Here is a 56,438-nt window from a genome sequence, read left to right on the forward strand (position 1 = left end):
GCAATCGGAACTTGAAGTGCTCCTTCAATGCGCCGAATCTTATCTCCGCCATTTTCAATTCCAATAACCGGAACAATGATTTTATTCGCGAGAGTTAAACCAAGTTCACTACTTTCTAAAGAGCAAAGTTCATTCCAGTCTTCCAGACGCGTTTTAAAGCCATCCAGAAAGTGTTCTTGGCCTCCGTTGGTCTCTATTCCCGCGATGTCCCAGGGAAACGCCTGTAAAGCCTGAATAAAGTCTTTCTGGATCTGATCAGGACGCCTTCTCTGAATATCAGAATAAAGTTCGTAGAATTTTCCTAAAGGTGAAAGTCCGAGGCCGACGATTGCAGAGAAATCCGATCGCTCTGTTTTACCGAGAGATAAGTCAAGAGCCAAAGCCAACTGCCAACCAGCAAATGATTCGGGTCGTTCGAATTTCCAAGTTTGAATAAGCCCTTTGAATTTCTGGCCGACTTCAGGAAGAGGATCGTTCTGTCTTTCTTGCGCGAATGTAATTGGATCTTCGTCTCGTTCTTTCTGGAGTAAATCAAGCGGAGCTCCGGCCGGCCACGATGATCGCTCGGTCCCGTCTGGGTCCGTAACCAAGGCTTGGTATTTCTTCCTAATCCATTCTTTGTAACGTTCGGAATTAAAAACGTATTCCCCTACGCAATTCGGCGCGATCGTCGTATAGGAAAGAATCGCATCGATACCCCATACGGTTCCGAGTTTAAGAGCGGCCCGTTCCAACCAACGGTATTTCCGACGCATCGTCGATTCGCTCTCTACATCTTTCTCTTCGTCCGGATCATCCATGAGAAGCGCATCCGGCCGGAAGTTCTTATGACGTTTCCCGCGGATCGCGTTCCCCCACCCTTTCGCGATAACCCGGAATCCTCCCATAAAAACCAAATCAAAATCCGACCACGAAACATTTTGGCCCTTAATATCTTTCTTCGGAAGTAGTTCGGGAAAATCTTTCGAGAGAGCTGCATTGTCCTCTATTTCCTCCTGGATCTTCCGTAAGAATTCTTTCGCCTGATTTAAGGTGGAGGATATCAAAATAGGGAATTTCCATGTTCCGGTCAAAAGAAGCCAAAGGACTCCGCACAATGTCAGAATCGTCGACTTACCGAATCCGCGGGAAAGCGCAACTAAGGAGCGAACCGGTTTCCTGTTTTTACTTCCGTCTTTGTTCCGCGTAGATCGATATGATTGAATAAGATGGATGAGTTCCATCTGTTGTTCACCGAAAGGAATTGAAAAATAATGTGGGAAATAATGCCTGCAGAAGAAAAGATATGAGCCTCGTTTACCGGTAGCACGCTTTCGGCAGATATTCTTCTCGCGATTCGCTCCAACTACTTTCGATTTGAGTCTTTCGGAAACGTTACGGACCGCTTCGCCAAGGATTGAGGGGTCTACGTTTTCATAAGGAGTTCCTTTTAGGATCTCCGAAAGATCGATCTTCACTCCCCCGCTCCTCCGGAAACGGTCTCAAGGATTTTCTCCTCAAGATAGGCTTCGAGTCCGGAGAGAAGTTTCTTTCTCGCTGATTCAGATTCGGCCTCTGTTTTATTCTTCAGGATGTATTTCGAAGTCGATAAATGAGAAAGGACTTGCTGGATTTCTTTTGGGCTTACCTTCCCTTTTCTTTTTTTAAGTTCCGCAATCCATTCTTTCAAAATCCCATAAAGATCAAACGCGATCGAGTCCGCGTTCATTCGCATTGCGTCAATTCGGCGTGACGCTTCTTTTTCGTATGCTTCTCGAAAGCGCAAAGCGACGGCCTCATCCGAATACAGCCAACGCTTAATGGTAGAGTCGGCAACGCCCAAGACTTTCGCCGTTTGAGCGATTGTCTGGCCGTCCAAAAGCAAAAGAATCGCTTTGAACTGATCCGGATCTACATTCTTATAGGGGTTTTCGTAAGGTGGGTCGAATACCTTGGGTGTATTCCGACCCTTTTGAGAAGATGATTTCTTCTTCGGAGCGGTTTTGCCACTTTGTCCCCTTTTGGCTTGTTTTTTCTCCACAAGGCGGGGACAAAGTTTCGGGATTTTCTAAAAGTCAATTCCTAAATGAATCCGAAAAGTAGATGATACTTTCGCACTTATTTCGATTTCTTTTCTTTTTTAATTTCTTCTTCGACGAATTCTTTGAGTCCCTTAATTTTCTTCAGGACCGGATCCTTTTTTATCGCGAGACGGATATAAGTTTGCAGACCACCGACTTTTTTAAAATCTCGTATGTATTTTTTTTGCATATCAGATATCTTTAAGATCCTTTTTTTGACCGCATCCTCTTCTTTCTTGAGTTCTTGAAGAAGTTGTTTCTTTTGAAGTTCGGACGACCACCAATCTGAAACTCGGTTGTTGAAATACAACTTCTCTCCGTCAAGGAGATCTGGGAGATCCTTCATCGGCTTCTTCTTTGTGGAAATAATTTCTTTACGAATTTCCGAAAGATCCCGATCAACAGTACGCAAAGGCCAACCAAATAACTCGTGAATTCTAAGACGGAGGGGAGTTTTGTATTCCCGAACATTTGAATACTGATTTCCGAAGGCCCCTCCTCTTTCGTCTTGGAGGATTTCGATTTCTTTAAACCAAATTTGAATGACTTGTTTCCGATTTTCGGGAGAATAATTTTTCGCCCAATCATTCCCAGCAACCATGACTCTTGCACGAACCCAATCCGAAAGTTCAGTAAGAACTCTTTTACAGGGAATCGATGGAAACTTTGCTTTCTTCGATGCACGGAACCGGCGCGCTCCGTTTAAAATTTCGTAATTTCCGTTCTTATCCGGTTCTTTGGTAATATAAATCGGAATTTCGACGCCCTGCTCGGCAATTTGTTTTTCAAATGCCTTTTGTTCATCGTCGGGAACATCCCGCATAAAGTTGTCTTTATGAATTACAAGTTTATCGAGTGGAATATCTTCCACGTTAGAATAGCGGATTTTAGGCATAAGAGACAAATCCGGGTATTTAACTTTATGTCGAGAATTTTTAGAACCGGTTCCTACCGGTTTTAAAGTAAACGATTACAGCGGCGGATAGGCGAATATTCCGTTCCTTTCCTCGATATCCAAATAATTCGCGCTTCCTCCGGTCGCAGGCTTTATCTGCAGCAGATACCCTCTTAAATTTGAAAGGGAACCGGCTTTCAGTTTGTTCGGAAGTGGGAAATTACATGGCCCGGTGAACTGAACGTACATCGTGACTTCATTGTATTGGAGATTGGAACTGAAAGGAAGTGGGTAAAAATTTGATTTCGAATTTGCAGCTAACGTTCCGAAATCATAAAACGAAGGCATTCCAGAATTTACTGCAGTTGAGCTCGCGTTACAAGTTGAGTTATCGTATATTTTTACAGCCACAGGCGCTGAAGTTAAATTTTCTACTCTCAGCAAAGTATCCATTCTTACGAATGCACCGTAAAGAATTGAGGATGAAATTGGATCGTTTTGATCGTCTTCCTTGTGATCTCGTTTGCAAGTCGGAATGAGAAGTGAAATACAAAGTAAAAGCGTAATTTTCAAAAAAAGGTTTTTCATATAATTTCCTACCAACATATTCCAGAAAAAAAGCAAGCGGCGCCCAAATCAAAAGAATTTATTGAGACTGAAAAATTTGCGACCGAATTGTTTGAATCGACGACTGTAACTACGAAATAGTATTTTCCGAGAAAGTTCCCGGTTGGAGGGCCACTCAGCACCCCGTCCGAAGACATGGCCGCGCCCGGCGGAGTCTGTCCATTCATATACCAAGTGTAAGGGGGAAATCCGCCTTGTGCTTGAAATGGAATCACATACGAATCGAAAATCCATCGAACTAAACATTCAGGCTGACAAGTCGTAGAACTCAAACTTGCCGATTGACCATTCGATAAGATTGAGTAATTCAAATTAATCTGTAGATCCTGTCCATCAACATCTTTACCTTTTACAACGAGAGCCTTGTGAGCTCCTTTCGGAACATTCTGATCCAATTGAAAAACAATTTGATCATTGTAGATATCTTTTCGCTTTATAACGAAATTGCTTCCGATAAAATCTCCGACTGATCCAGAAAGATTTATTGAACTCCCTTCGATTGATTTTGAAGTTTGAACGGTGACAGTTGTATTTGGATAGATCGTAGAACCATTCGAAGGCGAGATCGATAATACGTTCGGAGGCAAAGGCTCCTCGCCAGTAGAAATAAATCCCGAATAAAAAGTTTGAATCGGAGTTCCTCCAACTCCATAACACCGATCGGCGGTCGCGCAACCTGTCTGCCCGCCGAATAGTCCGGCGTCCCGTCCGCATTTTTTACCATTCACATCGGATTGCCAATACAATCCATCTGCGCAGTAACCGACAGTGTATCCAGAATCGCAACTCACACATTTCCCTACTCCCGGACCCGGAGGAGGAATCTTACTAGGATCAGGAAGATAGTCACAATAAACAGGTTTTGGTCCGAATTTTGAAGTATCCCAATACGTGCAAATCCCGATCGCGACGAAGAGAACTTCTTTATCGCCGCATCGAAAATACGAAGCAAAAGAGGAAGTAAACAAAACAAAAAGTAAAATATATTTTGAAGATAATTTCATTGAGCCAAATTCCTATATGAATCCAGCACCGCCTTTACCGCGGGCTGATCAAAAATACTTTTGTTTAAATTGTAGTTCGATTGTTTTAGGGATTCGATGACTGCTTGCTTTAAACTATCCTGATTAATTGGTAGCGACCACTGAAAATCGGAACTCTTATTTACTTCAACATCCCTAAGAACAGAGATTTCATTTTTTGTCTGAACATACAGATCTTCATTTCCGGATGAAATCCTTATCCGTAGCGGTTCCATCATTTTTCTAAATGGTCGGAACTGCAATGTGTCCTCGAACACGTTTACAATTTTTAGATAAGGATCTATAGTGTAAACGGCATCCTCAACGTTGCTCAATGCGTATATGACCCCATCCTTGTTAACCGCAACACTACTTATGTAAGGTGCTTTATACGATTTTCCTAAAGTATTTGTAAACGAGAAAGATTCGATTTTATTTTCTAAAATAAACGAACCGTTCTGATTTTCCTTATAAACTGAAATTCGCTTACCTACATTTTCCGAGACTACGAGGGATTTTTGATTTGAAGAATACGAAACATCAATGATTCCAATAGGCGTCGGATTTATGGATATCTCACTTATCGATTGATTTTCAACTGAGAAGATTTTAAGAGATCCGGAAGGAGCCCTAAAAAGAATCTCCCCTTTTTCTGTTTTAAAGTTAAACAACTTCGAAACCTGAATCGTTGAATCATTGCACGATGGTGTTTTCACGACAGACCCGACGGCGGTATATTGAAAACAGGTATTTAAAAATCCAGTTTTCGATACCAAAAGGATTTTCCCAGAGGGGAGAACAAGAATTGAGGAATAATTTGTAAGCGAGGAATCTTGGAAGTAAGAAATCTTCCCAGGATTTTTTGAATAAATAATATTCCCTTTTGTTGAATCAAGTATAAATAAATTTACATCGGTCGGACGTGACAGTGGATCTCTTATAAGTGGATCTAAGGAGACGATTGAAAAATCTTGAATTTTTCTTAGTTCAGGAAAATGGGGATCATTATTGAAAAGGAATCCTAAATTTTCTACAACTTCGGGGTTAATTTGGAATCGAGTTTCAGGTGAGGACGTTATATTAAAATCCGGGCCGCTCCCAGAACCATTTATTACATTTGCAAAATTTGGATTTAATCCAATTGCCGAAAGCCAAAGTAAATTACTTGGATTAGAAACTTTGCTACAACTTAAATGAGTTAAGAGCCCCAAAGAGACGCAAATTGATCCTATTTTTGACATATTTAGCCAATCTTCCCATAGAATTGCTTATGTCAAGTTGCACTTACACATTTTTCGACGTTTATGATTCAAAAGTTTTAATTTACGATTTTATCTAATTTTTCATATAGGAACGGATTTATTCAGGCAACAACCCCGATCAAATTGATAAAGCCCTGTAGTTGACTTGCCACTTTTTGACATACGTCGTTTTACCTCTATACAAGGCAGCTTGCTTGATTTAAAAGTTTTCTCTATAAGAAATCCGGAATTCAATTGGCGACATACAAGGCACTTTGTTCAAGAAAAATCAATTAGGTGCGTTCAATGGAGTAATTTTTTTGATGTAAGTTGAGCGAATGACACATCTTTCACATTTTGTATATTGCTTCTTTATGAAATTGAAATATGCTTTCTTAATATATTTTCGACGGATTGAATTAATTCTTTGAATTTAGCATCATGATCTGATTCCACCCCTGCCAAAGTAGGCGATCCAAAAATTTCCGATCCTAACCTTTGAGAATCTCCTTTTGTTATGGCTTCAGATAAAAATAGATTTAATTCTCCTTCAATATTAATTATATAAGCCATTACTGGTTTAAATTTTTCCTTAAATTCTTCTCCAAAAACTATTCCTGCTTCATAAATATCGAATTCTAATTCTGCATACGAATTTGATACGCCTCTCCATTCCTCTTTTATTGTTTCTTTAAATTCGTCAGGAGCCCCAATAAGAAATTCGTTATATTTTGCAAACCGAATTGGAGACCTTAATTTTCTCAATTCATTTCGCAATTTATTTAACTTAATAAGTATTCTTTTCGCGAGCTGATAATTATTCCCTCCTCGAATTTGCTCCTTCCATGTTTTCAAACCTTCCTTCGCGATACAAACTGTATAGACTCCTAAAATGAATGCCAAGAAATCTTTTAACAATGAGTAAACTTCCTTCCAATCGAACAAACAATCGCAATCAAACATAGCACCTTCTTTTTTTTAAAATAAATTCTCTTCGGTCAACTCCGGATAACTGAACTCTAAATTTACTTCCAAAGTATTTGAGTTTTCTTTTCTCGATGTTATCAACTTTGAGATTGTGTAGGCTTCCATTTTTTCTTCTGGGAAAATCTTAAACAATTTTCGAATTTCTTTTTCATCTTTCAGATCCGGATTTATCCAAGCCCCCTCCTCTTTCTTCGGAAGTATCAACGGCATCCTTTTTTTAGAATTATGGATCCGGGACATGAATTTATTCGCGTCCGTTGTTAAAATGGAGAATGAGTATATTGTTTCTTTCGATGCTGGATTCTTCCAAGAATCCCAAATACCTGCAAAAGAAAAGATCTCCTGGTCTTTCAGAAAAATGAAATAGGGGTATTTCTTTCCCTTGAAGTCCTGCCATTCAAAAAAACCAGTCGATGGTATGAGACAACGCTTAGACCTGATCACACCACGAAATGACGGCTTTTCAAAAACCGATTCTGATCTAGCGTTCGGAGTATATTCTTGAATTTCCTTTGCGGAAACTTCCGTCTTTGTCCAGGAAGGAATTAGGCCCCAAACGAAATTTTGAATAAACTTCGGGTTGTCTCCGGTGATAATAGGGCGCGGGCGATGTTGGAAAGCGTTTTCGTGGTATATTGGCTGGAATTTTTCCGGATGAATCAGCTCGGCGTTGTATCTCTTCTTCAGACTCATCGCGTCCGCTGACATCGAGTTATGAAAGCACATTGATTATCTCCTTCCAGTCAGTCGTATAGTTCGGGGAATGGTGTTCCTGTCTAAGTTTCCAAGAGTCTTTTTGGGCGGTAACAGCGAGACGGATCCGCTCCTTACCGAATTTCGAATTCATCGAGTCTATGACTTCCATGATTTTCGCATCCCGTGGACGATCGACGCAATCAAAAAGTCCCGGCTGAATTCCGGTTCCCGAAACAATTCCGTCCAAAACGATCCCGGCTTTTTTATATTTGAATCCTGGTTTGTATATCTGCCGAAGTCCGGCGAGTGCGTAGCGAACAATCTCAAAGGTGGAATCCGAAGCAACCGGGAGTCGGACAACGATGTTCCGGGCATATTGCTCCAGATCTTGCCTGTGCGGGTTTGTATGAATAAAAACGAGAACCATATTCGCAAAACTTTTTTGCCTCCGGAGTTTGTAGGCGGCACGGCTCGCAAAAGTAGCAACTGCCGCGGCCATTGAATCGAAATCTTCCTGCATCTCTCCGAAAGACCGGGCGATCGAAATCGATTTTTTTTCCGCGTCCGGAGGAACGAGACCAGAACAGGGAATTCCTCGGAGTTCGTAATTCATCCGCGCACCGACGACCGTTAAGTTTTTCCGAACCCAGTGGACATTCATCCGGGAAAAATCATATGCGGTTTCGATCCCTACCTTTTCAAGTTTCTTCCGGTAACTCGGGCCGACTCCCCAAACGTCCCCGATCGATACCATCCGGAGCGCTTCTTCTCTGACGCTTTCGTTTTTTATGATATAGACTCCGTTATATTCTTTTCGCTTCTTCGCGATATGGTTCGCGAGTTTCGCAAGCGTCCGAGTTGGTCCCATGCCGACGCTCACAGGAATTCCGGTGTTTCTCGGAATCGTTTCCTTGATTCGTCTCGCGATTCCCGGATGGCTTTCCTCTGCGATGCCGGAAAATCCCAGGAATGCCTCATCGATGGAATAGATTTCCATTTCCGGAGAGAAATCGGAAAGAAGATTCATTACTCTTCTGGAAATATCTCCGTATAGAGTATAATTGGAAGAAAACATTTCGATCCGGTTTTCCGTGAAATATTCCTTTCGGAGAAAAACCGCTTCTCCCATTTTTACCCCGAGGTCTTTTGCTTCCTGGCTCCGCGATACAACGCACCCGTCATTGTTCGAAAGAACGACAACCGGTTTTTTTTGAAGATCCGGTCTAAAAATACGCTCACAAGAAACGTAGAAGGAATTACAGTCGATAAGCGCGTACATTTCTGGCCCTGTGTGTTATCCACATGACGGTCCCCCAAATCTGGAAATCATTCTCCTTCGTGACTCGAATCGGCTTGTATTCGGGATTTGCCGGTATCAGCCACCCTTCACTTTTTTCTATTTTAAGAAACTTCAAGAGAAAGGCCCCATCAATCGAACAAACCACCGGGTCTCCATCAATCGGTCGAACAGATTTGTCTATGACGAGGATGTCCCCTTCCGCAATCATCGCGCCGATCATCGAGTTTCCACGGACCCGTCCGAAAAAAGTTGAATTCGGATTTTTCACGACCGCTTCTGTCAAATCGAGAACGTTTTCTAAATACTCTTCCGCCGGAGATGAGAAGCCCGCGCTTATTCCTTCAAGGAACGGGTATTCGTTTCCAGGCGTAAATTTTGGTTTTAGAATTTCTATCTCTGAAATCGCCACAACTACACATTAGTATACCTATAAAAGAAAGTCAATTTTACTCTTTTGTTCCTTTTAAAAAACTACTCGTTAATGCGACAGTAATCATGCGGCCGTTCTCTCCTTATGCTGTTCGCGAAATACAACCTGAATTGGAGTGACGACTTCTTCAGTGAAGAATTTCTCGATAATCATTTTTAATGAATTCGGAACTCCACACAAAATTATCAATTTATCATGTACGAATTCAAATTGAAGATTATCTAAAATATCTATACTTGATTTTGTTAAGCGATCCTTATACCAAGGCTGGAAATCGCTCCAAGTCGGTTTCAATTTATCAGCACCCGGTAGATTTACTGTTTTTGCTCTCTCTTCTTTAGTACGTACAGGAGCGGAACGTTTATCTTTGGCAGATTTGGAATCTCGTACCCCCCTGCCCTTACCATCCGTACTATTCTGACTAGGATCGTTTTGAACGGCGGTTTTGGATATTTGATACTGAGCTCTTTCGAATATAACGGCGTCATGAAAACTTGATTGAATTACTCGAATCCTTCCGTTGAAAGAAACTTGATTTATGTAACCAGCTTTTCGTAGGCGAGAAATATATTTTGCTATGGTCGTCGTCGCCATTCCTAAAACCTGACCCAAGTATTCATTCCCTGCGTAGCATCCACCGCGACCTTCGATGCGTCCGTTGATATCGAGGAGCGTAATTTTTGCGAGGACGTCACGCATTCCTCTGCCAAGTTTGGTGTTGATTATAGTGCGAGGTATGAACTCGCCATAGATCAATTCTTTCATGATCCTTTTCCTTTTCTGAGGCGCCGGACATAAATCGGGTGCGGCACGGCAGATGGACTACCCTACTCTTTGGAATCGAGAAGCATAGATCGAGCGTGGAGCCGAAAGTATGGTTCCCTTTTCTGTTTCATTCGGCCGAATTGTGAGAGTGGCCGTTGTTTAGCTATGTCGACTAAACGGGTACAGACTAGCGGGATTTTTGAAAAAACAGTCAAGCATAATAATACTATGTCTCATAAAAATTTATGTCTCTTGGAACGTGCTTTAGGCGGGAGAAAAACCTGCGTGGACTCTCACCTCCGCCGCAGGCATCGAAACAGAAAAGGTTTAGGCGGGCGCCTTCCTTTCTCTCGGTACTCTAAAACCCGTGTACGATTTTGGGTACACATTTTTTGCCATCTGAATAAAAAAATCAGGCCTCTCAAATCGGAAGCGCGCTTCCGATTTGCCTACTCAAGCAAATCCCTTTCTTCTTGGATCGGTTTTATCGAATCATTGAACTTCTGAGTCTTCGAGTTAATAATATCATCGAGATATTTTTTTAGCTCAGAAATCTCCCTTTTTTTAAGGGAACTTTTGCCTTCCTTTTTTAAGCGCTTTCTCAATATAAGGATGGCTTCAGGAGTAATTTTTTTGGGAGGTGGGTTGATTTCTTTTTCGGTAGGACCTGGAAGTTCACCAGCGATGATGCTCTGAATAAGAGTATCCGCTTCTCTAATACTTCTGCATTCTCCAACCCGATCCCGATAGTCGTAAATTCTCATGTAAGAACTCGCGACACGTGTTCCAAACTTTAGGAAGTTATAGTTGTCCTCAATATACTTAGACCAGTCACCGTGGTTAAGCTGTTGCTTCACCTCGTATAAAATTGCCCCGAATTCGATAGCAACTTTAATGGTTCTTTTTTGAGCAGAAATTACAGATGCGTATGCTTCCTTCAGTCTCGTAAGCGCCGGATCCTCATCTGATGAACTCATTGCAGGAAGTTTCTCGTTATTTGCCGAAAATGTCTTCACGAGCTCGGCGTCGACACGTTCTTGTTTAGTGGGTTTTTTTTCAGGAGTACTCAAATTGAAACCTCCTTCGCAAGCTCAAGGAAACGCGCAAATGCGGCATGAACATCGGGCTTCAATAGCTCGCCAAGGTTTGAGCTCGTGAGCACGACATCATCATTGATATTTACGCACCCGCTGACAGTCAGACCGACCTGCGCACCGAGGGAAATGATTTTCTCCGCCTTTTTTTTTGTTACCCGAGAAGGTACGACTCTTAGTGGGATTTTTCTTTTCTGTAATATTTCATTTTCGCGATGGAGCTTTAAGATTTTTGCGGTTCCATCCTGGCTCCAATCTCCGTATTCCATTGGAGAAACAATTTGATCCGCATTAAATACCGCAGCGTCCAACACCACGTTCACAACGTTATGAAGATCGATTAGAACGAAATCGTAATCCAATTTTCGGAGCTCTCTTCCAAACAGTGATTTAAACCCTGGGTCATCATAGAATTCAAAGTCAATTTTTTTCAAACGCTCGATTGTCGAAATGAAATCTATTTTCGTTCCGGTTTTGTAGATATGAGGTTCAAAATCGCAACCATCGACTAGTGCTTTATACGAATTTTTTCCTTCCGATTCGTTCACGACGTCTTTGAAGAGTTTGAAGAAAAACTTACTCAAATTTGAGTTAAAATCAAAGTCAATTAGGAGGACGCGGAACCCTAAATAAGCGAGGGATTGACCAAGATAGATCGTCGTCGTTGTTTTTCCGACGCCACCTTTGCCCGAGCAAATTGCGACAATTTTCATTAGTTTTAGAAATTCGAAATCTCGAATTTTACGAAAGCGGAATTTTGAAGATGATAAGAATTATTGGAAAAAATTGGAAATTCAAAAGAGGTGATTCAGGCAGAATCGGGTCTTGAAATGATCTTCATTGTTTGGTAGTCCGGCCTTTTGGATGCTTTTGAAGATTTAACCCAGTATAATAATGGTTGCAAAAAACGTGGAGTCTCGATTAGATCCCAGAAGACCCATTTGGAAACGTAAATTCGACAATTTTGAATCCAGGAGTGACTCGGATTGGTCGAATATGATAGAAGGCCCTGAAAAGGCTGAGGAAAAAAATGGAAACTGTTATCCAAGATTATTTTCGAATAGTCCTATCCGCTAAACATAGATCAACATCGATCATCGTAAATTTTCCACTTATTCATATCGTGGTTGAAAGCTACGAAAATGATAAAGGGCAAGAATCCTTTTTGGCTACCTGCTTGGAATATTCACAGGCATTCGAAAGCCATGAGCCACAATCAGCCGTAGTCGGGTTAATCAATCTTATGCACGATTATTTCCTTTCTACGATCAAGAAGGAAGGAAAAGAATTTTTATTAGAAACTTTGGAGACGACCGAAAATGAAGAATTGTGGGGACGAGTCCGCCGTTATCTTGCCGAAAAGTTCAGAGCTAACTTGGAATTTGTTGAAAAATCCTTTAATTCAAAAACTACGAAGGCAGAACTGAAGGAACTTGGGTCGAAAATCGTCCAACCGAATGTCGGCTTAGAAGTGGTTTCAAAGAATCACCATGAAAAGGTCACGAGCCAAAAGGACGCTACCATTGATCAGCAACATGAATTGATTAGAAATATTCTGAAAGAACTGGATGCAAAGATCAAGCAGATTGAGGAACAAAATAGAACAATCACTGAACTCCGGAACGGATTGGAAGGTGGCCAGGAAGAATGGACGGAGCAACAGCCAGATATTCGAATTGGAGCCCTTGCTCAGTAAAATTAAAGTATGGCCTATTCTTTAGAGAAAGTTTTAAAGATAGTAATTGAGAAAGGCTATTCAATCGATTGGGAAGCTCCTTACGAGATTACAAATATACCAGAAGATCTCGGAAAGTTAGCTTCTATAGAAACTGGCTTCGCTACTTATTGGATACGGGGCCAGGGACTTAAATCAAAAAAAATAACTCAGTTTTCATTCGGAGCCATTTCAGATCTGTATTTTATACGAACGATTTTTCCACCTTTGAAATCGAAAATTGAAGACTTTGACTCAGCGAAAATTACTTCTTCCAGAAATTCGGCATCGAACATAAAAATGAATGAGCATTCTGTTGATAACAATGAGGCTAATCAGAATAGTCAATAGCACTTCTTAAATTTAGAGATATCCATTATGATCACCACAGAAATGCTTGAAAGACTCCTTACGGTCATTAAAGAATCCGGTTTGCGTCCAAAAGCGATCTCGAAGCAGTCCAGAGTTCCATTCGCAACTATCAAAGCTTTGTTTGCTGGTGAAAGGGTGGAACTTTCAGAAGCAGCTCTTCTTAAACTTTCGGAAGTTTTCAAAGTAGAATATCTTTGGCTTTCCCGCGGTCTCGGACCTAAAGACGAAATTCCGTTGGCTGAAAAAATTTCCCAACTTGACCGCGATACGGATTTGCTACGAAAATTAAATCGAACCCCAATCTTGAAATCCATATTGGAAGGATTCTGAATTCTCCAGACGATTGAAGCGAAGAAACCGGATCCGTTCTTTAAGACCTTAACGAAAAATCACACAAACATCCGAATTCCGTAATATTCTAATTGATAATTCCAACGAATTTATGTGACATAATAAAATTATGTCCGTAAATCCTCTCGAGTATTCCGTTCGAAAATCAAGAACTCAAATTCCCGTGAAAATCGTATCCGGGGATAGCGAGGACATCCCGCGTATAAAGGCTTTCGTAAATCGTATATTTTCTGAGGCAGGCTATTCTTCTTCTCGTTGGAAAAACATAGATTACGATGACTGGTCGACATGGTTTTTCGCTGAGGAGGAGGGAAGGATCTTATCCGCAATGAGGGTCGTAGAGAAACAGCCGGAAAATTTTCTACCTCTGGAGGTTGCAGTTCTGGATAAGACCTTGGAAAAACCGATACGTTACGCGGTTCTTTCGGAGAACGTCGCAGATTGGAACGCAGTCGCATTTGAGTTGAGTCGAACGGGGTGGATGGCCGCAAAAAAAACATTTAGAACCGTTGCGAAGCACTGTTATGAAAAGGGATACGACGTTGTCTACGGAATGTACAACCCAAATTTGAAAGGAATAGAAAAGCTCTATTTGAGTGAAGGCGCCGTTCATTCCGAGAGATATCCGGATTTACTTTATTTTCCGGGATTTTATTTGAACGGCAAACTATCTAAATTCCATGTGATCGAGTTGGAAAAAGAATGTTTACAAAAAATTGCCTCGAAAATGTAGTATTTATGCAGTATTGAGTATACATTTTTCATGCAAGTAACAAACATATTTAGCGTTTCGGTTGGGTTGTTCATTGTTCTTTTAGGTTTTTATGTTCGGAATGTAGGGTCAGGAAAGATTGCTCAAAAGCATTTTTTCCAATTATCCTTGGCTTTGTCAGTTTGGATGTTCTGTCACGGATTTCGTATTCTCTTACCAGAATTTCTCCGCGAACTTGCGTTAAACTGGACGTTGATTCCAATCTTATTTGTACCGCATTCACTCTTCCAAATAGTTCGTTTGATTTTTCGCCCGGAGCTAAAGATCGGTTCGACGATTTCTCAAATACATTTATTTGGCTTCATTTATATGATAGGCTCAGTGTTTCTGTGTAATGCAGTAGAAATAAAAGATCCAGAACGATTCACATATCGGCCTACGATAAATTATCACGCAATAATCCTTTATGAATTCACATATATCTCTTTTTCTTGTGCAGTCTTAGTTAGGTCGGTGTTTCGATTTTCCGGTGACTTACGGATACGGGCATTCCTTCTTTCAGCAGGAACCATCATGGCTTTATTATTCACAATTTTTTGTGTTTGGATAATGCCTCTTTTCGGATATTTTTGGGCTTCAAAGTCGGCGTTCGGATTCATCCCTTTCTTTTTATTTTGGGCGGTTGCAGTACTTCATTACGATACGTTTGAAATTCGAGAAAGAATTCTAGAGGGGGAGCGCACTCCGATTTTGTCTCGGTATTCTTCTAGTATAATGATGACGCTGTATAACGTATTGGATCCGGCAGGGTATAATCTAAAGTTAGCAGAAAGCAAGATTGCGGTAACCGCGGGAATACTTCTAGAGAATAATTATTTAAGTGAATCTTTAAATATGAATGTCAGGGCAAGATCAAAAAAACTATACGATAAATTTAAACATCGATTGAAGTAAAAGGTAAAAAATTTCTTATTAATTTTTCATTCGATTTCGCATTAAGTTGAGAAAAATCGAACGACTCTCAGGGGTCAGTTCGAAATATTCCATCACGAATTCCCGAGCTCCCTCTGTATTTCTAATTTTTCTTTGAAAGTTTTCTTCTTCTTCCATTTTCCTAAACATCTCTTCCTTTCCAGGAGGAGAGTATTTCATCGGACCTTCTCCTTTAAAAGTCCACTCTTCTAAATATCCAAATTCAAACTTTATAAGTTTAGATAACGTTAGAGAAGGTTTCCTCGCTCCGGATAAGAGATGAGATACTTGACCCTTCGTGATCCCGAGCCGATCAGCGAATTCGTTTTTCGCCAATCCGCTTGAGTCCAAAATCTCTTGAATTCTGTATTTTGAATCTTTAAATTTATCTGTTGACAATGTAAATTTTATGCTTGACTAGGTTTACATTGTAAACCAGTGTATTTCTGACGCCGACACCGACGACATTGTAGAAGGAACGATTGATGAAAGGTAATAAATTGCAACAAGGAAAATGGCCGAAGGGAGTTATGTCGCCAGAAGAAATTGATGAAAAACTTAAAGTCCTGGGTTTGGGTTATATGGATTTAAAACTTCGAATCGCGGGCGTTTCCTACGACACGGTGCGGCATACTATCAAAGGAAGATCTAACAACGATCAGGTGCTTCAATATTTGAAGGATCTCGGGATAAATCACGGCCGGACGCCGAGCAAGTATAAAAGAGCATCTTGAAAAAGTAAATCCAATGGAAAAGATCGAAATACAAGAACTTTTGCGGATGTACGTCGAGGGAAATACGTTACGAGAAATTGCAAAGATTACCAATCAATCTGAAACAAAACTAATAAAAAAATACTCTGAACATGGATTCAAGGTTTCGGATCTTAAGAAACTTAGAGTAACAACACGAATGAATTATTTGTCGGAAAAAATCGGAAAAGAGCCTTTAAGCAGAGCTGAATACAAGTTCTTGAATCGAAAGGGATATAGCATTTATAAAAAACGATCGGACGTGAATTCATATTATTCCGAGCAGGTTCTTGTTCTCCTTACGAAAGAAGAACGTGAGTTTGTAGAAGAACAAGGAGCAAAAACAAAGGAAGGAATGTCATCTTTCGTTAGGAATCTTATAAAATCTGAAATGAGAATATCAAAGCTAACAGCATAGAAAAAAAGCAATGTGACCGTTTGAGATATTTTATCAATCAAGTAAGGTCGCAAAATAAAGAAGCCCCGTTCCCGCTGGAACGGAAACGAGGCTGGAGAAAAGGCCATGATGCCCTTTTGGATCATGAGCCTGAGTTTTAGAAAAAAAGTAAAGGAGAAAACCATGAACCAAAATTTTAGGACAATAAGCGCAGGAGATGAATTAAGAAAATTTCCTGTAACCGGATCGGCTTCCGATTTTAGCGACATTTCATTTTCTGAAGCCTTCGCCAGAGCAGTAGAGGGTGATTGCCATGTTCGGATATTCTCGATATCGGACCTTTATGAGAATCTTGTAGATCACGTTGAATCCCCGGAAGATTGCGTAAAAATAATCGCGGAACTTGGATACGGGATGAGCGGGCTTCTAAAATATTTAGAAGAGAAGGGCGTAGTACTATGAATGCAGATCTGCAAATGAAACCACTCCGAAAATTGATGCTCAATCGTAATCCTTTGGATTTTCCGGAATTTACCGAAGCGGAATCGACTCCTGAAATTCGGAAGTCCTTAAAAAAACTGAATCGAAATGCTATGAAACCAATCAGATCAATCGGAGTTCTCCGAAATCTCTGGAATCGTTTCCGCGAGATCCTCAATGAGAATCGGAAATTAAAAAAAGAAGTCTTGGATTTGAAAGCAAAGATTTCCGATATCAGGTCTTCTTACAATTTTACGGTGGAGGCATAAGATGAGTGTTACAGATAAAATTTCAGATCTCGTTTTGGCGAACGGTGCCATTAACCCGATGGCTTACAAAAACAATCACAAAGATAAACTGGCCGCGTTGAGAACATTATTTCCACCGGAGGATTATAACGTAGTATTGTTCTCAGAATTTTTGATGAGTCATTTACCGGCCGGTGTTTCTCTCGTGCCACAAATCATAGAAGTCTCCGAAAATGATGTCTATGACGAAGTAACTGGATTAGAAATTGGCATAGCAAAAGATCATGCGATGTTGAAAGTCGAAAAAATTATTTCATTAGGTCAAGCGACAGGAATAAAATTGGAAAGAGTTGGAAGGGAAGAGATAGAAATCAATGGATTAAAACACTTAGAAATAACCTACGTTGCTTCCATGATTCTACCCAATGGAGTAAAAATAAACACTCCACCGATTCCTAAAGCGTTACCCATGATGACTAAACATGGTAAGCAGCAAGCCCATCTAAACGAGAGTGTTGACAAGAAAGCGCAACGGAACGCGATAAAGTATCTGCTTAACTTACCAACTCAAATGCTAAAATCCCAAGCATTGAAAATGTGGGTATGTCTCAAACCTGTTTTTGCGGAAGGAGCTCCGGTGGATAAAACAGTGACCGGTTCCGCGACTGCCGCGGCAGATGCGCTTTATGGAGAAAATACTAAGTCAATCAATCTCGGGCCATCTCAGGAATCGATTCTTGAGAAATTGGAAAACTGCAAAACTCAAGAAGACGTCCAGTCTCTATCCTCGACGTTCTCGCAAAAAGATTTTGATCAGGTTACGTTCGAAGGTCTCCGCGCAATTTTGGGAAGAAAATGGAAAGAACTCGGAGCGAGAAAGCAATGATCGTAGGACAAATAGCAGACATTCATCTCCGCGGTGGCGAAGGTACGGAAGAGGCGGTGGCTCTGATGAAAGCCGCCGGTATCTTTATCGAAAAAGGGTGCAAGATCGTTTGTGTCAACGGGGATATCTTCGAGGATGTTTCCGACCCTGAGCAAAGGCTTGTTTTCAGAATCTTCCTCGATACCCTTCATAGTGCGGGAATCACGACAATTATCCTACGAGGAAATCACGACAAACCAAAGGATTTAAGATCGTTCAAGGATAAACTGAATCCTCTTTGTTACGAATTTGATAAGCCGGGTCACATAGTTCTTCCGGATTCGCTTGAAAGAATTCAGGTCTTCGCGCTTCCGCATTTCGGCGCCGGAGCGCTCGCGCTCCAAAATCAATCGATTGAGGATTTCCATTCAAAGGGAAACAACCTGATCGTAGATTTACTTGAAGATTGGTTTCAAAAAATTCGAAACTATTCCGGACCCTCTCTGGTTTTATTCCACGGGACAGTTTCAGGTGCAGTACTAGATAACAAGAGAATCCCCAGAAACAATGGTATGTTTCTTCCTCAGACGATCCTGGATTCATTCGGTTGTCCGGTGGTTGGTGGACACTATCATTTTTGCCAGAAGATCGGTAAATGGATTTGGTATTCTGGATCAACGACCCGACAAACCTGGGGAGAGGCGGAAGACGATAAAGGGATTCTTATTTGGGAAATCGAAGAAGGATCTTGGCGACTAGAACCTGATTTCATTTCCCTGAATCCGGCCCCGATGCGAACCGTGAACCTCAACTGGGATGGTGAAAACCTTATCGATAAGGAATCCGGAAAAATTCTGGAACCGTCGGAATTCAAAGGAAAGATCCGGATACGTCTTGATGTTCCGGAATCGCTTTCTCATTCAGTTCCGAAAAAACTCGAATCATTTTTCCCCAATGCAACAGAGTTGAAACCTGAAAGGAACACCATTTCAACTGTCGCGGTTCGGTCGGAAGAAATCGGATCCGTCGAGTCTATTGAAGACGGAGTTATCGTATATTTCCGGGCAAAAAATAAACCAGAAAGTGAGATCCATGGGTTATTGGAAGAATATCGGATGGGGTATTTTGAAATGACTGAAGGGTTGAGAATAGAGGAAAGCGTTTTATGATCATCGAAGCACTAAAAACAAAGGGGATGATTGCTTTCCCTGAAGAAACTGATTTTAGAATCCCTAATCTTAAGAAAATCGCGATCGTAGGAAGAACCGGTGCGGGAAAATCCTCATTGATGGATACGCTCTTCATGTCCTGGTTTGGGAAAACTCCCCTGCGCGAATCCGCTTCCGGCCGGGATGAAGGCGCGATTTACGATTGTTTTATCGCTCGTGATTCATTTGTCGAATCGACAGTTTCGATGAACGGCCACACGATCCACGCTAAACGACTAATCGATCCGGTATCCAGAAAACAAATACCGTATCTCTATATTGATGGGAAAGCGGTTTCAGAAGGAAAAATAAAGGACTTCAACGATAAACTCTTTGAAGTAACAAAAATCACCGAAAGAGTGTTTTTATCCGCAATCTACCATGCCCAAACCGGAAAAGGTAGACTTACTGGGTTAGACCAAAAAGATGTTCGCGAACTTTTCGATGACCTTCTAAATTTTAGTGAATACGACAAACAATTTTCATTCTTTGATACGAAGCGAACAAAAGTATCTAAGGAATTAGAAGGAATAAAGTCTGGTATTCAAATGATTTCCAATTCCGAATCATCCGTTGATCTCCGAAAAGAATTGGATACGAAACAAGAAATCTTAAACGCAAAGATAAAGGAAATCGAAAAGGTAACTCAAGATTCGAATGAGAAAAGACAAAGGTTAGCGGACCTAAGAGCAAATTTCAAAGACATATCCGAATTAAAGGACAAACTGGAAGCGATTCGGAAAGAAATTGCTTCAGACGTTTCTTCAATCGAAGGATTCGAGAAAAAAATTGAAGCAAATAAAACTCAACTGCTTGCTCGATCCAGAGAAATCAGAGAAGCAGAGTTGAATCAAAAGGAATGGGAAAAGAAGGAGAGAGAAATACTTCCTAAAAAAGAGCGAGCAAAGAAAAGTCTTGAAGATCAGGAAAAGTTTGTAGAAGAAAAAGAAAATGAGCTCTCATCAAAAAAAACAAAACTTGAAAATGAAATTTCTCCTCAAGAGAAAGAAAACAAAATTCAATCTGAGATAAGAACAAAACTACAGGTAGAAAAAGCCGGTCTTGCTTCTAAAATCAAGGAAACTCAATCAAAAACAAGGCTTCTTAGCGAAGTCCCTTGCCGCGGGAAAATTATCGAAGGTATTGATCTCCCGGAAGCCTGCCCGCTACTTAAAGATGCAAGGGTGTCTCAAGCGGAACTCCCTCCGCTTTTAACAAAATTAGAAGAGCTCGAAAATCAAATCTCGGATATTAAGATCGATGAGGAATTCATTTCGATTCGAAAATCGGAGATCAAACAGATCGAAGATGAACTTCTTAATCTTAAATCAATTCCGGAATTTCTGCTCGCGAAAAGCACCTACTCTGATTTAGAAAAAGAATTGGAATCGCTTCAAGCAAAGTTGAAAGATTCCACACATACTGATTTGGTAAAATTGATTCCATATTTAGAAACCGCGGAAGAAAAAATTGAGGACTACAAAAAAAGCATCCAGCAACTAAAAGAATCAAATTCTAGAAAAGATATTCTCAAATCAGAAACCGAAATTCTTATAAACGCGAAATCGGACGAGGAGACAGCAATCACAAATGCGGAAAAAGAACTCAAAGATTCCGAAGAACTTCTCACGCCGTTGCAGGAATCTAAATCTGAGATAGAAAAGGAAATCGGTTCTCATTCTGCTAAACTAGAAATCGCATTAAAAAATGAGAAAAGAGTTTCAGATCTCAATGAAGAAAGAATTTCAAAAGAAACCCAACTCGGAAAATTGCGATCCATTTGTGAGGCACTTGGTCCAAAAGGAGCCCGCGCCTTGATGGTCGACGCTGCCGGTCCCGAAATATCTTCGGCAATCAATTCGATTCTCGCGGAATCTTTCCCCGGAGTATTTCAAATCAAAATCAATACTTTAAGAGAAAACGCGACCGGGAATTCTAAAGAGGATTTTTCAGTTACAGTATTGGATAACCGGACCGGTATCGAATCCTTAATTAAAAATAAATCTGGCGGAGAAGGGAACATTCTCAATGAAGCGATTTCATTAGGAGTGGCGGTATATAAACGGAACAAATTTGGAGCGGATATTCAAACGCTGCTTCGGGATGAATCCGACGGAGGATTAGATTCCGATACCGTTTTCCAATACCAAAAAATGCTAGATCGAGCGATTGAAGAAGGTCGATTCAAACAAGTGATTTTTATTACTCACAAGAAGGCGATTCAAGAACTTGCGGATCGAATTTTTGAAGTTAAAAATGGAAAAATTTACGATCTATCCTTTGGGTCCGAAGAATTTGAGGCCGAGGATGAGTTGCTTGAGGTGGACTATGAAGTCGTTTAAAGGAAAGGTTTCCTTCCAGAACGCAGGCGGCCGGGATAATGTTCGTCTCCGAAGAGCTTACGAGAGGATGGTAAAAGAATTCGGTAAGGAGCTCATTCACACCGTGAGACGATGCGATGTATGTGAAGCGACAAAGGAACTTTGGATGTTTCCGGTAAAATGGAAACAGAAATTTTTCTTAAACATATGCCGGCATTGCGAATCGAAACGAATCAAACTTTCGATTAAAAAGAATGGAATAAAGCACAATGGAGGAAGGAAAGCAAAATGAACATCGAACGCAAGTTGTGCACTTTTCGTTTCCGGAAACGGATCGCGATTCTGAGACATGGGTATGATTCCAAAACCGAATGGCCCATCAGACCCGTCGTCACATGTGGTTATCTCGTTACGTTCCTGATCATAGGGTGGGGTGTAGTTCTATGAATGTAATTTTCGGAATGCTTTTCATCATCGCCATTGGTATCTTTTACTTTGCCCAGTGGGTCAATTGCACTGATTCGGAAATCCTCCCTTCGAGGTGGTTTGAAGAATTCAAAGCTAATGTAAAAAATCAGGTTTTAAAAAGACGTGAACTGTCGGCTCTGAAAGCGGCGAATTCATACCTTGAGGATTCCAAAAGCAGACCCGCGGATTCTTTTTTTTATAAACCAATGAGACATATTAACAAAAATCAGGGACAAAAATGAACGATGATGTAATTAAGAAATTACTTATAGAGAATGGTTTCATCGAATCAGTTGTTCCAAATAAGTATCATTATCCGAACGGAACAGTTGCATATATACGAGATCAAGTGTGTTTCAGAAAGAATGATGAAAGGGTAATGTGCGTAAAAGATCCTGTTCATGTAAGTATCTACTTAGATGGTCTCAAGGTCGGTTCAAAGAATCCGCCTATGATGTTTTCGTGTTTTGATCATTATTTTAAAAAGAATTAGGAGTAGAGTATCTCGCGAGAGCTCCACTGGGGAAAGGGTTTGATGATTTTGACCTTGCATAATTTCAAAGGTGAAATTATGGCTCTCGCGGAATACTTTATAAAGGAGTTTTGATGGAAATAATTGGAGAATTGTTAGAATCGGATGTGGATGAAAAAAGTAAACTCGAAGGTTACGTTACTTTGAACGTGCTAATGGGTCATTCTATTAGAACAGACTCACTTAGTCCAGATCAAGGGAATTACATAAAGATAATTGCTCGAAGTCTATTAGAAGGTTTATTCCTCGCTGAGAATAAATTAGAGAATGAAATGCTTGAGTCAGACGTTTCTGACCATTTGCGTAAAAAAATAAGATATGGAAAGCCTCTTTCCAGATTCTTGATTTAGTAATATAGAGAAAATTCGCATGGAAAACCAGACACAATTACTAAGAGAAAAACATCCCTTCAATCTTTATCCGGAAATGCAAGCAGATGAGTTTGCCTTGCTCCTTGGAGATATGGAAAAGAATGGTTATGATGAAACAAAACCAGTTATTCTTTATGAATCCAAAATATTAGATGGATGGCATCGATACAAAGCTGCAAAAGAGACAAATAAGCAAGCTAAGTATGAATCTTTCAAAGGTAGCGAACTCGAAGCATTAAATTATACGATGCGTTCTAACTTCAGACGAAATCTGAATGCTTCACAAAGAGCCGCGATTGCAACCGAGTATTTGCCGTTGCTTGAAATGGCAAGTAAACAAAGAAGCATTCAGAATCTAAAAAATCAGGATAGTTCCGAAAAAGGGAATGTGGATTCAAGCGTCCAAGGACGATCCGCCCAGATCGCCGCGGACTTGATGGGAACGAATTCAAAGTACGTCAATGAAGCCGCTAAATTAAAAAACAGCGATCCAAAGGAATTTAATAAAGTGAAAGCCGGAACGAAATCACTGTCGCGTGTAAAATTAGAAAAAGAAGGTAAACGATTACCAAAAGTTCCGACTGGCGGAAATAAACTTTATAAAAAAGTTTCTGAAAGTTCAAACAGGAATTCACCAAGTCCCCCTTCCACCCCTTGGAAGGGGCCTTTATCGGATGCGATCGCAAAACATTTAGACATCTCTAGTGAGTTTTCCGAGAGTTTAGAATCTTATATGTTCAGACCGGGGAGTGACTTTTTAAAAGCCTGGACTGAATACAAAGAAGCGATGAGAAAATTGCGGACTTGGTGTGTCGATAAGGCTGGTCAATGTGTTCATTGCAAGGGGACTACTGAAATATTCGTCGACTTACATGGAGATCCCCTACCTGAAAATTTGGGCGGCTTCCCTGTGTCTTGCCCGTATTGCATGGATGGGTTGGCGGGTGAAGTTTGAATCGTGAGACTCAATACGAAAGAATGTTACGTTGGGAAAATAAACGAAGGGAATCTGCGAAGCGCTACCAAGAATCTCGACGCACAAAAGAGCCAACAAAGGCAGCCAAACGTATGAAGGATGGAATGAATAAGAGAAGAAAGATGGACCAAAGGTGTCTTGTAACAGGTTCAAATAATTTCGTTGTCTGTCATCTCCTCGGAAGAAGAACAAGATATACAAAATACGTGCCTTGGGACCCTTTAAATATGTTTTGTCTCAATGCTTCACTCCATACAGGTAAAGGAGGATACGACGAAAATACGAGCGTCGACGCGAGACTTGAATGGTTGAGAGATCGAAACCTACATGAACAAGCAGAAAGACTGATTTATTTAACAACTCCAGATGAATTTTTGGCTAATTGCCAGGGTGGCGAAAAGGCAGAATGAAAAAGAAGAAAGATTTCGAATTCGCCCCTTTGTCGGCTCTTTTAAATCTACCGTATTCAGAAGCGATTGTTTGGATAGTACTTTGGTCTTTTCAGGGTCATAATGCAAATTGTTGGCCAACTTTAAATACGATTTCCAGGAGATTAGGTGGAAGATTGAAACCGAGGAGGATTTCTCAACTTACGAATAAACTCGTGAAGCGGGGATGGCTCATAAAACAACGGAGAGGAAATAGAAGATCAAATATTTATGTCGTAACGATTCCGACTGATTTACTTTTTGTTCCTGATTTTACCTCGCTTCCATTTATAAATTCAGAAAACAAACTCGCATCTTTAGCGACAATTAAAGAACCCACTTGGCTAGGATTTTTGAATTGGGCAAAAGAAAGATTAACCCCTTCAAGTAATAAACTTTTAGAAAAGGTCGAGATCAAGGTTGAAAAGGATTTGATTCAAATTCTAAGTCCTTTGCCCGAGTCAGTAAGTATGGTCGCAAGAAAATATTTTGCGGAAGAATGTTATAGAAAAATTAGAATAGAATTTATAGTCAAAGCTGAAGACCGCCAATTGTTCAGCGCAGTATAATTAAAAATGAAAGAAACTGAATATAAAAATACAATGAAGGTAATAGAAAGAATGGATAAGGAAGATAATAATATTCCCACCTCTCCAGAGGATCGGGCCTCATATCTGTTTTACCGTGGATACGGCATCAAGCAGGTTTGCAAAATTACCGGAATCAGTCACGAAATTGCAAAAAAATTGAATCGAAAAGTGAATTATTCAGATAAGCAAGAGGAAGCCTAAAAGTATGAGCAACAAAATTCAGAATGCACAACAAATTCTTTCAGGTATGAAAGAGGGTGAGGAAACGGAAATTATATCTAAATTAGGAAAGTCTTACAAAGTAAAATGTATTAAAGAAGACGCTTTAACGGATGGTAAATCAAAACTAAAAGTCTTTAGGGCAACTTCTTCCGGAATTTAAAATGGAAATGGATCAAAGCAAAGAGACGTTACTTGTTTTACGGGATACTATTTTAGTTCTCGTGATTGTCATGTGTTTCCTTGCTTTGGTCGATTTGTTTTCTAAAACTTTAAGTAGGGCACCGATTGAAAATCCAAATCCAATTTACATAGGTAAAGAGAACATTTTGGAAAGAGGACTCAAGAAACCGATGACTGGATGTTTCTTTGAAATCTTTCGAGGAGAACGGTTGTGAACAATTTTAAAGAGGGCTTTGATAACGGAATTATATTTTTTGTAGGTATAGGGTTCATCTTTCAAGGGTTATTGGGAAAATCCAACACTATAGATATAATTAATACGTTATGGTTCCCTGAACATTTTTCACTTCCAATTGGGATCGGGCTCCTTTGTATCGTAATGCTACATTCAAAATATTATGGAAATGACTGAAGTGGAATTGGATAAACTACCGTTAGTTCTAATTAGAATCAAAAGTCTTTGTGAAGATGAATTGGAAGTTTATCATTCGGATCTTTTGGTAAAATTCGTAGAAATGATTGATGCCGAAGATGATCGAATTTTGAAATTGAATGAAGTGATGGCGTTAAATAAAATTGAGCGTATGGCTCAAGGGAAACAAATTTAAGGAGATTCTATGGAAGATTTTTATAACAGGATAGCTCAAAGAAAGTATAATCTACCAAAAGAATGGGCATGGTTTTCAAACGAGGCTATCGATGGTGGGTTCATTATTAAAGGAGGTATTGCTTCAGAACACCTCAATGGAATGAGAACATGGACTAAGCCACATAAAACAATAGTAATTTCCACCGCGGAATTGAAAGAGGAGAGAGATTTATACGAATTGGAGGAGGGCAGTTGCTCAAACTGCTTCGGAGCCGGAAAAGTTTTTAAAAGTTGGAGCGTCGAAGAGGGAGTTAAGAATGTTGAATGTAGTAAATGCGAAGGAACTGGAAGACCATAAAAATGGAAATATCATTTCAAATCGATTCGTTAACATCCTTACAAAAGTTGAATCCTGACTTTGGTTATGACGCTCCAACTAAAATTAAGAATGTTCGAGAATGCAAATCTCCTGCGTTTGCAGATCATCGTTATCATAGAATTGGAAAATTCAAAAAGGAATATTTAACCGATGGACTTCGCGGTTGGATCGTAGACTTCATCTGCGTAAATTGTGGAATCAAGGATAAGCATGCTTTCTTTCCGGACTCCATAAACAGAAAGGAGAGTGCGGTTGCGTGAGTTGGCACTTTTCGCAGGCGCTGGTGGAGGAATACTTGGAGGGAAGCTCCTTGGTTGGAGAACAGTTTGCGCCGTGGAAATCAATTCCTATCGCGCTCGACGACTCCTCCAGCGACAAACTGAAGGACACTTTTCACCGTTTCCCGTTTGGGACGATGTTTGTTCCTTCAACGGATTCCCGTGGCGTGGATTTGTTGACGTGGTTTCGGGAGGTTTCCCGTGTCAGGACATCTCAGTGGCAGGCAAGGGAGCCGGAATCGACGGAGAATTTTCAGGACTTTGGCACGAAATGTTCCGAATCATTTGCGAAGTTCGACCCCGTTTCGTCTTCGTGGAAAATTCCCCAATGCTTACCAGGCGTGGACTCGATAGAGTACTCGGGGATTTGGCCTCGGTGGATTTCGATGCGGAATGCGGAGTGCTATCAGCGGAAGAAGCCGGAGCTCCACAAATTCGGGAAAGAATTTGGATTGTTGCCCACTCCACGAAAATCGATGGGGAAAGCGGGATGGGGTTTCGGCAAGGCGCCGAACCGATACAGCGAACCCGTGAAGAATCTCGCACTTACTCTAAGCGGTGGATGGAGTCCGTCCGCAGAAATGCTGGAAGCGGAAATGGGATGGCCTATCGGGTGGACCGCACCGAAGCGATTGGAGACGGACAGGTTCCAGCAGTGGTTAGACTTGCATGGAATATCTTGAATAACATTAGGAAATCTGAATGAAAGACTCTAAGATAGAATGGACGGACCACACTTGGAATCCGGTAACCGGATGCACGAAAGTTTCCGCGGGTTGCAAGAACTGTTACGCAGAGACTTTGAGTAAAAGAAAGTTTGGAGAGTGGGCGATTCGAGATTTTTCCAAAGTAGAATTCAAATATAAAAAGCTGAAGGATCCATTTAGTATTAGAAAGCCGTCAAAGATTTTTGTGAATTCGATGAGCGATCTTTTTCATAAGGATGTTCCTGACTCCTTCATCGACAGAGTGTTTGGTGTCATAGCATTGAACCCTCAACATACATTCCAAATTCTCACAAAACGTTCGGAAAGAATGCTCGATTATATGAAAAGAGAATTTCGCGCGTCAGAAATTGGAGAGGCGGCACACACTTTTGTGGAGATGAACTTTCAAAATAAGAATGTCAAGATGCCCCCTGAATGGATGAAGGATAACTGGAATGGTTCTGTTGAATGGCCACTTCCAAACGTTTGGCTTGGAGTATCCGCCGAAAACCAAAAAACAGCTAACGATCGTATCCCGAAATTGTTGGAAACTCCAGCTTTCATCCGTTTCATTTCGAAAGAGCCTCTTTTGGAATACGTCAATCTGGAAGAAGTAGAACTTGAAGATGGGACACTCATCAATTCCCTTACAGGGGATATTTACATTGGTTATGAAGGAGAATACTCACGAACTGGAAACAAACTCGATTGGGTAGTTGTTGGTGGAGAATCAGGTCCACACGCACGACCAGTCCACCCAGATTGGATATGCAATTTACGCGATCAGTGCATTGACGCGGATGTTCCATTTTTCTTTAAACAGTGGGGGGAGTGGATTGGCGGTGCCTCTACTCCATTGGAACAATCGAAATCTGAAGAAGGCAGAAAAGCGATGTATCAACGAGGAAAGTTCCATGATTGGAATGACGGCAATGTTTCCTTGCGTTGCGGGAAAAAAGAAAGTGGTGCGATGCTCGATGGAGTCGAGTGGAAGCAATTCCCGAAGGGAAGAGTATGAAGAAATTTATTACAGAACTCATCTCGCGTAAAACTAAAGCGACTCAAACAGAGCAATATCTTGAAGAAGAAATTTTAAAAGGTATAAGTTTCACCATGTCGGGGAATGAAATGCTCTTCGATTTCGATAAGGACGTGCCTAGCGCGAAGAAGATTTTGAATTTTATGAAGTTCTTCGCCGAAACGATGCAGAACGTTCTTCATAATAACGAGAATATTCAAAATTACTTACAACTCGATCTAAACGATTTATCCGGAAGAACTCTCTCTCTAATTCTCGTTAAGAATACAGGAAAAAGTCCTCACGAAATTAGAGCAGAATTGGAGCAGAAGGTTCTCTCTTTAGAAACCGAATTAACAGATCTCCGAAATAGTTACGACTTAATTCAAAAGGACTGGACCCGCCAAGTAGAGTTATTGATTGATCACGGCCTCACAAGTTGTTTCGAGAAAGAAGGTTTCACGGTTCATAATAATCTTAAGCACGAGAGGAAAGAAAACTAATGCAAGATATTAGTCGAGAATATCTCAGTAATCGTCTGATCAAACTTGGTGACATGATAGGCGACGGACTTCATCACGAAAATAAAAGTATCTCTTCCGAATATAAGAGAGTTCTTCATGAGCTCCACCCCGAAATTAAAAAAAGGAAAATGGAAAAAGGTCGAGAACAGATGAATGAAATGGTGAACTCAGTTATCGAGACACGAAGCTGTGATTGTGGTGGGAAGTTCATACAGAAAAGGAAAGGTGCAAAGGTTATCATCTGTTCTTCCTGTAAGAAAAGATTCATTATAAAATTAAAAGGGAAGAAAAAATGAGAATCCTACAAATCGCAAAAAGAATCATAGAATCCCGAAATCCGGACGTTGTCATTGGTGATCCCGCCGACCCATATTTGCAAAGGTGGTATTTGATTCCAAGGAACCGACTCTTCAACGTCTATCTTCACCGATTTCTAAAGAGTGATGATGATCGCGCGTTGCATGACCATCCGTGGGTTTCTCTCTCGATATTGCTCGAAGGTGAATACATTGAGCATACGATCCAGGAAGGGGGAATTCATAAGAAAAAGCGGATCACCGGCTCTGGGTTTAGATTTCGTTCTTCAAAATTTGCTCATCGTATTGAAGTTACAAATCAATCAGCGGTGACGATCTTTATAACCGGACCCGCGATTAGGGGCTGGGGATTCCATTGTCCGGAGAAAGGGTGGGTTCATTGGACAAAGTTTGTTGATCTGAATAACCACGGCCAAATCGGGAAAGGATGTGAAGGATGATCGTAGTAAAAGTTGAAATCTGGCCGAATGGCGACGAGACTAAAAAAAGAGAACACTCTTGCGCATACATTGCGAATGATCGGAAGACAACCGAGGCAACGAAAGGCGCCTATGGTTCCTACGATGCGAAGTTTATGCAGAGCGAGGATTTTAATCCGAAAAAGGTTTGGAAGTCGAGTAGAGCGGAAGGAATTCACCGGAAACTCCGCGGGGTTTGGGATATTATCTACGTTGCACTTCGGAATGCCGGATTAGAAGAGAGGAATCAGAAATGAAAGATCCAAAAATTACAGCTCACATGATCAGCGAACTATTGAAAGTAAAGCACGCCAACGATATCTATTTACCGGAGTGTAAGACTGGCCCATCGATGGGTTCTCATCACTTCCGAATGGATGGGTGGTCAATGCCGAAATCCTGGTCGAAAGATGCGGTAACCGCCTATGAAATCAAAGTATCGAGATCTGATTTTCTTCAGGATGAAAAATGGAGATCATATCTCATTTACTGTAATCATTTTTATTTCGTTACTCCGCCTGGATTGATCAACCCGAAGGAACTTCCGGAAGAAGCGGGTCTTTACGAAACCTCAAAGAACGGGACTCGTCTCTTTATCCGAAAAAAATCCGTTTATAGAACACAATCAATTCCTGAAGAGATCTTTCGATATGTTCTTATGTGGCGAATCGACAAACAATATACAAACTACTGGAAGGCGAATGCGAAAGAACGTCTTTTAAATTGGTTGGAAACTCAGGAGGAGGATCGAAATTTCGGACGCGCGTTAAGCGGGAAAATACGTAAGAAAGTAGAAGAAAGGATTTGGAAAGTTGCGGAGCAGAATGAAACTCTCGAAAAGAGAATTAAGACCTATGAGGAAATTAAGATCTTTTTAGAGAACCTTGGGATTGATGCAACGAGACCCTACCTCTCAAAATGGGAAGTCCAAAAGAAAATCGATTTAATAAACGAGCTCATTCCGCAAACTCTGATCGAAAAATTTAAAGACACACAAAGCAACATCTCCCGTGTTTTGGCTATGATAGAAGATATCGAAAAAGGGCAGAGGGAAATTGCATGATCACACGTCCTCCTCTTAAATACAATGGCGGAAAATTTCTCTTGGGGCCGTGGATACAATCCTACTTCCCTACTCACGACGTTTACGTCGATGGTTTTGGCGGAGCAGCGAACGTCCTGCTTCAAAAAGAACCGGCGCGCGCGGAATACTATTTTGATCTTGATTCTGAAGTGACCAACTTCATGGCGATGTTGGGAAACCGCGATACTGCTAAAGAGCTGATTCGCCGCATTAAGTGGACGCCGTATTCCCGGGAAATACATGAATGGGCGGTATCCAAAAATAAACCTGAAGAAACCTCGATTGACCGCGCTTTAAAGTTTTGTGCGAAATGCTGGATGAACATCGGGCAGAATCGATCTTCCCGCGGCTCCTTCCGAGTCCACGGAAATCTCGATCGCTCCGGAGGATACATCCCAGCGCGATTATGGTCAGACATCCAGCCTTACTATCAAGCGGCGTCCCGACTTCGTGGAGTTGTGATCGAAAACAAATCATTCCTAAAAATTGCCGATCAACTCGATTCACCAAATACACTTTTCTATCTTGATCCACCTTACCTCGGATCGGTGCGCGGATCTGGAGATCTTTACACTCACGAAATGAAATCTGTGATCGAGCACGAGAATCTTTTGAACTTGATCGTTTCCTTAAAAGGTATGGTGGTCATTTCGGGTTATCCTTCCGACCTCTACGCCAATCGGTTAGAAACGAAAGGTTGGATCCGGAAAGAAAAGGCAACGAGAGACAATAAGCGCCGCGAGCGGACCGAAGCGATCTGGCTGAATCCGTTGTGCGTGTCGAGACTAGAAGAAAACGAACCGAAGTTGTTTTGAGCATTCATTTTTAAGGAGAAATTTAAAATGGAAGAATATTTGAATTTGGCTAAAAAGCATTGGCTTAAGGGTTTAGTGGTGATATTGGTATTGATTTTCAATCCAATCAAGTGTGTAAGTACCGGACATCGAGGGGTTGTAACAAACCTAGGTTCAGTTTCGGACAGAATTCTTGGAGAAGGAATAAATTTAATTACTCCTTTTTTCCAATCAGTCACGAGTATCGATGTTAGAGTTCAGAAAGTAGAAGCGAATTCTGCAGCACCCTCAAGTGATTTGCAAGAAATTCATACTAAAATTACTTTAACCTATCATTTGTCGCCAAACCAAGTTAATAAATTGTATCAAGAAGTCGGAATGGATTTCGAAGAAACAATTATTGTTCCTGCGATTCTAGAAACAATGAAACACGTAACAGCACAGTTTACTGCATCAGACTTAGTGACTAAAAGAGAAACAGTCTCGAAAGAGATTCACGAGCTACTAAGAACTAAACTTGGAAAATTCTATATCCTAGTGGATGAAGTGTCCATGAAGGATTTTGAATTCTCTAAAACATTTTCTGAATCGATTGAGTTGAAGCAGAAAGCAGAACAAGATGCTTTGCGAGCTAAAAACGAACTTGAAAAAGTGAAAGTTGAAGCCGAACAACAGATCGCACAAGCCCGAGCTGAGGCGGAAGCGTTAAGACTTAAATCTCAACAAATCACACCTATGATGGTCGAGATGGAACGAATTAAGAAATGGGACGGTAAATATCCCGACACCTATCTAAGTAGCGGATCGAATACCCTCTTTCAATTGAAATAACATGAAGCCCGGAGAGTATCCGGGTTTTAAGGAGCTAAAATGCCAGGTAAACAAATTTCTATCTATGATCGAGGTCTTACACTTGATCAATACAAAGCCGCACTCAAAGAAGAAATTCTTAACTTTCGAATTGATCCGAATCACGAAGACTTCCGAGAGTATGACGAAGGCAAGAACGATCTCATCGAGGATCTGATTGAGATGATCGATCGAACTCCGCAGCGGCACTTCGAAATCAATAAGTTGCTCGGTAGACTCGAAGAAAGGTTTAAACTCGTATGAAAATAATTTACGATAGCGAAGAAGTTCCTCATAGGCGTGTGACTCTAAACGACGATGCCGGAACTACTCATGTTTGCGGTTGCTTCGATATTAAGATCGAGATAACGAACCCTTCCGATTCAAATTACAATCGAGGATTTACTATGAAACGGTGGGGTAAAGCAAGCGAACGATCAGAAAAACATAAGGAAGTTCGATCTAAATTAGATACGGAAAATGAGGTGCCCAAATGATCGGCATCCTTTTAATCATGTTTTTCTTTTGGCTCCTCGGTTCAGGCGCTTACGGGATTCTTGAGATCGTGATCATGCTTTCTATTGGTATCGTTCCGGGAAGAAGTCATACTCTGATTCTTACGGGAATCTTTTCGGCAACGTTCGTGATGATCGCTTTCATCTATGTTGCTTTCGTATGTTCTCTGGGAGAAGAATGGGGAATGTGCAGGATTCTGGAATTCTAAAAAACGAAGATCGAAGTTCCTTTCCAAAAAATTATCTTCAATCATGGGTGATGAAAAAATAAATGATGATTACATACAAAGACAAGAAAATTTGTGGATCATTCATTGCGAGAATTTTCTAAGAAAAGGAAAAATACCGAAGAGATGGGAAGAACTTCCACAATATATTAAGACCGAACGAATGCGAAAATACTACGTTGAATTGAAGAAAAGATTAGAACCATAAAAAACTCCTCGGATCTTTTGGACCCGAGGAAGAGATAGGAAATACTTTTAGAATGGGATAACGTTAGATTCAACATGTTTTGTTAAAAACGGAATATCCACAGGTGATTTAGAAATTAGATTCGCAACATTCGCCACACCGGAAAGAGATCCATATTTTAGATACAAACGAATTCCTAAAATAGCTAAAGCTACCGCTATGAACAAAATTAGAAAAACATAAAAGAAAAACTTAATCGTTCTCCAAGTTTCAGCATCTGGTCTATAATCCTCTGCTTTCTGCTTCCATTCGTCTCCGTATGCTTTGCTTTTTTTTAACATTTCCGCGTTGTTTGCAAACTTGGTAGAGAATTCTTTTAGTTTTTTTGAAAGTTTGTCTTTTTCCTCTTCTGTAATCTCTGAGATCGGTTTGTTATCGACTTTTTTTGCGAGGTCCGCAGCTTCCTTCGAAGCGTTTTCAGAATTTTGAATTGCTTCTTCGAAATTCGGACGAATTGTCGCGCAACAGGTAATAAGGGAAAATAAAATTAAAAAGGCAATGATTCTATTCATGATTTGGATCCGCCTCAACTTTCGTTTTTCCGCTCCGGAAAGAATTTACTACTTCGGTAAGAGGTTTTTTCATATAAACCGTAAATGAGCAAATCCCAATGACTCCGAAATACGTAATGTTTTGACCCAAAAAGGATAGCATCGACGCTTTACCGGTTGCTTGTAAACCTGCCTCGATAAGAGAGGCGACCACGAAGATTGCAAAAGATTTTTTCTTACATTCATCCTTGGCAATTCTCCCGACGTACTTGATTTGTTTTTTCATAGAATTCTCCTTAAATTCCAAGTTGAATGAGATAAATAAAATTCGCATGAATCCCTTTGTTGGAATCAATTCCGCAGTGAGAAACGAGGTCTTCGGCAAGATACCGATTGTTGATTTCTTTTTTCTTGTAACCGGTAGTCCAGTCTCCGTAGGAATCGATAACTTCGTAGTATTTGATTCCGTTGATATAAACGATTCTCCGTAGTACAATGAAATGGCCACTTTTCGTAAGTGAGGTTCCAAGCATAACTGCAGAACCTTTTTCAAGCGCGTCGTCGATTTCGGTCCAATCTCCGTTGATTCTTAAATTTACTTCGATCGTATTGTCTTTCAGAATTTCTTTGAGAGCCTCGGCATAGCATTCCATAAATCTTCCGAGCCGAAATTCTTTATTACGACGCCATGTATCGACGATGCTTCTTAGTTTTAAATTCTGAAGGATCTTTTCGCCGATTCCGGCCGCACCGAATCTCGGCTCCATATAATCCACAAACCAGCGAATGTATTCGACACTCGCCATTTTTGGGATGACCGCAGAACCGATAACGCACGCGGCGATGTAACCGCACATGGAGCCGAATCCTACCGAGTAGACCGGAGCGATCTTACTGTTTTGTTCAACACCTTTCAAAGCGTTTGCCGGAGTCATTTGTCTGTCCTTAGAAGTAAACCGATTTCTTCCGCGGCGCGAATAATTTCAGTTGGGTCTGTATCGTGTTCAAGGTCATCATGCCACGAAATCGAAATAAAACCTTCGGCAAATCCTTGATAATCGATTTTGGCGAATAGATGGGCCTTTATATCGTTAAAACGGAAAATTCTTCTCCACCGCGAAGTTTCCGGAAGATCATCTGTTTTAAGATAATAAAACGATGAGTCACAGATCGGTTTAATGAGTTCGACAGACATCGAAATCTCTTTTTTTGTATAGTACTCTTCAAAGTTATACGGAACGGCCATTCCCGGTTTTACGGAGATATGCGACATTGAGAACTTTTCGACGCCGGCACCGTTAAGGTAATACTCACCGTTATGAAACTGAAAAACTTTGGCTCGACTTGCTGAGTAATGATCGCGAAGTAAAGCGAGACGGTCTTGTACCATCGAATTGATATTCAAAACTAGTTCGATCTTACCGAGAGATTTCTTTTTATTATTCTCGATCGCTTTCTTCTCAACCCATTTGTCGTACAAATGTTTTACGAAAGTGTAAACACCGATACATACACCTAATCCTAATGCTTTCAATAAATCTTCAAACATCTGTTTCCCACGCAGAATTTGGGTCAAACGAATCACTTGGCGAAAGGCTTTTGATCGTGTTTTCGTTTTCCCATTTTTTTTGATAGAGTGCGATTCCGGCGTTGTATAAATCAATTTCAATCAATTCAGCTAGTGATTGAAGATCGTCGATTGTAAGAATTGAAAAGGCGTTATTCGAATCTTTCCAAGGGGGAATTTCTGAAATCTTCCCTTTAGAAGCTAAACTTACAACTGAGTTTATATTATCGTGGTAAATCTTTCCAGAATCCCAAATAGTATTTTTGAACTCTACCGTTCCCCTATAACTTTCCTTTTTAGAATTAAAAATTGCAGAATTGATTTCTAAAAAATAAGCACTCCTTCTTTCTTGATCAATAACCCATGTTGTTCCGTTGAATTTTTGAAATTTTTCAAAAGGGATAGGTTGGATTTCAGTTTCCGAAGATTTGATTTTATCGTTCCAATCTTCAAGTGATCGCTCGATTCCTGAAATTTTATCGTAAACAGATTTTGGCTGAAACTCGGAAGCAACTCCATCTACAATTTCCGCATTGAAAATATCACCTTTTTGTGGATTATAATTTACTGAATAAACCACACGATGATTGTTCGGATTGAATTCAAACCAGACTTCCGGTCCGGAAATTTGTTTTGGATCTGTATTTATCCACAGAACTTCTTTCGTTTGTTTATCAATTACGTAATTCATTTACGCGACCCTCACTTTATATCTTACAGCAACCCAGGCGGGGGTAGTCTCATTTCCGGTCCGGGGTGCCCCGGTTCCGCCAACCGCAGCCGGTGAGCTCGTGGTTTTTGTGACGAAATCGATTGTCCCTGATCCATAATTCCAGTTTGCCGTACCGCTACTTTCCGCGACGTTTGGAATCGTATGTACGTGGTTATGGCCCATGTCCTGACCTTTGAATCCGACTGCGCCACCATCATAATTTCCACCGGCGGCCTTCGCCCTTGTTCCGTTTAGTCCAGATCCTCTCGCGAAAACTCCTCCACGATCCATCAAATTGAAAGTGGTTGAACCGTCTCCAAATCCGTATTCAACATTGACAATGACGTCCCCGGATTGATTCGCAGTGAGATCGATGATTGATCCGGTAGGAGTTGTCGAAACTTGAAAGTCCGCAGCAGTCGGGTTCCTTACATAGTATTCGGTAAGCGCCGTAATCCCACCGCCAGTGAAAGAGAATTTTACAAGTTGCCCTTCGATGCAATTCTGTGAAACAATTACTCTGTCCGAAGTCGGATTGATACCTGTCACAGCTTTCCGGATCGCAGACCAAAGAGTTGAAAAAGATGTTCTTGAAATTGCTTGACCGTTCGCGTCTTTGAAGAGGGAAGAAGACAGTCGATCCAAGTTATCTTCAACCACGGAACCGATCGGAATTTGCAATGCAGTACTATCTTCGAGAGTGATGAGAGTTCCGTTTTTGTTTTTAGGAATTTTTACTGAGTTAGAAATCTTATTCACGGAAATCACATTTCCGAACGCAGCATCCTTCTTATATTCGAACCACTTGATTCTTCCCGGAGTAAGTGTGGGGAAGGCTGCGGTGGTATTATAGTTTTCATAAACTTTTACGATATAGGATTTTCTAGTATTCGCATTTTGTTGAAACGATGAGTTCGTTGAAACATCAAAAAATTGAAGGTTCGCTAAATCCGAATCTTGTTGAACCAATTCAATTTCATAAAATCCCCAAAATGCCTGATTGGTCGGTTGCAACGAAAGTGCCTCTAAGAAATAGAGTTCATCGTCTTTGAGTAAACTTCCTTTTAAAGTACTGATTGTCGTATTTGTGAAAGAAGGTATATCACATCCAAACCACTGAATCTCTCCCGGATCCAGCATGTAGAGCTCTCTTAAAATCATCGCAATGGCTTTGGGATAGACGAGTATGTCGTCTTCTAAACCTGGGATCGGACCCACTGTCTTTGAGTTCACTCTCTGATTCGGATTGTAGAGCGTCCTCTTTGCAACGGAATTACTTGCGGGAATTGCAGCTACGGTCATTAATTTACTCCTGAATAATCCTTATCGATAAAACCATAATCTAAATACAAAAATCCGAATTTAGGATATTCGGTAATCACGCCGGCAAAGACTCCAATGCCGGCACTCTTTAGCTGATAGATTGTTCTTAAAAGCGCTGAATCTATATCGAAAATCGTATTAAAAATTATGTATATTGCATTCGTTGGGTGCGTCATTACGGACCCGAACGGTCTGTTTTTTAAGACCGGAGTGTCAAGGTAGGCTACATCGAGGAAGAATCCTAAGTCTTGCGCTTCCTTAACTTCAACCCGATCAATATTCTTTACCAAATTCTTTATCGCCGGAAGCGTTCCCACGATCGCGAGAATCTTTGAAAGAATCTTGGCTCTGTATTCTGGATCCGGAAGAGCTTGATCATTCGGAACACCTAAGAAAGTTCCCCAGGCTTTTAGGAGGAATCCGGAGGCATTCGTAAGCGGAAATTCTTCGATGAGTCGTTTTACGAATCTGTAATGCCATTCAAGGGCATTGAAAACGGCGCCTTTGTTGATATCGTTGATGTTTTTAATCTGAGGTTTTTCAATTCGTTCCGGATCAAAAAAAAGCGCTTTGAAAACTGCACCTGATCGATTAAATAAAGAAAGATACTTCGCGATCATGGTTGGTTGATCCTATTTATCAGATCGCAAACAATAGAACCGCCGCCGTTTCCTCCAATTTTAGGAACGGATCCTAAAGGAACGACGATATCTGTTGAAATCCCTACGAAGCGGATTCTTTGAATATCAGGATGAGCGTTAATACCCGCACCCTTCAATCGATCGAAAATAACGTCTTCTCCATTCCGTAATTTGTTAACGTAATTTGAAATCGCCTGTTCGACTAAGACCTTGAATTGAGCATCAGAGAGTTGCGTTGAAATGAGAACGTCGAGCTCGTAATGGAAAGAGATAGATTGAATCAGAAGGTTTCCGACAAATAACCGTGTTCCGCCCGCTTTGTAGCCGAATTCGGAGGTTCCCAGAATTCCCTTTATCTTATCTGTGACAGTTTGAATGATCGTTGGAGCGGTATTACTCGTTCCATCTGATACGTAGATATTGATCCAACCGGTTTCGGATTGTCCGTTAATTGGGTTTAGATTTTCAGTAACATAGCAATCCACTACGCCTGAAACCGATTTTACGCCGGAAAGAATTCCGGCTAACGTAGATCTTCCAAGATTATTTACAAATTCCTGCCAACGGATAAGTCTTTCCTCTTCCGTTTCTTGATCAGTCCCGCCGGAGATTAAAAAGGGGTTATAAATTCGATCGAATTCAAGAATTACATTCGGGTCCGCGCTTGGAAAAACATCACCTTTTCCAAAGTTGGTATCGATACCTTGTGGATCTAAATTGTATTGCGATCCTGAATTTAATGCGCGGATATCGATATCCACGGAAGTTTGCCCCACAGAAATACTCGATGGAGAAACGGATTGGTAGTCTTGGCCAAAGAGGGAAATCGTAAAGATTGGAATTGCGAATGTAGAGGTATGTCCTGTTTTTACAAAGCGGATAAAACCGGTTGATTTTTTTCCCTCAAGTAATCCAAACCCGAATGATTCGTAACTTGAAGTTCGAATCGCGTAGAGATAGGCCGCAAAAAATTCGGATTCAATTCGGGATAAGACCGCAGCGATTGCTTCGAGAATTGTACGGATTCTCGAACCTGGTTTGAAATTCGTGAGCCTAACTTTTGCAGCAACCACGTAGCTTACAAAGTTAGAAAAAAAACCTAAGAATGTCCTTGGAACGTATGGACTTGGCTCGCTCACGGGGAAGGGACAAAAGATTGTCCTAAGTAAAAATGCAACTAAAAAAGGACTTGTTTTTAAATTCTAAAGATTGCTTTGTCCTCATCGAATATGGGATCTTTGGCAACGAGCGTTACGAGAGGAACCGGCGGGTTTGAAGCGACAGGCGCCTTCAGTTTAGAATTTCAAAAACGTCTTTCGACTCCTGGCGCACTGGAAATTTCTTTTGGAGAATATTTTTTCCTTCTTGGTCTTTCTAGACAAGAACACTCTTATAATTACAACATTTCCGTGAAGCCAACTTTCGGAGGTGTTCAAGTTGTCGATAACGGAAACTCGATTTGCGATATTGCGCTTTCCGGAGAGATTTGGCAACAGTATGAAGGTCCACCCGTAAGAAAACCGGCCGGCGCATTCGGAAGTTTATCGGGAGCCGCGTCGGCGATCGGAAGCGCTCTTCTCCAAGAACTCGAGGGATTGAATCCGATCAAGAAGGCAGGATATCTAGATTTTTTCGATTTAGTCTATCTCATGCACGAAATCAGAGACGAAGACAAAGCCGATAGCCGAGTTCCGACGTTCTCACCTTTTTTTCCAAATGCCGCGGATATAAAAGCGAAAGCGACCGGAAATACCCCCTTCAATTTTGAAGATACCGTGATGATTTTTCACGATTACGATCGAGACGCTCATTGGGAAGTTGTTTTTTCTGAAAAAGGAGGATTCAAGATTTCCCAATCAAAAGAGGATCCTTTAACTTGGTTCTGGTCACTCAATCTAATTGGAATTGAGGATCGTTCCGCGAGGGCGCCATTTCGAAGACCGGCACTTCCGGATCCGAAAGCATTGATCAATAACGCACTCCTTGCTTTCGATAATATCCTAACCGATCTATCCGGACCGCTACAATATCTTTCCTCAGTAACGGATCTTTACAATGACATTGCGAATCTCGCGGATGAAATGAAAAAGGATTTGAAACAGTTTGAAATTACGAATAAGGATGCGATCAAGAAAATTGCAAAATCGGGGGGACCGCTAAAGAAGAAAACAAATCAATTTCATGAACTCTTAAATCAACTGTATTTTCCGAATTCGGTAACTCCGGAGATGGGCGCGTTGGACAATCCGCAAAAACCGATCACTTCCGGTTCTTCCCAGCAGGATATAAATCAAAGTGAACTTCCTGTTTCCATTTACAATAATATTTTTACCGGAAATGAAGTTAAGGAATCCGAATACATACTTGCAACTGATCCGATAGTAAATTCCGTTCTTGATATTCAAATGGCTTTGGCAAATATAAGCGCCGCGTTAATTCTCGTGAACAATCAAAACCTTTCTCAAAGTTTCACGTATATCGTAGTAAGACCCGGAATGACTTTGGAAATAATTGCAACTCTTTACTACGGATCTCCCGAGCGGGTTCAAAACCTAATCAATGATAACGGAATGTTGCTTGTTGGAAGAGGGGACGACATCATTGGTTTATCGATTCGGGTTCCGTCTCAGAAATCATATTCCCAAATCGATACAGGCGTGATCACAGAACATAGAATTTTAGAAAATTTGTCTCCGGAAAAAACCCAAGAGATTTTGGAAAAATGGTATTTTGGAGAAGACGTACTTCTTTCCGATGATTACGATTTTGAGGTCGAGGCCGGGGATTTGGCGCTAACTTCCGGAATTGATTGCCTAGTCGATGGTGCTTTGGATAAACTTCGAATTCTTCCAGGTCAGATCCCATTTCATACAGGAATCGGAGCAAACGTTGAACCCGGGTCCGCGCCGGACAGTCTTTTCAATCTCGTAATTCCATCTCGGATTCTCCAAAATATGCAATCCGACTTAGGTGTGAAAGATGCGTCGATTGTATCTTTTGAATTCAACGGAGATACCATTGAGTATGTCGTTCAAATCAATCCCATCGGAGATTTCAAAAGTTTTAAGTTAAGAAGGAGGCGAAATTTTTAATGATACACGCAATCAGCCCTTCATTCAGAGTTTTTCTTTTCGGGTTTCTTCCGGATAATCCTGCTGCAGTTTCGAAAAGATATAGCGCAGGTGAAATTCTCGCTTTGAAATCACCGATCGAGATTCCGAAGGAATTTCTTGAAAGAGTCAATTTTAATGATCGACTTGAAGGTGGGTCTTTTCGTATTGATCTTCCAAAAGGTGCGCGAAATGAAATTTTAGTCAATAACCAGCGTGTTCGTGTGAGGGAACTTTTTCGTCCGGGTAGAATCATCGTAATTACAGAAAACGAAATGATCAAATTCGCGGGACGCATTTCTGAAAGTGATCATGAAGCGAGTGCGAAAGGTGATTCTGAATACGGGATTTCCGGCGAAGGATTGGAAGAGGCGATCAGTTCCCAAATTCTATTCATAGATTTCGATAACGCGAAACCTGTTTCTGCGTCTGTGCCCGCGGAATCCGCTTCAAAATCGCCTGCGAGTAGATTACAAATTGCATTACAAGTTATTTCAAACGCGATCAAAGAAACAAAAAGCCCGACTTTAATGCTGAAGTCTCTCGCAAATTCCGCGATTGAACATCTACTTTCGAACGGAAGTTATGGAGGAAATCTATTTTCTAAGTTAGTTGAGACATCGAAAGGTTTAGATTCGCTTCCTTATACGACAACGTTCCTTCATACTCTCCAATGGATAAATTCACAGACGTTTGGAAATTCTTTATCAATTTGGTCATTGATGGAATCTCTCGCAAAGGCTCCACTTTACGAATTATTTTTTCATTATGATCAGGCAGTGGATTTTTATATCAGCGAAACATTGCCTTTCTTACTAAAAAAACTTACAAAAGAAAAAATCTCCTCTCCGGATCTTCCACTCGCCACTCTCGTATATCGGAAAACTCCTTTTGAATATCTCGACACTGATATCGTTCCCAAAGGTCTTGTGGCCGAAGTTGAACAATCGCTGATAAGTGGTTTCAGATTGTCTGAATCCTCTGCCGATATTTTCTCCGGAGTGCATATAAACGTTGGAATCTTCGATAACATCACTGGACTTACTCTAAACCCAGTCACGTATAGCCCTTCTTTACTTGCAGAGTTCGGGCAAAGAGTTTTATCTATCGTACTTGATGGGACTGGTTTCCCGCAAGAATCTCAGGACGCGGCATCGCAAAGTGTATTCAAAGAAAAATTAAACTCGATTCAATCCAAGATCTTTAACACGTTCGGGACCGGAGAAAGAATATTTTCAGGATCTTTTTCAGGTGGATATTTTAGAGAAATTTCCAAAGGAATGATTATGGAAGTTGTAAATAAGAACGGCGAAATCCAAAGTAAAGAAATTCATAAAGAATTGGAAATGTATGATCCGAAATTCTATGTAACTGGGATAGACGTAACATGGGTTCCCGGCGCCGGCATTGCCGATCAAACAATTTCAGTAAAATGGGGAAAAAGAAAACTCAATCCTAATTGGGATAAAGAAATTTAGAATTCTAATTTAGAATACCAGTCCTCAAGTTCCTCCATTTTTTCTTCGGACCTAACAAACCTATAATCTTTAAATTCGCAACCACAATTCGGATGTACTGGACAACAAAGCCAATAAGACTTCGCATTTCTACCTACGTTATTTTTTCCTGGCCAGCCCGCGATCTTCGCTCCATTCGGATCGTGAATGACAGTATCATCACCTCCAAAAAATTCAGAATTTTCGAAATCTGAATAACTCGCAAAAAGTCTAACCTTCGTTCCCCAATGGGAAGAACAGTACTCGCAGGAATTTGTATTTTTTGATTTAATAAAATCGAATTTGATTGAGACATGATTTTCATGTTCAGATTCAGTTTCGGAAAAATGATCCCAAATACTTCCCATATTAGTAGTGTTTTAAAACTTCGGAGAGAATTTTCGGTAGAGTTGATTTTAAGGTGTTCAGCTTAGTAACCGCTGAATTAAAACTAGCGATATTGTTAGGAACGTCAGATGCGGATCCTGGTGCGTTACATTGAACTGTGAGATTCGCTATCCCGGTTGAAATGTCTTTTACGATATCAATGAGTTCTTCCAACTTTGCTTTTAAAGTTTCCCCTTGTGTTGCTTTCTCGAGGGAATTGATAATTGGGGGAGTTGAGACATCGATTTTAAATCGAATTTGATTTAATTTATCGATGTGTTTGAGCACATTTTCATCCCAAATCGTTTTGTGTCCTGATTCATGCCCTGTTGATACTTCTTTCGGATCATAATCCAAATTTACTTTTAGATTCGTTTGAGTTTTAATCCCACCGGGAAACGAAAAAATTTTTAGAACGATCGGGTTATCTCTTTTGTTTTGGATAAATCCCACAAGACAAAGTTGTCCTTCTTGATAAGAATCTTTATGGCCGGAGAAAAATCCCATTTCCCCATAAAATGGACCCGGTAGTCGTAATTTTGTTTTTTCTTCTCCGGTAAACAACCTAACATCGCAACGATACTTGAAAAGGCCGGAATAAACCTTAGTGATTTCGGCGAGCTCCAATCCATTAAAAATTGACGGCGCCGAGGGCCCCTGTCCTGAAAACTGTATTTTCTTTGCAGGAGTGAAAGATTCGAATAATTTCTTTTTAATCGCCATTCCGATTTTGGACAAATTCAAAGAATTTCTAAGAAATCAAGTATTTTAAATCTTGACTTACTTTGCTTTAATCCAAAATTTAATCGTGATTATTTGGAGCTATTCATGAAGTATTTTTTAATAATAACTTTTTGTTTTTTATTTTCTTTAAGGTTATACTCTGACTCAAATTTAAACCAAAAATTACAGAACTCTCCTGTGCGACAAAGCGAAGCAGAATATTCTAATACACTGAATCTCCTGAATTTTCTGATGAAGGATTCTTCAGAAATGAAAATTGTTTCTCTAAATTCTAAATTGAAAGGAAAATTTCTCTCTCTCGATTCCATTGAAATATTGAATATTGATGATCTTGGAAAAATGGAAAATGGGGATGGCGACGAATATTCGCTGAAACGCTACATCCATAACAAAAATTTAAAATCACATCTTCACTATGCTGAATTTCAATTTGGAAATGAAAAACTCCCAAAGTTTGTTTCCAATAAGAAAATAGACGCCATAAAAATAATCAAAATTTCAAAGCCTGAAGAAAATGGAAATTGTACTACCTATGAAGAAAGAGAAAAAATAAAGCAAGGGAATGAAAGATATATTCCGATTGCAGGCTATATTGGTTTTATTGATTACAATCCATCTTATTTAACGGTCTATATTGAGGACGAGTCATTATACAAAGAGGCGATTAATAAAATATCCTTAGATGAGATGATGAAAGATGAGTATATTAAAGTTCTAAATCTATTCAAATCCTTATGGAAATACAAAATTTTAAAAGAGGATAATGAAATTGCAGTATCCGAAAAGAAAGAAGAGTTTAAAAAAGAAATGTCATCCTTGAAAGTTAAATTAAAAGGTGAAAATATATCTTTTTCTAACTTGCGCGCGAACACGGTGATTCCTGAAAAAGGCTCTACAAGAAAATGGAGTATTGGAAAAAATACTGGCAATTATTTAATCGAATATGATCAAATTCTTCCGAACAATAATTTGGAAGAATTAAAAAAAATAAACAATGCAATAAGCGTTGTCGAAGTCATCAAGTTGGTTAATTCAAAAGAAGAAGTAAGAAATATTAAAATTGGTAAAGTTTATGATGTATCTGGAAAAATAGATCAAGTAGACATTAATGATTTTGGATTGAGTGTTGGACAAAAGAGACTTGTGTTGTATATTAAGTAAATCATTTGAAGTAGCCTTCTAATTTTTTCACCACTGAATCCATTTTTCCGATGGTATTTATTATAGTATCAAAAACTCTCTCCTGAATTTGACTAGCCTTAATAAACATCTCGCTTGTCGCGGCCATAGAGTCTAATGCGTTTGCATGACTTCTAAATACTTGACCTTCACTTGAGGAAACTTTTTCTACTGCCTGCTCTCCCTCATTTGAAATGTTTGTACTTTTACCTAAATCAAATAAATTCTTTCCTGATTTTGCCATGGAATAAGATTCAGTAGCAGTAGTGATTCCTAATTGGTTTTGCAATAAACCTAAAGTTTCCGGTTCTAAACCTAATGAAGACATGAAACCGTTCAATGTATTGGCATTTTGTTTATCCGAAATCCCGCGTTCAGCCATAGACATCGCTTCTAATGGACTTTTACCCGATGCCGTGTATTCGCTTAACAAAACCGAATTCATAAAATTTCCCTTTTTAGAAACGTTATCATTCAAATTTTGATATACAGAATTCACTCTGTTATCACGTATTCCGGAACTCGCAATATTTGAAAATGTCCTCGAGATATCTTCCGCACTTTGAAGTCCCATTCCGGAATTATAAGCATTTTCCGAAACAGACGAGATATTCGACAAGAACTCAGATTGTCTTAATCCTGAGAAACCAGAACGAATTCCATCGGACATGATTTTTTTTAATTCAGTGCTACTCTCTCGAAAACCACCGTATTTGTTCATCTTTGCGAATAGTTCCGAACCCTGTGATCCTCCAATTCCTTGAGTCAATCCATATTGAATTGCCAATTTATTCTTATCAGAAACGACATTACTACTAATGTGGTCCCTTCCTTCCCCTCCTAGTATTCTCGCACGGGCAATTCCAATTTGCGCATACTCTGCATTCTTTATCAGTCCTCCACCACCGCCAACGTAACCTCCCATTGCATCCAAACTCGAATCCTGTGATTGAAGGGATTGTTGGTGCATTCCGGCCATCGAGGAAATTAAGGAAGTTGCGGCACCGACTACGGCTCCGGCACCAAAGGCAGCCGGCGCGATCGCTGAACCAATTTTTGAGAGTAGCGAAGACTTTGTTTCTGTAGGTTGTCCTTGTGCGGGTTGATTTCCGCCTGTCGGCTCCCTTTCCGGAAATGTAAATTTCCCACCATAGACGCGACCTCCGCCGCCACCCCCGCCATTTCCAGTCAAGCCTATGACTTTATCAAACTTGGCTTCTCTAACGACGAGCTTATCATATTTCCCGCCGCCACCCGTGGGATTGAAAGCATCGGGCATTCCGGGAAGATTTTCATCCTTGTCTTTCTTCTTTTTCTTCTCACGGTATTCTTTGAATGCGTCTTTGATTTTCTTAGCGGATGCGACTTTTCTCGAAAGAATTCCAGAAAATCTTCCCGATCTTAGTTCGTTTAGATCCGTTTCAACCCCTGTTCCAGTGTGATCACCGGTTTGGTAGCCTTCGGTGGTTGATCCAGGCTTCTTTTTTTTCTTACTTTCCTTGCTTCCGCTCGAAGGTTTGGGGTCGGACGCAGAAGGTATGTTTGGGGAGTTTTTACGGCGATCGAATTCTTTTCTTAATTCGGGAGCAAGTTTTTCGTAAATTCGTTTTGCAAGAGAATCTACATTGATTTCAACTTTATCGTTCGCCATCGTTATCCAAATTCTTTGAGTTTCTCAAGTTCTGCAATCTTATCGAGTCTACGAATTTCTCCTAACTGCTTCGCTCGGCTTAGTGGATATTCTTCAAATTCCCAAACCTCGAGAAATGCTTTATAACTTTTTGATTTTAAGGAATCGATTTCCAATTGAATATCGAATGTTCCTTTGTATCTATTCAGCCATTTTGAGAGAAGGGAATCGGCGAAGAAAATCGCTAATTTTTCTTCATCCTCAATGTCCTCTAAACTAGTCCACTCGCTCGGCAGCGTCCGGTAGTTTAGTAGTAGATACAGGTTTAAAAGGAAGACTTGATTCGTTCGAATCAGTTCTCTTAGGTAAATCGGGTCGGTTATTTTTTTTTAACTGATCTTCGTAGACCTTCTCAAGTTTTCTGTATTTTTCCCAAATCTTCAAGATAATTTCATCGTCGGGAAGATCTGCAAAATCGATACCTTCAAGTTCTTTTGGTTTCGTCGTAAAAACTTTGTTTAAAGTAACGCACATCAGCTCTAATGAATACGTGTCCGATGGAATCGAGTTAAGTGGAACGTATTTCAGTCTTTGAGCAACTTCAACGTCGATATCCCGACGAACTTTCCTAACCGGAAAACTACCCGCGAAAATGCTGCCTTCCAATTCAAAGGAAAAACTTCTTTCAACTCCCGGGAAAAGTCCCATCAGTTATAAGCCTCTTTCTTTTGAATCCGGATAATTTTCATAGAAATATCGGAAGCGGAACCGTTTTCAGTACTGAGTCCTGTTTTACGGGTATCCAACTTGCACAGAGCGCGAAGGATTCTTTTTCCGGTACTTTTCTCTCTAAACTCAAGCAGATTCCCTTTGTGAGAAATGATATTGCTTAGATCGGGAAGAGTTTTGACTGCACCCGGATCTTGATTGTCGGTGACGATATACATCTTTCCGGTAAGAGTGCCTTCAAAACGTAAAGGTTTTGTCGTTTTCGGAAAAAAATCACCCAACGCATAAAACGGCGTCTGATTGTAGTTTTCATCGATATCGACGTCGTTTATGTAGGCGGCAATTACCCCATCGATATATACTTGAGCGTTCGATCCGACGAGGATCGACGGATCCGGGAGATCTTCGGGTAATTGCGGATCAGCCATTTTATGCCTTACCTCTCAATGGTTTTAGGGAAAGAATATAGAAAATGAAATTCAAAGGTGTAGTAACGTTCCCTTCAAGGTCCATGAAGGACCAAGTGTCCCCATCGACTTGAATAGAGAAATTCTTCTTGAATGCTTCGACACCGAGCGCCGCGGAACCGATCATGTAACCTTGTTGAACAAAATACTCGAGTTTTCCTTCGATGTAGTTGAGAACATCCGGAACACGAACACCCGAAACAGGGGAGGAATCATCGACCATACTTTGTCCGATGAATTTCGCGTTAAAGCCAACCCGGAGCTCGCGAACCATCGTAAGTGCGGTTGCAACGGATGATTTTTCATTTAAGATCAAATCATCTTTTCGTTCGGTCGTTACACTTCTTGAAATTACCCAGGAATCGTCGGAAGGTTTTTGATCTAAAATCAAAGTTCCGGCTTTGATACAAGCGTCCCGTACCGCGGAATCTCGCGAAATATACTCCGCGCTTTTCAGAATATTCAAAGACTTCCATGTCGGAGAAATTCTTGGAGAATTCGCCGCGGAAATTGCGTTATCGATTACGGCCAGAAAATACCCAGGGAAAGTTTGCTCTATCCCGTTGATATCAAAATCTCGAAACGATTCCAATCCGTAAGTCATCCAGTACGTTCCGAGCGTTCTGCCTTCGTCCTGTCTCTGAGGAATTGTTAAAACTCCGTCGGCTCCGCAACCTCCGATTGTTTCCAATCCGGTATCCGGAGAGATCATATCAAAACAAACTTGTTTAAAATACGTTTTGTCGGAAAGGGTGGAAGAGAGAATGTTTCGGTATAACCCAGAGATTTTTTTGGAGAAGGTGATCGCATCTTTTAAATCGGTGGATCCGGGTGTTCCGGTCGTTCCGCCTTGCGAAAGATACTTAAACATCGTAGAACCGGCGAAAGGTTTCCTTACCGGTCCTAAAACGACTTCACCGAAACCGGTTCCCTCTATGAATTTCTGTTCCATAAAAAGATCCGCGTAGATCAATTGATTCGTTGGCGCCTTTACTGAATTTGAATCGGTCGCTTCGATATGATCAAGATTTGCAGCTAAAAATTCTGGAGATTCGATGAGCGAAGCCACGTATCCGACTTGAGAATTGATCTGATCGACTACTTCACCGATCGTTGGATAATCCGCGAATTTGATAGAAATCGAAGCGGAATTGTCGGTGGATCCGGTTAAAGTTACTTTTAGATTTGTTGCGTCAATTTCCAAAAGCGCGGCCGTAGCGTTTCCAATATAAGAAACGTTGAAAACGGCTTTCTCAAGTTTTCTCGATTGTAGAATTCCTTTGTCATCACCGATTTGAATTGTCTTATCCGTGATGTTCTTATAAAACCGAACCTTCTTCCCGTTAGGGCCCGGAATTGGAAAAGAGATTTTATGCGTTTGACCGGTCTTTAAAGACGGGAAGTCATTGAAAGCCTTTGTATTTGGGCAGATGTTCAGAAATTTGATAAGTTGCGGGCCTTGAGCAAGGCTGTCATCACTCGAGGGAAAAGTCGCGAACTTGATTGCTTGAAGTAATTCTCCACTCCCTAAAATACTTTTTGCCTGATTGTACCCGTTTACTCCGCCGGAAATTGTATAGTACCGCTGATCATCTCGGAGCGAAGGAGAAGACGAATCGTTAAAATAAACACCGTTCGCGGCTTTACCGATGAGAACTAAAGTGAATTTATCCGCGCCGGCGCCGGGATTCGCTCCGATACTTTGAAATTTACCGCGAGCTCCAGGAGCTACGAGCGCTCTTCCCTGAAAAACACTTCCCGAAGTTCCCATTACTTAAGACCACCTTTAGATTCTAAGGTGGCAGGTGCTTTCGATTCTTCTTTTGGTTCTCTTCCATGAAAAAAAAGTTCGAAGGCATTTTTGATATCATTCTCGGTTTTCAACTCGTTAAATTTTTTGAAATTTTGAGTACAAAAAACACGAAATGTATGCGCCATCGAGTAACGCGAAAGTTCCTCTTTTTCGGTGATGAACTTTTCTAAAAAACTTTCTTTATTCTCTGAAGAGGTAGGAGTCGAGCTCTCATTGCCTGCCATATGGCATGTGGACAAGAGAAGTATCCTTTGAAAAAATCAATCAGATTTTTTTAGGATCAGGAGAATAATTTTTAATTTTTCCGTGCAATGCCTGAAATTTTATTCCTGCCTGATAAGTTGAACCATCAGAATCTTTTCCATCGAAATATACGTCTGCTTTTGAGATAAACGGTTCCTTGCTGAATTTGTAAACTCGGACTAACTGCGAAATTACTATCGAGAATTCAAAACCCCAACAGCCGCGCATAATCTCCGGCGCTTCGATATTAGCTTGTAGCCTTCCATCGATACGCGCGGTAACGCGGTAGTTTTTATAAATTCTCGTAAAAAGAAATGGGAGAAGGGCCGTCACGATTCTATAAAGATCGTTACTTGTTCGTCTCCCTGCGACACCGCCTCCACCCCAACCCGTGATCAAAACATTCGATTCAACCCGACTAGTGTAATATTCTACTGTCTTGAAATTTTCATTTAGGACTTTATCAAATTGAGCAAAATCCGGATTTTCGAATTCTGATTCATGCCGATCCCTATAAAACCGCAATTTCCGCTTTATCTGTTCATTGAAATCGGAATATTGAAGGTTCATTCCTAAGTCTGATGAGATATCATCATTTTGAAACTCAACTCCTATCTTAGGGAAAAAACTATCGTTCGCTATTTCTCCGGCGCTCGCATAAGTATATAAAGGATGCCCAAAGGTAACGATCTCTTTGGAAGTTATGGAACGGTCTTCCAAACCACTTTCTTCTAACAATTTTGCGAGCTCTTCGATTACCCTTTGTTCCGGATCGCATTGATAAAGACAAAGTATCATTTCTTTTTTTTCTTCTTTAAATAGATTTCTTTTAAGTCAAACGTCAATGCCTCTGCAAGGTTTTTTAAAAATTCAGGACTTCTGAGAATCCTATCTGCTTCTTCCTGCATTCTTTGAACAAATTTCTGTCCTGTTATTTCTGGATAGGGCTCCCAATTCGAATCCTCTGTTAAAACCACCATCTTACTAACACTTGAGGAACTTCCACCTCGTTCATTCAACTGCTGAAATTTTACAGTGTTTGTACGAGATTTATTTTCAATTTTTTCAACCGAATAAGAATTCCTTTTTACTTTCCCACCCATTGGCGAGGTTACCTTGGAAGTTGAAAGAATTTTCATCACCGCGGAAGCGGATTGTTCTTCTTTTCCTTTCATCGGAATGATCAGAAATTTCTTTCCTCTTGCATTTATTCTTACTTTCTTGGAATTCGAGAGTAGGTAGGAAGCGATATCAAAAGAACCGCGACCACTTTCTGCTACTTTTTCGAAATCATACGAAGACTTGTTGCTATCATAAAAAATCTGGTATCCCAAACCGGATCGTTTGATTTGGATTTGTCCGTTTGCAAGATACTGTTGACCCCACCAACCTAATCCGCCATTTTTGATTGAAACCCCAGCGCGCTTTCCCGCCAAAAATTCCCACTTGTCTCGTATATCAGTTGCCGCGGCTCCGAGAACCGCATAAAACCGCGGAAACATGTTTGGTTTCGATTTGAGTTTGGAAAGAATAGAATCGCTCATTGTTTCAGGAATTTACTTGAAAGAGCCTCGATGGACTTGACCCGATTTTCGTATTCCGGAAATTGCTTTAAAAGTTCCGGATAATTCTTAAGTACTTTAACCGGAACTTTTTCTCCAGCCTTCATTGCCTTTTCGACGAACTCTTTATCTTCCTCCGGAGATGAATCGTTTTCTTCTTCTGATGAAATCAAACGCCAACCATTTCCTTCTTTCTGATAAGTATTTCCGTCGGAAAAAGTGTGAATGTTTGGATTTTCCGAATTTGAACTTTTTAAGAACTGATATGAAAAGATCTGTTGAGATCCGGATGATTTCGCATAGGCCAAATCATGAGGTGAAAAAAGAAATTCACTTCCGGATGGAAGTTTGATTTTGATCATATCATCAACCTTTCCCATAACTTCCGCGATATGACCACGATTGATTTTTCCGCTGTTTGGACGTTCGATTCGAACGATATCGCCCGGAACGGCGTATTTTACGTCATTCAGTTGCGCTCGTTTTTCCGGAGGAGTCCTAGCGACTCTTTCTTTATTTCTTTCTTTTGCTTTCTGCTCAAACTCTTTCCAACGATCCAAAACTTCGACGGCCTTTTGTTCGTGGGTGACTGCATGAGTTTTGGAACTCCCGGATGTCGGAACTTTTGCGGTGGGTTTATATGCTTGAGCAGATTCTTTTCCGGCCCCGACCGCTTTCCAATCTCCACTCGAAGTTTTTTCATGTTGAAGACCGTCATTCCAAGTTCTTCTTTCTCCAACTTGCGCCGCTTGTGCTTTATGAAAGAATTCTTCAACTTCCTTTTGAGTATCCGAATTTTCTAACCAGTTTTGAAACTGGTTGATCGTCATGGAGACCATGTCTCCAAGTCCACTCCAACCTTTTTCGTAGCAAGAATGGTAACCGTTCCTTGCGTCCTCGTCCGAATCAAATCCGAGCATAACTTTATGTTCGTCGAACTCTTTTGTTTTCGGATTCACTTGATTGATTACAAAAACAATTTCCGAATTTGGATTCGGTCCGATAAAAACGTCTATGTGGTCTCCGTCATTTCCCTTTGAACCCTTTATATAACCATAATGGTGGTTCATTTTTGTTTCCCAAGATTTTCCATCCGGGTCGATACCTTTCCGACTGCTTCCCGCGGGATTCTCAATCGTAATCGGAAGATCATGAATTTTTAGATGTTTCTTTTTATAATTTCCGGCTTTCTTTTGTGCTTCTGTTGGATCAGAATTCACATCCCCCTTTTTTATTTTTAAAGAAGACGATGATTTCTTGAATTCTTTTGAATCTACCCAAGAACAAAAATTTTCACACTCTTCTGTCGACGGAAAAACTCCTTGGAATTGAATTCCTCGATCATCTAAATATAAGTGCGCTGGAATTTTATTCGCGGAATACTGAAATAGATCCGAAAATTTACTCATTTTCGGGACACCGAGATTCCTCGCGTATCTAGATTGTCGCCATTCATCTTGGCGAGTATTCAAAAAACTTTTTATTGCATCGATTCCTTTCGCGTCCGAACACCGGGAAGAATAAATTATGACATTGAAAAAGTTCGAAATTTCGAGAAGCCAATCAAACGCGCCCTCAACCGGTGGATCCGGGATCTGATCAATACCCAGCCACCCGCTCTGATATGAATGGATAACCCCGTCGAAGTCTACACAAATCGTTTTCTTATCATCAGACTTCTTATACTTTTTTTTAAAGAAATCTTTGAACGTATCGTGAAAACTTTTCTTCTTCGGAACCGACAGTGGATCCTTCGTAATTGCGGCTCCGTTCGTAAGAGCGGCGATATCGGTTTTTCCTTCTGAGTTTGAAATTAACATAATCCCTTATACAAAAAAGGGCAGAGTAACCTGCCCTTTTTTAAATTCTAATTTTTGAATGCCTTCTTATGCTGCTCTGGACATTGAAGTAGGCAAATTCTTAACTACGTAAAAGCGGTTAGGTTGTAAGACAGCCAATCCTCCGTAAAATTCCACCATACCGGCCATCTTTCTTTGATAGACTGCGTTCGGTGAAAATTTAGTCTGAAGCATCGGTAACATCCGAAGCATCTGATAGGTTCTAGTTTGGTTCAGCGGAGACTGAGCGTTAAAATCACCGATCACACCTTCCGTACAACCAGGAATCCATTCGTTTACATCGGAATAAACTGTAGTTGTTCCTCCGGACTTAGGAATTCGTTCCGTTAATTTAAAATCCCCATTTCCAGGACGAGATTCTCTAAAAATTTGGTAGAAGTCGGCAGTTTCACCGGAACCCGCGGGAGTAATCGTCAGAACGACAGATCTTCCTTTAACCATAGGACTTGGAGTAGTCACAGTTGCAGACACAGCACTTCTTCCGAATCGATTACATGCAACAATCTTGTAACTGATTGCAGAATCAGAATTCGAAGAATCTTTGATATCAGCAGGTTTCCACTTTGAACCAAAGATGGGACCACCGGAAACGACCGCAGTTGCCGTAGGTTGATCCGGAGCTTTCGGGTTCGTTTTTCCAGGAGTTTTAGCTCCATTCGACGCTCTGTAAGTAGGAAGCGGAACGAGGTGTCTGTTGATCCAAAGATCAGTTTTGAAATCTAGCTTACTGTTACGCAAAGGCGCGCCGATTAAACTCGGAATGTTGTAACCAATAGATGGATTCCCGTTTGACGGTTGGGCAATGAATTCCTTTGCTCCTACATAATAATTGTCTAATACGTTTTTAACCGAATCATGTAGCCAGAATTCGTTTGTAAAACCGTAATTCGTCCGAATGTTTACTGTCAATTCTTTGATACTTTTTAGATCGGGAAATCCACCTTCAGCATCGAACACCTGTCCGCTCTTTACGAGTTCAGTAACGAAACCGTCAAATTCGAGTCCATTGATGGATTTGTTGCCGTACCACGCGGCATAGGCCAGGGTTTGCATGATTCGGTTGATCGCACCTTCGACCTGGATCGCTTCCGGATCAAAGGAACCGGTATCCGACATGTCTAAAACTTTAGAAACAGCGTATCCTTCTGCAAGATAGGAAATAATTTTCGCAACTCTATCGATACTTACATCTTTGAATTCCGCGTCATCCGCTTCCCCGACAAACGAGAAATCACCGTTTCCGCCCCAATCCAAAATTCTTCCGAAAATATTGAGGGTGGATTTTGTGTCCTTGTAATACATCGTGTTGAGAAAATTGTATTCGTTGCTATCTTGAGCAAGTAAGACCATTTCCTCATCCAAAGAATGCATGGTCGTTGCTTGGCCATTTGTAAGGGCCGCAACATCCGTGATACCCGGATTCGCGTTGAAAGTTTTAGCGAATTCTGTTAATTGTTTGATGTCCGTAAACGTTGCAGGGACCAAACCCATCATAACGTAAGAGGGATCTCCAGAACCTAGAAGATTCCCGGCCACCAACAAAACCAACGAAGCTAAAACTAGCCAAATATTTTTTAGTTTCATCTTCTAGTTTCCTCCTTGTGAAGATTTTAAAAATAATTTCGCAGGTTCCGTGAGAGTTCCTTGTGATTTGTATATCTGAAGGTCACCGAAGTTTAAGGCTTTATCTTGAACTCCCTTGAACAGTTTCTTTACAATCTGATCCCGAGTTCCAAGTTGATCGTCCGGAATCTGATCGATGGAAGTTTTTGAATCTTTTGGATCCTTAGGGTTTCCACCGATTTTTTGAATTTCTGACTTTAGAAATTCGATTTGAGTTTTGAACTCAGTGATTTGTTTATCCGACGCTTGAAGGTCTTGGATTAAGAGTGCGAGGACGGCGCTGTGTTCCTTGTCCCTTTTCGAAATTGAACTTAGAGATTTGCTGAATTCCTTAAACTCAGTTCGTAACTTCAAAGAAGCAAATCCTCCCTTTTCCATCGTTTTGTCCGGTTCAGTTCCAGTGGAAGATTCCTCATCGACGATTTCTTTAATCGTATCCCAAACGGTTTGAGAATCTTCTTCCTCTAATCCGTTCGCCTTGCACCATTTTTTGATCGCGGTTTCTTCGACTTTTACCTCGCCTTTCTCGATCGCAGCTTGCAACTTCGAAATGAGTTCGTCAGTGATCGCTGATTCCTGCTCTTCCGCCGCATTCGCTTCGGGAGGCGGTGTACTGTCGGGAGGAGTGGTTTCCGATTTCATAAATGGGCTTAAGAAACCTTTCTTCCACTGTTCGTATTTATCTTTCATTTATTTCTCCTTAACCTTTTTGGTCTAAATGAACTAAAAGTTTCACGGTTTGTCCGCTGGCTTCCTGCGGGTTGAGTCCGTATTTAATCATGAAATCTCGAATCGCTTCGAATTCCGGTTTTAAAATACCAGCTTCCATGTATTTGATCAGTGAATCAGAAACGTAATCTCGATATCCCCAAGACTGAAGAATGTATTCTAAAATTGCTTCATTGGCATTCTCAGGGATCGGAGGGAGGGTTTCTATTTTTCCAACTACGATTTCAGTACCCGGAGGATTACTCCCGGCGATTCCCGAATTGAAAGTTTGTGCGAGTACGGATTTCATGAGGACCATTTGTGTGTCCGGATTTACTGCCTGACCGGGTGGACAAATTGCGATGTGACTGATTCTTGCTCGATCGTAAGTATTTGGACCGTATTTAGAAATTGTTTCCTGAGTCGGTTTATAAAAGCCACCGGCAGCCGAAGCCTCAAGGCCCGCAAAGCCATCTTCTATCAAAGGAACATACGGTTTAATAAATTCGTTTTCCGTATTGAGTCTTGCTTGGCAATAGAGCCCGTCGTTCTCCCAAAAATAATCCCCTTTAGGTCGACCAAGAACCGCGCCCTGTCTCGCCTTTTCAATTTCGGCGCGATGGATTGCTGAATCGGATTTTGAAAAAGTCAATACATGAGAAAGATGATTCCAATCTATGTAGGATTTACTTTTAAAGTATGCCTTATCATCTGGATGATCCCACGCGCCTTTTAGAATCATATCACCTTGTCGATCCCTTGTTTCGCTTGAGATTTTTAGTAAGACGTTAAGCATCTTTCCTTCTCTCTCAACTTCCTGAATTTGTGCTGATTTGAGAAAGGGTTGACTTTTGACTTTTTTGAAATCACTCACTTGATATTACCTCTGTGA

At 40.7% G+C, this 56,438-nt stretch carries 68 protein-coding genes and 1 pseudogene (1 of these 69 running past the window's edge); 34 read left to right on the forward strand and 35 right to left on the reverse strand.

Features of this window, described 5'->3' with window-relative positions; all coding sequences use genetic code 11:
- From CH376_RS24565 to CH376_RS10725, 13 genes and pseudogenes are all read right to left on the reverse strand, one after another.
- Window positions 1-800, reverse strand: a pseudogene (locus tag CH376_RS24565) (hypothetical protein); the annotation flags it as partial.
- A 653-nt stretch (window positions 801-1,453) separates the two neighbouring features.
- Window positions 1,454-2,020 carry a helix-turn-helix domain-containing protein gene (locus CH376_RS10665; protein ID WP_100787428.1) on the reverse strand — a complete coding sequence of 189 codons (567 nt, stop codon included), beginning with the start codon at window positions 2,018-2,020 and terminating at the stop codon, window positions 1,454-1,456.
- Between the two features lie 77 nt (window positions 2,021-2,097).
- Entirely contained in the window at window positions 2,098-2,955 is an 858-nt protein-coding gene (locus tag CH376_RS10670) for a ParB/RepB/Spo0J family partition protein (protein WP_100787427.1), read from the reverse strand.
- A gap of 75 nt (window positions 2,956-3,030) precedes the next feature.
- The gene (locus tag CH376_RS10675) at window positions 3,031-3,543 is read right to left on the reverse strand and encodes a hypothetical protein (RefSeq protein ID WP_125231984.1); all 513 of its coding nucleotides are present in this window, start codon (window positions 3,541-3,543) and stop codon (window positions 3,031-3,033) included.
- A gap of 8 nt (window positions 3,544-3,551) precedes the next feature.
- Entirely contained in the window at window positions 3,552-4,586 is a 1,035-nt protein-coding gene (locus CH376_RS10680; RefSeq protein WP_100787425.1) for an Ig-like domain-containing domain, read from the reverse strand.
- Complete coding sequence (locus CH376_RS24020) at window positions 4,583-5,845, reverse strand: LIC_11904 family protein (protein ID WP_100787424.1); 1,263 nt, start codon at window positions 5,843-5,845, stop codon at window positions 4,583-4,585. The genes CH376_RS10680 and CH376_RS24020 overlap by 4 nt, the downstream gene beginning before the upstream one ends.
- 372 nt (window positions 5,846-6,217) lie before the next feature.
- A complete protein-coding gene (locus CH376_RS10695) occupies window positions 6,218-6,763 on the reverse strand; it encodes a hypothetical protein (RefSeq protein WP_125231983.1) in 546 nt (181 codons plus the stop codon).
- A gap of 60 nt (window positions 6,764-6,823) precedes the next feature.
- The gene (locus CH376_RS24845) at window positions 6,824-7,558 is read right to left on the reverse strand and encodes an SOS response-associated peptidase (RefSeq protein WP_100787422.1); all 735 of its coding nucleotides are present in this window, start codon (window positions 7,556-7,558) and stop codon (window positions 6,824-6,826) included.
- Window positions 7,545-8,807: a Y-family DNA polymerase gene (locus tag CH376_RS10705; protein ID WP_100787421.1), complete on the reverse strand. Its 1,263-nt coding sequence runs from the start codon at window positions 8,805-8,807 to the stop codon at window positions 7,545-7,547. The genes CH376_RS24845 and CH376_RS10705 overlap by 14 nt, the downstream gene beginning before the upstream one ends.
- The gene (locus tag CH376_RS10710) at window positions 8,785-9,237 is read right to left on the reverse strand and encodes a LexA family protein (protein ID WP_243394830.1); all 453 of its coding nucleotides are present in this window, start codon (window positions 9,235-9,237) and stop codon (window positions 8,785-8,787) included. Before CH376_RS10710 ends, CH376_RS10705 begins: the two co-directional genes overlap by 23 nt.
- An 84-nt stretch (window positions 9,238-9,321) precedes the next feature.
- Window positions 9,322-10,023, reverse strand: coding sequence for a helix-turn-helix domain-containing protein (locus tag CH376_RS10715; protein ID WP_100787420.1), 702 nt, complete (start codon window positions 10,021-10,023; stop codon window positions 9,322-9,324).
- A gap of 449 nt (window positions 10,024-10,472) precedes the next feature.
- The gene (locus CH376_RS10720) at window positions 10,473-11,093 is read right to left on the reverse strand and encodes a DUF3102 domain-containing protein (protein WP_100787419.1); all 621 of its coding nucleotides are present in this window, start codon (window positions 11,091-11,093) and stop codon (window positions 10,473-10,475) included.
- Window positions 11,090-11,830, reverse strand: coding sequence for a ParA family protein (locus CH376_RS10725; RefSeq protein WP_100787418.1), 741 nt, complete (start codon window positions 11,828-11,830; stop codon window positions 11,090-11,092). The genes CH376_RS10720 and CH376_RS10725 overlap by 4 nt, the downstream gene beginning before the upstream one ends.
- A 317-nt stretch (window positions 11,831-12,147) precedes the next feature.
- Here CH376_RS10725 and CH376_RS10730 point away from each other — a divergent pair, with 317 nt between their 5' ends.
- The 5 genes from CH376_RS10730 to CH376_RS24850 all read left to right on the forward strand — a co-directional run bounded on the left by CH376_RS10730 (window position 12,148) and on the right by CH376_RS24850 (window position 15,220).
- Window positions 12,148-12,813 (forward strand): hypothetical protein, encoded by a 666-nt coding sequence (locus CH376_RS10730; RefSeq protein WP_100787417.1) that lies wholly within the window; start codon window positions 12,148-12,150, stop codon window positions 12,811-12,813.
- A gap of 9 nt (window positions 12,814-12,822) precedes the next feature.
- Entirely contained in the window at window positions 12,823-13,182 is a 360-nt protein-coding gene (locus CH376_RS10735) for a hypothetical protein (RefSeq protein ID WP_100787416.1), read from the forward strand.
- 27 nt (window positions 13,183-13,209) lie between these two features.
- A complete protein-coding gene (locus CH376_RS10740; protein ID WP_100787415.1) occupies window positions 13,210-13,533 on the forward strand; it encodes a hypothetical protein in 324 nt (107 codons plus the stop codon).
- Window positions 13,534-13,663: 130 nt separating this feature from the next.
- A complete protein-coding gene (locus tag CH376_RS10745) occupies window positions 13,664-14,287 on the forward strand; it encodes an LBL_2463 family protein (RefSeq protein ID WP_165781824.1) in 624 nt (207 codons plus the stop codon).
- 30 nt (window positions 14,288-14,317) lie between these two features.
- Window positions 14,318-15,220, forward strand: coding sequence for an LIC10906 family membrane protein (locus CH376_RS24850; RefSeq protein ID WP_100787414.1), 903 nt, complete (start codon window positions 14,318-14,320; stop codon window positions 15,218-15,220).
- A gap of 18 nt (window positions 15,221-15,238) precedes the next feature.
- Here the strand turns inward: CH376_RS24850 and CH376_RS24855 are convergent, their stop codons facing one another.
- Window positions 15,239-15,637: a helix-turn-helix domain-containing protein gene (locus CH376_RS24855; RefSeq protein WP_165781823.1), complete on the reverse strand. Its 399-nt coding sequence runs from the start codon at window positions 15,635-15,637 to the stop codon at window positions 15,239-15,241.
- A gap of 86 nt (window positions 15,638-15,723) precedes the next feature.
- On the opposite strand from CH376_RS24855, the gene CH376_RS10760 reads away from it, so the two are divergent.
- The 26 genes from CH376_RS10760 (at window position 15,724) to CH376_RS24575 (ending at window position 33,223) form a co-directional block, all read left to right on the forward strand.
- The gene (locus CH376_RS10760) at window positions 15,724-15,972 is read left to right on the forward strand and encodes a hypothetical protein (RefSeq protein ID WP_100787412.1); all 249 of its coding nucleotides are present in this window, start codon (window positions 15,724-15,726) and stop codon (window positions 15,970-15,972) included.
- Window positions 15,973-15,985: 13 nt separating this feature from the next.
- Window positions 15,986-16,408, forward strand: coding sequence for a hypothetical protein (locus CH376_RS10765; RefSeq protein WP_100787411.1), 423 nt, complete (start codon window positions 15,986-15,988; stop codon window positions 16,406-16,408).
- A 162-nt stretch (window positions 16,409-16,570) separates the two neighbouring features.
- A complete protein-coding gene (locus CH376_RS10770; protein WP_125231982.1) occupies window positions 16,571-16,849 on the forward strand; it encodes a hypothetical protein in 279 nt (92 codons plus the stop codon).
- 14 nt (window positions 16,850-16,863) lie between these two features.
- Window positions 16,864-17,136 carry a hypothetical protein gene (locus tag CH376_RS10775; RefSeq protein ID WP_100788069.1) on the forward strand — a complete coding sequence of 91 codons (273 nt, stop codon included), beginning with the start codon at window positions 16,864-16,866 and terminating at the stop codon, window positions 17,134-17,136.
- Window position 17,137: 1 nt separating this feature from the next.
- Entirely contained in the window at window positions 17,138-18,001 is an 864-nt protein-coding gene (locus tag CH376_RS10780; protein WP_100787408.1) for a hypothetical protein, read from the forward strand.
- A complete protein-coding gene (locus CH376_RS10785) occupies window positions 17,998-19,149 on the forward strand; it encodes a metallophosphoesterase family protein (RefSeq protein WP_100787407.1) in 1,152 nt (383 codons plus the stop codon). The genes CH376_RS10780 and CH376_RS10785 overlap by 4 nt, the downstream gene beginning before the upstream one ends.
- Window positions 19,146-21,530, forward strand: coding sequence for an AAA family ATPase (locus CH376_RS10790; RefSeq protein ID WP_100787406.1), 2,385 nt, complete (start codon window positions 19,146-19,148; stop codon window positions 21,528-21,530). The genes CH376_RS10785 and CH376_RS10790 overlap by 4 nt, the downstream gene beginning before the upstream one ends.
- 1,053 nt (window positions 21,531-22,583) lie before the next feature.
- On the forward strand, window positions 22,584-22,859 hold the full coding sequence (locus CH376_RS10810; protein ID WP_100787402.1) for a hypothetical protein: 276 nt from the start codon (window positions 22,584-22,586) through the stop codon (window positions 22,857-22,859).
- Window positions 22,860-22,878: 19 nt separating this feature from the next.
- Window positions 22,879-23,835 (forward strand): ParB N-terminal domain-containing protein, encoded by a 957-nt coding sequence (locus CH376_RS10815; RefSeq protein WP_100787401.1) that lies wholly within the window; start codon window positions 22,879-22,881, stop codon window positions 23,833-23,835.
- 23 nt (window positions 23,836-23,858) lie between these two features.
- Window positions 23,859-24,266, forward strand: a complete 408-nt coding sequence (locus CH376_RS10820; protein ID WP_100787400.1) for a hypothetical protein — start codon at window positions 23,859-23,861, stop codon at window positions 24,264-24,266.
- Window positions 24,263-24,853: a helix-turn-helix domain-containing protein gene (locus CH376_RS10825; protein WP_100787399.1), complete on the forward strand. Its 591-nt coding sequence runs from the start codon at window positions 24,263-24,265 to the stop codon at window positions 24,851-24,853. Before CH376_RS10820 ends, CH376_RS10825 begins: the two co-directional genes overlap by 4 nt.
- A gap of 6 nt (window positions 24,854-24,859) precedes the next feature.
- Window positions 24,860-25,075 (forward strand): hypothetical protein, encoded by a 216-nt coding sequence (locus tag CH376_RS10830; RefSeq protein WP_100787398.1) that lies wholly within the window; start codon window positions 24,860-24,862, stop codon window positions 25,073-25,075.
- A gap of 4 nt (window positions 25,076-25,079) precedes the next feature.
- The gene (locus CH376_RS24235) at window positions 25,080-25,256 is read left to right on the forward strand and encodes a hypothetical protein (protein ID WP_165781822.1); all 177 of its coding nucleotides are present in this window, start codon (window positions 25,080-25,082) and stop codon (window positions 25,254-25,256) included.
- Between the two features lies 1 nt (window position 25,257).
- On the forward strand, window positions 25,258-25,491 hold the full coding sequence (locus CH376_RS10835; protein ID WP_100787397.1) for a hypothetical protein: 234 nt from the start codon (window positions 25,258-25,260) through the stop codon (window positions 25,489-25,491).
- Window positions 25,492-25,674: 183 nt separating this feature from the next.
- Window positions 25,675-25,884, forward strand: coding sequence for a hypothetical protein (locus CH376_RS10845; protein WP_100787395.1), 210 nt, complete (start codon window positions 25,675-25,677; stop codon window positions 25,882-25,884).
- Window positions 25,885-25,893: 9 nt separating this feature from the next.
- Window positions 25,894-26,223, forward strand: a complete 330-nt coding sequence (locus CH376_RS10850; protein WP_100787394.1) for a hypothetical protein — start codon at window positions 25,894-25,896, stop codon at window positions 26,221-26,223.
- 267 nt (window positions 26,224-26,490) lie between these two features.
- Window positions 26,491-27,228 (forward strand): DNA cytosine methyltransferase, encoded by a 738-nt coding sequence (locus CH376_RS10860; RefSeq protein ID WP_243398253.1) that lies wholly within the window; start codon window positions 26,491-26,493, stop codon window positions 27,226-27,228.
- Complete coding sequence (locus CH376_RS10865) at window positions 27,225-28,247, forward strand: DUF5131 family protein (protein ID WP_100787391.1); 1,023 nt, start codon at window positions 27,225-27,227, stop codon at window positions 28,245-28,247. Before CH376_RS10860 ends, CH376_RS10865 begins: the two co-directional genes overlap by 4 nt.
- Before the next feature lie 502 nt (window positions 28,248-28,749).
- Entirely contained in the window at window positions 28,750-29,067 is a 318-nt protein-coding gene (locus CH376_RS10875; protein WP_100787389.1) for a hypothetical protein, read from the forward strand.
- A 457-nt stretch (window positions 29,068-29,524) separates the two neighbouring features.
- A complete protein-coding gene (locus CH376_RS10885; protein ID WP_100787387.1) occupies window positions 29,525-29,803 on the forward strand; it encodes a hypothetical protein in 279 nt (92 codons plus the stop codon).
- Window positions 29,800-30,609: an MmcB family DNA repair protein gene (locus CH376_RS10890; RefSeq protein WP_100787386.1), complete on the forward strand. Its 810-nt coding sequence runs from the start codon at window positions 29,800-29,802 to the stop codon at window positions 30,607-30,609. The genes CH376_RS10885 and CH376_RS10890 overlap by 4 nt, the downstream gene beginning before the upstream one ends.
- The gene (locus tag CH376_RS10895) at window positions 30,606-31,445 is read left to right on the forward strand and encodes a DNA adenine methylase (protein WP_100787385.1); all 840 of its coding nucleotides are present in this window, start codon (window positions 30,606-30,608) and stop codon (window positions 31,443-31,445) included. Before CH376_RS10890 ends, CH376_RS10895 begins: the two co-directional genes overlap by 4 nt.
- 27 nt (window positions 31,446-31,472) lie before the next feature.
- Complete coding sequence (locus tag CH376_RS10900; RefSeq protein WP_100787384.1) at window positions 31,473-32,255, forward strand: prohibitin family protein; 783 nt, start codon at window positions 31,473-31,475, stop codon at window positions 32,253-32,255.
- Window positions 32,256-32,294: 39 nt separating this feature from the next.
- A complete protein-coding gene (locus CH376_RS10905; RefSeq protein WP_100787383.1) occupies window positions 32,295-32,537 on the forward strand; it encodes a hypothetical protein in 243 nt (80 codons plus the stop codon).
- 229 nt (window positions 32,538-32,766) lie between these two features.
- Window positions 32,767-32,997: a hypothetical protein gene (locus tag CH376_RS10915; protein ID WP_100787381.1), complete on the forward strand. Its 231-nt coding sequence runs from the start codon at window positions 32,767-32,769 to the stop codon at window positions 32,995-32,997.
- 43 nt (window positions 32,998-33,040) lie between these two features.
- Window positions 33,041-33,223, forward strand: a complete 183-nt coding sequence (locus CH376_RS24575; protein ID WP_100787380.1) for a hypothetical protein — start codon at window positions 33,041-33,043, stop codon at window positions 33,221-33,223.
- Between the two features lie 47 nt (window positions 33,224-33,270).
- On the opposite strand, the gene CH376_RS10925 is transcribed toward CH376_RS24575, so the two are convergent.
- Genes CH376_RS10925 through CH376_RS10960 form a run of 8 tightly spaced genes read right to left on the reverse strand, consistent with a single transcriptional unit; the run spans window position 33,271 to window position 38,772 of the window.
- A complete protein-coding gene (locus CH376_RS10925) occupies window positions 33,271-33,774 on the reverse strand; it encodes a hypothetical protein (protein ID WP_100787379.1) in 504 nt (167 codons plus the stop codon).
- Entirely contained in the window at window positions 33,767-34,039 is a 273-nt protein-coding gene (locus CH376_RS10930; protein ID WP_100787378.1) for a hypothetical protein, read from the reverse strand. Before CH376_RS10930 ends, CH376_RS10925 begins: the two co-directional genes overlap by 8 nt.
- A gap of 10 nt (window positions 34,040-34,049) precedes the next feature.
- On the reverse strand, window positions 34,050-34,688 hold the full coding sequence (locus tag CH376_RS10935; protein ID WP_100787377.1) for a hypothetical protein: 639 nt from the start codon (window positions 34,686-34,688) through the stop codon (window positions 34,050-34,052).
- Window positions 34,685-35,302: a hypothetical protein gene (locus CH376_RS10940; protein WP_100787376.1), complete on the reverse strand. Its 618-nt coding sequence runs from the start codon at window positions 35,300-35,302 to the stop codon at window positions 34,685-34,687. Before CH376_RS10940 ends, CH376_RS10935 begins: the two co-directional genes overlap by 4 nt.
- Window positions 35,295-36,011: a DUF4376 domain-containing protein gene (locus tag CH376_RS10945; protein WP_100787375.1), complete on the reverse strand. Its 717-nt coding sequence runs from the start codon at window positions 36,009-36,011 to the stop codon at window positions 35,295-35,297. The genes CH376_RS10940 and CH376_RS10945 overlap by 8 nt, the downstream gene beginning before the upstream one ends.
- A complete protein-coding gene (locus CH376_RS10950; RefSeq protein ID WP_100787374.1) occupies window positions 36,012-37,334 on the reverse strand; it encodes a phage tail protein in 1,323 nt (440 codons plus the stop codon).
- The gene (locus CH376_RS10955) at window positions 37,334-37,975 is read right to left on the reverse strand and encodes a hypothetical protein (protein ID WP_100787373.1); all 642 of its coding nucleotides are present in this window, start codon (window positions 37,973-37,975) and stop codon (window positions 37,334-37,336) included. The genes CH376_RS10950 and CH376_RS10955 overlap by 1 nt, the downstream gene beginning before the upstream one ends.
- A complete protein-coding gene (locus tag CH376_RS10960) occupies window positions 37,972-38,772 on the reverse strand; it encodes a hypothetical protein (protein ID WP_476737511.1) in 801 nt (266 codons plus the stop codon). The genes CH376_RS10955 and CH376_RS10960 overlap by 4 nt, the downstream gene beginning before the upstream one ends.
- Window positions 38,773-39,225: 453 nt before the next feature.
- Between CH376_RS10960 and CH376_RS10965 the strand changes: the two genes are divergently transcribed.
- Together CH376_RS10965 and CH376_RS10970 are read left to right on the forward strand one after the other, a co-directional pair.
- Complete coding sequence (locus tag CH376_RS10965; protein ID WP_100787371.1) at window positions 39,226-41,088, forward strand: hypothetical protein; 1,863 nt, start codon at window positions 39,226-39,228, stop codon at window positions 41,086-41,088.
- A gap of 293 nt (window positions 41,089-41,381) precedes the next feature.
- Window positions 41,382-42,584: a hypothetical protein gene (locus tag CH376_RS10970; protein WP_243394825.1), complete on the forward strand. Its 1,203-nt coding sequence runs from the start codon at window positions 41,382-41,384 to the stop codon at window positions 42,582-42,584.
- Between the two features lie 387 nt (window positions 42,585-42,971).
- Here the strand turns inward: CH376_RS10970 and CH376_RS10980 are convergent, their stop codons facing one another.
- Window positions 42,972-43,712 (reverse strand): hypothetical protein, encoded by a 741-nt coding sequence (locus tag CH376_RS10980; RefSeq protein ID WP_243394824.1) that lies wholly within the window; start codon window positions 43,710-43,712, stop codon window positions 42,972-42,974.
- 105 nt (window positions 43,713-43,817) lie between these two features.
- Here CH376_RS10980 and CH376_RS10985 point away from each other — a divergent pair, with 105 nt between their 5' ends.
- The gene (locus CH376_RS10985; protein ID WP_125231980.1) at window positions 43,818-44,894 is read left to right on the forward strand and encodes a hypothetical protein; all 1,077 of its coding nucleotides are present in this window, start codon (window positions 43,818-43,820) and stop codon (window positions 44,892-44,894) included.
- Between the two features lies 1 nt (window position 44,895).
- On the opposite strand, the gene CH376_RS10990 is transcribed toward CH376_RS10985, so the two are convergent.
- The 12 genes from CH376_RS10990 to CH376_RS11050 all read right to left on the reverse strand — a co-directional run.
- The gene (locus CH376_RS10990; RefSeq protein ID WP_243394823.1) at window positions 44,896-46,563 is read right to left on the reverse strand and encodes a hypothetical protein; all 1,668 of its coding nucleotides are present in this window, start codon (window positions 46,561-46,563) and stop codon (window positions 44,896-44,898) included.
- Between the two features lie 255 nt (window positions 46,564-46,818).
- Window positions 46,819-47,208, reverse strand: a complete 390-nt coding sequence (locus tag CH376_RS11000; RefSeq protein ID WP_243394822.1) for a hypothetical protein — start codon at window positions 47,206-47,208, stop codon at window positions 46,819-46,821.
- 41 nt (window positions 47,209-47,249) lie between these two features.
- Window positions 47,250-47,699: a hypothetical protein gene (locus CH376_RS11005; protein WP_100787366.1), complete on the reverse strand. Its 450-nt coding sequence runs from the start codon at window positions 47,697-47,699 to the stop codon at window positions 47,250-47,252.
- A gap of 1 nt (window position 47,700) precedes the next feature.
- Entirely contained in the window at window positions 47,701-49,509 is a 1,809-nt protein-coding gene (locus tag CH376_RS11010) for a hypothetical protein (protein ID WP_100787365.1), read from the reverse strand.
- Entirely contained in the window at window positions 49,509-49,790 is a 282-nt protein-coding gene (locus CH376_RS11015; protein ID WP_243394821.1) for a hypothetical protein, read from the reverse strand. The genes CH376_RS11010 and CH376_RS11015 overlap by 1 nt, the downstream gene beginning before the upstream one ends.
- 25 nt (window positions 49,791-49,815) lie before the next feature.
- The gene (locus tag CH376_RS11020; protein WP_243394820.1) at window positions 49,816-50,532 is read right to left on the reverse strand and encodes a hypothetical protein; all 717 of its coding nucleotides are present in this window, start codon (window positions 50,530-50,532) and stop codon (window positions 49,816-49,818) included.
- Between the two features lie 56 nt (window positions 50,533-50,588).
- Window positions 50,589-51,230 carry a hypothetical protein gene (locus CH376_RS11025; RefSeq protein ID WP_243394819.1) on the reverse strand — a complete coding sequence of 214 codons (642 nt, stop codon included), beginning with the start codon at window positions 51,228-51,230 and terminating at the stop codon, window positions 50,589-50,591.
- 104 nt (window positions 51,231-51,334) lie between these two features.
- Entirely contained in the window at window positions 51,335-53,176 is a 1,842-nt protein-coding gene (locus CH376_RS11030; RefSeq protein WP_207767206.1) for a hypothetical protein, read from the reverse strand.
- A 66-nt stretch (window positions 53,177-53,242) separates the two neighbouring features.
- Window positions 53,243-54,799: a hypothetical protein gene (locus CH376_RS11035; RefSeq protein ID WP_100787361.1), complete on the reverse strand. Its 1,557-nt coding sequence runs from the start codon at window positions 54,797-54,799 to the stop codon at window positions 53,243-53,245.
- A 3-nt stretch (window positions 54,800-54,802) separates the two neighbouring features.
- On the reverse strand, window positions 54,803-55,528 hold the full coding sequence (locus CH376_RS11040; RefSeq protein WP_100787360.1) for a hypothetical protein: 726 nt from the start codon (window positions 55,526-55,528) through the stop codon (window positions 54,803-54,805).
- Window positions 55,529-55,538: 10 nt separating this feature from the next.
- Window positions 55,539-56,420 (reverse strand): hypothetical protein, encoded by an 882-nt coding sequence (locus tag CH376_RS11045; RefSeq protein ID WP_100787359.1) that lies wholly within the window; start codon window positions 56,418-56,420, stop codon window positions 55,539-55,541.
- Window positions 56,413-56,438, reverse strand: partial view of a hypothetical protein gene (locus tag CH376_RS11050; RefSeq protein WP_100787358.1) — the 3' portion only. 382 nt of this gene lie beyond the right edge of the window; only the last 26 of its 408 coding nucleotides appear in the window; its start codon lies off the right edge, out of view; the stop codon is at window positions 56,413-56,415. The genes CH376_RS11045 and CH376_RS11050 overlap by 8 nt, the downstream gene beginning before the upstream one ends.

Source organism: Leptospira adleri, from assembly GCF_002811985.1.
GTDB lineage: Bacteria > Spirochaetota > Leptospiria > Leptospirales > Leptospiraceae > Leptospira > Leptospira adleri.

Excerpts from the sequence above, each read along its gene's own strand:
- CH376_RS10670 (WP_100787427.1), bottom strand. The coding sequence starts at position 2,955 with ATGCCTAAAATCCGCTATTCTAACGTGGAAGATATTCCACTCGATAAA.
- CH376_RS10675 (WP_125231984.1), bottom strand. The coding sequence starts at position 3,543 with ATGAAAAACCTTTTTTTGAAAATTACGCTTTTACTTTGTATTTCACTT.
- CH376_RS10680 (WP_100787425.1), bottom strand. The coding sequence starts at position 4,586 with ATGAAATTATCTTCAAAATATATTTTACTTTTTGTTTTGTTTACTTCC.
- CH376_RS24020 (WP_100787424.1), bottom strand. The coding sequence starts at position 5,845 with ATGTCAAAAATAGGATCAATTTGCGTCTCTTTGGGGCTCTTAACTCAT.
- CH376_RS24845 (WP_100787422.1), bottom strand. The coding sequence starts at position 7,558 with ATGTGCTTTCATAACTCGATGTCAGCGGACGCGATGAGTCTGAAGAAG.
- CH376_RS10705 (WP_100787421.1), bottom strand. The coding sequence starts at position 8,807 with ATGTACGCGCTTATCGACTGTAATTCCTTCTACGTTTCTTGTGAGCGT.
- CH376_RS10715 (WP_100787420.1), bottom strand. The coding sequence starts at position 10,023 with ATGAAAGAATTGATCTATGGCGAGTTCATACCTCGCACTATAATCAAC.
- CH376_RS10725 (WP_100787418.1), bottom strand. The coding sequence starts at position 11,830 with ATGAAAATTGTCGCAATTTGCTCGGGCAAAGGTGGCGTCGGAAAAACA.
- CH376_RS10730 (WP_100787417.1), top strand. The coding sequence starts at position 12,148 with ATGGAAACTGTTATCCAAGATTATTTTCGAATAGTCCTATCCGCTAAA.
- CH376_RS10735 (WP_100787416.1), top strand. The coding sequence starts at position 12,823 with ATGGCCTATTCTTTAGAGAAAGTTTTAAAGATAGTAATTGAGAAAGGC.
- CH376_RS10740 (WP_100787415.1), top strand. The coding sequence starts at position 13,210 with ATGATCACCACAGAAATGCTTGAAAGACTCCTTACGGTCATTAAAGAA.
- CH376_RS10745 (WP_165781824.1), top strand. The coding sequence starts at position 13,664 with ATGTCCGTAAATCCTCTCGAGTATTCCGTTCGAAAATCAAGAACTCAA.
- CH376_RS24850 (WP_100787414.1), top strand. The coding sequence starts at position 14,318 with ATGCAAGTAACAAACATATTTAGCGTTTCGGTTGGGTTGTTCATTGTT.
- CH376_RS10760 (WP_100787412.1), top strand. The coding sequence starts at position 15,724 with ATGAAAGGTAATAAATTGCAACAAGGAAAATGGCCGAAGGGAGTTATG.
- CH376_RS10765 (WP_100787411.1), top strand. The coding sequence starts at position 15,986 with ATGGAAAAGATCGAAATACAAGAACTTTTGCGGATGTACGTCGAGGGA.
- CH376_RS10770 (WP_125231982.1), top strand. The coding sequence starts at position 16,571 with ATGAACCAAAATTTTAGGACAATAAGCGCAGGAGATGAATTAAGAAAA.
- CH376_RS10775 (WP_100788069.1), top strand. The coding sequence starts at position 16,864 with ATGAAACCACTCCGAAAATTGATGCTCAATCGTAATCCTTTGGATTTT.
- CH376_RS10780 (WP_100787408.1), top strand. The coding sequence starts at position 17,138 with ATGAGTGTTACAGATAAAATTTCAGATCTCGTTTTGGCGAACGGTGCC.
- CH376_RS10785 (WP_100787407.1), top strand. The coding sequence starts at position 17,998 with ATGATCGTAGGACAAATAGCAGACATTCATCTCCGCGGTGGCGAAGGT.
- CH376_RS10790 (WP_100787406.1), top strand. The coding sequence starts at position 19,146 with ATGATCATCGAAGCACTAAAAACAAAGGGGATGATTGCTTTCCCTGAA.
- CH376_RS10810 (WP_100787402.1), top strand. The coding sequence starts at position 22,584 with ATGGAAATAATTGGAGAATTGTTAGAATCGGATGTGGATGAAAAAAGT.
- CH376_RS10815 (WP_100787401.1), top strand. The coding sequence starts at position 22,879 with ATGGAAAACCAGACACAATTACTAAGAGAAAAACATCCCTTCAATCTT.
- CH376_RS10820 (WP_100787400.1), top strand. The coding sequence starts at position 23,859 with ATGTTACGTTGGGAAAATAAACGAAGGGAATCTGCGAAGCGCTACCAA.
- CH376_RS10825 (WP_100787399.1), top strand. The coding sequence starts at position 24,263 with ATGAAAAAGAAGAAAGATTTCGAATTCGCCCCTTTGTCGGCTCTTTTA.
- CH376_RS10830 (WP_100787398.1), top strand. The coding sequence starts at position 24,860 with ATGAAAGAAACTGAATATAAAAATACAATGAAGGTAATAGAAAGAATG.
- CH376_RS24235 (WP_165781822.1), top strand. The coding sequence starts at position 25,080 with ATGAGCAACAAAATTCAGAATGCACAACAAATTCTTTCAGGTATGAAA.
- CH376_RS10835 (WP_100787397.1), top strand. The coding sequence starts at position 25,258 with ATGGAAATGGATCAAAGCAAAGAGACGTTACTTGTTTTACGGGATACT.
- CH376_RS10845 (WP_100787395.1), top strand. The coding sequence starts at position 25,675 with ATGGAAATGACTGAAGTGGAATTGGATAAACTACCGTTAGTTCTAATT.
- CH376_RS10850 (WP_100787394.1), top strand. The coding sequence starts at position 25,894 with ATGGAAGATTTTTATAACAGGATAGCTCAAAGAAAGTATAATCTACCA.
- CH376_RS10865 (WP_100787391.1), top strand. The coding sequence starts at position 27,225 with ATGAAAGACTCTAAGATAGAATGGACGGACCACACTTGGAATCCGGTA.
- CH376_RS10875 (WP_100787389.1), top strand. The coding sequence starts at position 28,750 with ATGCAAGATATTAGTCGAGAATATCTCAGTAATCGTCTGATCAAACTT.
- CH376_RS10885 (WP_100787387.1), top strand. The coding sequence starts at position 29,525 with ATGATCGTAGTAAAAGTTGAAATCTGGCCGAATGGCGACGAGACTAAA.
- CH376_RS10890 (WP_100787386.1), top strand. The coding sequence starts at position 29,800 with ATGAAAGATCCAAAAATTACAGCTCACATGATCAGCGAACTATTGAAA.
- CH376_RS10895 (WP_100787385.1), top strand. The coding sequence starts at position 30,606 with ATGATCACACGTCCTCCTCTTAAATACAATGGCGGAAAATTTCTCTTG.
- CH376_RS10900 (WP_100787384.1), top strand. The coding sequence starts at position 31,473 with ATGGAAGAATATTTGAATTTGGCTAAAAAGCATTGGCTTAAGGGTTTA.
- CH376_RS10905 (WP_100787383.1), top strand. The coding sequence starts at position 32,295 with ATGCCAGGTAAACAAATTTCTATCTATGATCGAGGTCTTACACTTGAT.
- CH376_RS10915 (WP_100787381.1), top strand. The coding sequence starts at position 32,767 with ATGATCGGCATCCTTTTAATCATGTTTTTCTTTTGGCTCCTCGGTTCA.
- CH376_RS24575 (WP_100787380.1), top strand. The coding sequence starts at position 33,041 with ATGGGTGATGAAAAAATAAATGATGATTACATACAAAGACAAGAAAAT.
- CH376_RS10925 (WP_100787379.1), bottom strand. The coding sequence starts at position 33,774 with ATGAATAGAATCATTGCCTTTTTAATTTTATTTTCCCTTATTACCTGT.
- CH376_RS10930 (WP_100787378.1), bottom strand. The coding sequence starts at position 34,039 with ATGAAAAAACAAATCAAGTACGTCGGGAGAATTGCCAAGGATGAATGT.
- CH376_RS10935 (WP_100787377.1), bottom strand. The coding sequence starts at position 34,688 with ATGACTCCGGCAAACGCTTTGAAAGGTGTTGAACAAAACAGTAAGATC.
- CH376_RS10940 (WP_100787376.1), bottom strand. The coding sequence starts at position 35,302 with ATGTTTGAAGATTTATTGAAAGCATTAGGATTAGGTGTATGTATCGGT.
- CH376_RS10945 (WP_100787375.1), bottom strand. The coding sequence starts at position 36,011 with ATGAATTACGTAATTGATAAACAAACGAAAGAAGTTCTGTGGATAAAT.
- CH376_RS10950 (WP_100787374.1), bottom strand. The coding sequence starts at position 37,334 with ATGACCGTAGCTGCAATTCCCGCAAGTAATTCCGTTGCAAAGAGGACG.
- CH376_RS10955 (WP_100787373.1), bottom strand. The coding sequence starts at position 37,975 with ATGATCGCGAAGTATCTTTCTTTATTTAATCGATCAGGTGCAGTTTTC.
- CH376_RS10965 (WP_100787371.1), top strand. The coding sequence starts at position 39,226 with ATGGGATCTTTGGCAACGAGCGTTACGAGAGGAACCGGCGGGTTTGAA.
- CH376_RS10970 (WP_243394825.1), top strand. The coding sequence starts at position 41,382 with ATGATCAAATTCGCGGGACGCATTTCTGAAAGTGATCATGAAGCGAGT.
- CH376_RS10980 (WP_243394824.1), bottom strand. The coding sequence starts at position 43,712 with ATGGCGATTAAAAAGAAATTATTCGAATCTTTCACTCCTGCAAAGAAA.
- CH376_RS10985 (WP_125231980.1), top strand. The coding sequence starts at position 43,818 with ATGAAGTATTTTTTAATAATAACTTTTTGTTTTTTATTTTCTTTAAGG.
- CH376_RS10990 (WP_243394823.1), bottom strand. The coding sequence starts at position 46,563 with ATGGCGAACGATAAAGTTGAAATCAATGTAGATTCTCTTGCAAAACGA.
- CH376_RS11005 (WP_100787366.1), bottom strand. The coding sequence starts at position 47,699 with ATGGCTGATCCGCAATTACCCGAAGATCTCCCGGATCCGTCGATCCTC.
- CH376_RS11010 (WP_100787365.1), bottom strand. The coding sequence starts at position 49,509 with ATGGGAACTTCGGGAAGTGTTTTTCAGGGAAGAGCGCTCGTAGCTCCT.
- CH376_RS11030 (WP_207767206.1), bottom strand. The coding sequence starts at position 53,176 with ATGTTAATTTCAAACTCAGAAGGAAAAACCGATATCGCCGCTCTTACG.
- CH376_RS11035 (WP_100787361.1), bottom strand. The coding sequence starts at position 54,799 with ATGAAACTAAAAAATATTTGGCTAGTTTTAGCTTCGTTGGTTTTGTTG.
- CH376_RS11040 (WP_100787360.1), bottom strand. The coding sequence starts at position 55,528 with ATGAAAGATAAATACGAACAGTGGAAGAAAGGTTTCTTAAGCCCATTT.